Origin of the sequence: Ornithinibacillus halotolerans (assembly GCF_014637405.1) — a bacterium.
In the GTDB taxonomy this organism is placed as follows: Bacteria; Bacillota; Bacilli; order Bacillales; family Amphibacillaceae; genus Ornithinibacillus; species Ornithinibacillus halotolerans.
The window spans coordinates 1-57,671 of the sequence record NZ_BMEY01000014.1 but is presented as its reverse complement, the minus strand read 5'-3'; the positions used below and the strand labels follow the sequence as shown (position 1 = coordinate 57,671).

The window sequence follows — 57,671 nt, the reverse complement described above, 5'->3', positions numbered from 1 at the left end:
TTGTCGAAGAACATAACGATTTTAAAACGAGTGTAAATAATTTACGAAAAGATGAAATTGAAGCAAAAGAAAAGTTAACTGATATTCGTGAGCAAATTAATAACACACATCGAAAAATTAACAAAAGTAATATTCCAGGTGTGCCAAGTTTTATTTGGAATTCAATGGACGAAGCACTTGAAAAAAGTAACCAAGTATTAATATCTTTAGAAAAAAGTCCATTAGATATTTCTGAAGTAAGAAAGTCATTGGAAAGTGCAAAAGCAGCAGTTGATTTATTAATGGAAAAAACAGATGTAATGCTTGACCAAGCATACTTAACAGAACAAGTTATTCAATATGCGAACCGTTATAGAAGTATGTATCCACTTCTTGCTGCGAAGTTATCCGAAGCGGAAACGCTATTTAGAAATTATGAATATGAAGTTGCATTAGAACAAGCTGCTCGTGCATTAGAAGAAGTGGAGCCAGGAGCATTAAAACGAATTGAAGAGAATCAGTTAATTTTAAAGTAATAGTCGCTAAGGCTGCTTTATGGAATTTAATTCCTAAAGACAGCCCTTTAGTTTTTTAATAGGTAAATTTTTATAAAATATTGAAACAAATTTCTATGTTTATTTAATGGAGGGTTTACTGTGATATATCTTGATAATAGTGCAACAACAAAACCGCATCCAGAAGTGTTAAAAAGTTTTGAGCAAGTTTCAACTAATTTTTTTGCAAATCCATCTTCTATCCATCAGCTTGGTGGTGATACGGAGAAATTACTAATAAAATCCAAACAACAAATAGCCAATCTATTACAAGTGAAAGATGATGAAATCATTTTCACTTCTGGCGGTACAGAAGGAAATAATATCGCAATTAAAGGAATTGCCTTACAGCACCAAGGAAGAGGTAAACATATTATTACAACAGAAATTGAACACCCTTCCGTATTCGAAGCTTGTAAAAGCTTAGAGTCTTTAGGATTTCAAGTAACATATCTACCAGTTAATCGTGATGGAATTGTTTCTGTAGAAGACGTGGAAAGTGCTATAACAAATGAAACAATTCTAATTAGTGTCATGCATGTAAATAACGAAATAGGTACTATTCAACCGGTCAAAGAAATCGGGGAATTAGCTAAAAAGCACCCGAAGCTATTCTTTCATGTTGACCATGTACAAGGACTTGGAAAACTTGACCTTCAGCTGAACGATAGTGGCATTGATCTATGTACGATGTCCGGTCATAAAATTCATGGGTTAAAAGGTACTGGAGTGCTGTATTGCAGAAGCGGGGTTAAGTTATTCCCTTTATTCCATGGAGGGGAACAAGAATTTAAAGTTCGCTCAGGTACAGAGAATCTAGCAGGTGCAGTTTCATTTGTTAAAGCACTTCGTTTAATTAAAGAACGGCAGAAGAATCAAGTTCAACAATTACAGGCGTTGTCTCAATACCTCCGTCAGGAACTTAAGAAAATAGATGAAATAATGATAAATACACCTGAAAATGCTGCACCACATATCGTGAACTTTTCAATTCCTGGGTTAAAACCGGAAGTAATGATTCATACTTTAGGGAAACAAGGTATTTTTATTTCAACGAAATCTGCGTGTTCCTCTAAAGATTTAGATGAAAGTAGAATTGTAAAAGCTTGTGGATATGATTCAACAAGATCCAAATCAGCACTTCGAGTAAGTTTGTCTTATGATAATACGATGGAAGAAATAAGAATTTTTGTTAGTAAATTAAAAGAAGCACTAAATCAACTAAAAGATGTAATGGAGTAGATGAAATGCAATATGATCATATATTAATACGTTATGGAGAATTATCATTAAAAGGAAAAAATCGTAAAAAGTTTGTAGAACGACTACAACAAAATATCCAGCAAAAATTGACCGAATTTCCACTTGTGAAAGTTAAACGTACGCAAGGTAGAATGTTCGTTCTTTTAAATGGAACAGAACCGAATGCCGTAATGGATAAAGTTAAGAATGTATTTGGGATTCATAGCTTAAGTTTAGCCATTAAAGTAGAAAATGAATTGGAAAAGATTAAAGATGCTGCATTATATGCTTTAACTAATGCAGAGAATGTAAAAACTTTTAAAATAACTGTAAAACGGATTAACAAAGGATTTCCGGTACGTTCGCAAGAATTAAATCAAATTCTTGGTGGACATCTTTTATCAAACACAGATGGTATTACAGTTGATGTTCATCATCCTGATGTAGAAGTGAAAGTTGAAATTCGAGGAGAAGCAACGTATATTACTTCCGGTGTTGTTCGAGGTGCAGGAGGACTTCCAGTTGGTACTTCTGATAAAACATTATTACTTCTTTCAGGAGGGATAGATAGTCCAGTTGCCGGTTATCTAGCAATGAAACGCGGCGTACAAATTGAAGCGATTCATTTTGAATCCCCACCGTTTACAAGTGACCGAGCAAAACAAAAGGTAATTGACTTAGCCGAAAAACTTACAAGATATGGCTCAAGTATTAAAATTCACGTCGTACCATTTACAAAATTACAACAACGAATCTTCCAAGAAACACCTGATGGTTATGGTATGACAGTGATGAGACGAATGATGCTTAGAATTAGTGAAAGAGTATGTCAGCAACAAGGTATTTTATCGATGACGACTGGAGAAAATTTAGGTCAAGTCGCTAGTCAAACAATGACTAGTATGAACACGATTAATGAAGTAACGAATTATCCAATTATTAGACCACTCGTTACAATGGATAAAGATGAGATTATCGATATTTCAAAAACAATCGACACATTTAATATTTCGATTCGTCCTTATGAGGACTGTTGCACGATATTTGTTCCGAAAGCACCAAAAACAAAACCAAAACGCGAACGCGTCAATTATTATGAATCGAAATTTGATTATGAAGAATTAATTCAAGAAGCAATCGATGGTATTGAGATAATTAAAGTCTCTGACCAAAAGAAAGAAGAAGACGCGTTTGAAGGGTTGTTTTAGACTAGTCCGATATAATTCCAACACTTTCCAACAAATTAAATGAATGATTCACCTCCAAACTACACATTATAAGCGTACCAAGGAGGTGAAATACCATGGCAAACAACAATAACTCAAATCAACTAGTCGTACCTGGTGCTCAACAAGCATTAGATCAAATGAAGTATGAAATTGCTCAAGAATTTGGTGTTCAACTTGGTGGTGACACAACTTCTCGTGCTAACGGTTCTGTTGGTGGAGAAATCACTAAGCGTTTAGTTCAAATGGCTGAACAACAGTTTGGTGGATATAACGGTTAATAACAATTAAATAGGATAAATGGCTAAGGGCTGTTCTCTTCGGAGGGCAGTCCTTTTAAGCTTTCCAGAAGAAAATGCATAAAATTGGAAACATGTGGCAATCTAATTTTATTACGTGTTGGAGATGACAATATGGGTTGGATTATTACTATTGTAGTATTAATTATTTTATTTGTTATATTATTACTTTTCCATTTGAAAATTAGAATTCAATATATTTTTCAAAAAAATAATCATCATATTGTTATTCATATTTACTATTTAAAACTACGAATTCTTCATCGAAAAATTAAATTGGATGAACAAGCTCCGGATGAAAGTGAATTCATATTAGATTTATACGAAAAACTAAAAGATGAATCAGGAAGGAAGGAATTAAAAGAATTAGTAGAAGATGTCATTTCGCAGATAAAAGATACAGCGAATATCTTATTTATCTTACTAAAAAGTATAACAATCCATCAATTAATCTGGAAAACACATATTGGTACCGGAGATGCAAGTTCCACAGGGATATTATCTGGAGGTGTATGGATGATTAAAGGAACTCTCGTTGGAACATTAAACGAGCTTACCCATCTTAAAAGTAATCCTCAAATATCCGTCATCCCCCACTTTCAACAAAGAGGCCTATACTCAGAAGTTGATTGCATTGTATCTATACGATTAGGAAAAGCTATACAGAGAGCTTTGTATATTTCTCGAAAAATAAGTATGAATGAAGTATATAGTTAAAAGGAGGATATCCAATGGATGAACATCCTATTCAAGGGTTAATGACAACAGCAATGGAAAATTTAAAGGATATGATTGAGGTAAATACAATCGTAGGAGACCCAATAGAATCTCCTGATGGAAGTGTCATCATCCCTGTTTCTAAAGTAGGTTTTGGCTTTGCTGCAGGTGGTACAGAATTTATGCCAAGTGGAGGAAGCTCTCAAGGTGGAGATAGTGAGAGTAGTAGCAGTAGTGAAGCAGTTTTTCCTTTTGGTGGTGGTAGTGGTGGAGGTGTCTCTATTACTCCAGTAGCATTTTTGATCGTAAGTGCGAAAGGGATTAAAATGGTACACCTGGATGAAAACACCCATATATATGAAAAGTTACTGGACTTTGCTCCGAAAGCAGTTGAAAAAATTCAACAATTATTAAAAGAAAGCGAAATCGGAAGAGGAGGTTCAGACAAAAAAGAGAAACAGAAAGAAAAACACGAAGAAAAAAGCAGTCGTAAGAAAGATGAGAAAGAGAGTTCGGAAAAAGAAGATAAAAAACAAAAATCTGAGGATGAAGACGAGTCAAAGAAAGATGAATCTCCATCGATATATGATATATAATTCACAAGACTTGGTAATTAGAGGATAAATTTACTATAATAGAATTAATCACTCAGGAAAGGGAGGAGTAATATGGTACAAGTTACTTTTGGTGGAGATCCGGTTACATTATTAGGTAGCGAGTTAAAAGTAGGGGATCAGGCACCAGATTTTACAGTGTTAAATAATGATCTAGAAGAAAAAACTCTTTCAGATTACAAAGGGAAGATTAAATTAATAAGTGTAGTTCCTTCGATTGATACTGGAGTATGCTCTATTCAAACAAATCGTTTCAACGAAGAAGCAAAACAGTTAGAAAATGTACAAGTTTTAACGGTTAGTATGGATTTACCTTTTGCTCAAAAGCGTTGGCGTGAAGTAAACAATGTCGAGAGTTTGAATTTACTTTCCGATCATAGAGAAGGTAACTTTGGTGAGAATTATGGCGTGTTAATAAAAGAATTGCGTTTGTTAGCTCGTTCTATCTTTGTTGTTGATTCCAATGATAAGGTTACATATGTAGAATATGTTAATGAAGTGACGAACCATCCAGACTATGATAAAGCTCTAGAAGCAGCAAGAAAAGCCGAATAATGTATAAAAGTCTCCTAAATGAGGGAGGCTTTTATTATTTGTTTAAATCTGTTATAAACATTATTTTGTACAGTTCACCTATGATTTGGTACAATATAACAGGTTCGATGAACGGAGGAATGACTATGGAAAAAACGAAGGTTGAGTATTTATTTGAATGGATGGACGAAACTACAAAGACAATTGAGAGCCATTTACATGAGCCTTATTTAGATAGTTTAATTATCACACTTGAAACATTATTTTTCCAAGGGGCGGATGAGTCACTTGATGACATACTAACTCATAAATTACATAATGCAATAGAGAAGATCAAGTTAGAAGAATATGACACATCGGAAATAAGAAAAGCGATCCAATTCTCTATTCTAAAAGGTATGAAAGATAATACACAACAGCAACACTTGATTACACCAGAAGCAATTGGGCTAGTTATAGGATATATAGCACAAAAACTAATGGTAAATTACAAACAGGTGAGAGTCTTTGATCCAGCATCAGGGACTGGGAATTTATTAACAACCGTAATTTCGCAATTAGAAAAAGAAACAGAAGCATACGCTAGTGAAGTAGATCCTACATTGTTACAACTAGCTCTAGTAAGTGCAAATTTACAAAAAACAACGATTGAATTTTTCCATCAAGATAGTCTTCGTCCGTTTTTATTAGATCCAGTTGATTTAATTGTCTCGGATTTACCAGTTGGCTATTATCCAGATGATATTCGTGCGAGTACGTTTGAATTAAAAGCAGAGGAAGGACATTCCTTCTCTCATTTATTATTTATTGAACAAAGCATGAATTATACGAATCCAGGTGGTTATTTAGTATTAATGGTTCCTAATTTTATTTTTGATGGAGAAGGTTCTGATAAGTTTCACGCATTTATTCAGAAAAATGCACATATCATTGGGGTTATCCAGTTACCAGATAGTGCATTCCAGTCTAAGAAAAATGCAAAATGTATTTTAATCCTGCAAAAGAAAGGGAACAATACAGAAGGACCTAAACAACCATTATTAGCACAACTTCCATCATTAAAAAATTCCCGTGCAATGGAAGATATCCTAGGGAAAATGAATAATTGGTTTGTAGAATATCATGAACAACAGGAGTGAACAACCGTGAAAAATGTTTTAGCAATCAATGCTGGGAGTTCTTCATTAAAGTTTCAACTCATTCAAATGCCAGCAGAAACAGTAGTAGCGAAAGGATTAGTAGAAAGAATTGGCTTACCTGAATCTATATTTACAATTGAAATAAATGAGAATAAAGATAAAACTACTACGAATATCCCGAATCATGAAGTTGCAGTTGAAATGCTGCTAGCAAAACTAACTCAATCAGGAGTTATTCAGTCCCTTGAGGAGATTGATGCAGTTGGACACCGAGTAGTACATGGTGGAGAGAAATTTAATGATTCAGTTTTAGTTACAGATGAAGTAATTAAGGAAATTGAGGAAGTGTCAGAACTTGCACCTCTTCACAATCCGGCAAACTTAACAGGAATTCGTGCGTTTAAGGAGATTTTACCTAATATCCCGATGGTAGTTGTGTTCGACACAGCCTTTCACCAAACGATGGCACCAAGTGCTTATTTGTATAGTTTGCCATTTGAGTATTATAAGAAATATGGTATTCGAAAATATGGCTTCCATGGCACATCACATAAATATGTGTCTCAACGAGCTGCGGAAATGTTGGATAAGCCAATTGAAGAATTACGTTTAATCTCTTGTCACTTAGGAAATGGGGCAAGTGTTGCTGCAATTAAAGGTGGTAAGTCCATCGATACTTCTATGGGCTTCACACCATTAGCAGGAGTAACTATGGGAACCCGTTCAGGTAATATTGACCCAGCTTTAATCCCTTATATTATGGAAAAAACAGGAAAGACAGCGGAAGAAGTAGTGAATGTTTTAAATAAAGAAAGTGGTATGCTTGCCTTATCTGGGTTCTCAAGTGATTTAAGAGATATAGAAGAACAGGCGCAATCGAATGAACGTGCTGAATTAGCACTAGATGTGTTTGCCGCAAGAATCCATAAATATATTGGCTCTTATGCTGCAAGAATGTCTGGATTAGATGCAGTTATTTTCACGGCAGGTGTCGGAGAAAATAGTGATGTTATTCGAGCAAAAGTTTTAAATGGTTTAGAATTCATGGGAATTTATTGGGATCCAATGTTAAATCAAACAGCAAGAGGGAAAGAAAAGTTCATTAGCTACCCACATTCCCCAGTAAAAGTAATGGTCATCCCAACAAACGAAGAAGTAATGATAGCAAGAGATACAGTAAGACTTTCTAAATAAAGAAAAAGGTTTTGGTGTAATTAAACACCAAAACCTTTTTTATTTTCTTTATCTAACAACCAATACATCACATGGTGCATATCTTGTAATGCCTTCTGAAACACTTCCAATTAAAAAACGTTCCACTGCATTCATTCCTGTAGCACCACAAATAATTAAATCAATTTCAAACAATTTCGGTATATCTTTCGTAATCTTCACTTTCGGTGAACCATATTCAATACAACGGGAGATATTTGTAATTCCGACTTCAGTTGCACTCTCCACATAACTGTCGACAAGATCTTTTGCATATTCTTCAGCTTGTTCTGCTAATGTTCCATTATAGGAATCAGCATAAGCAAACGAACGATACTCAATAACATGTGCAATAATTAAATGAGCATTATTTCTTTTCACAATGTCTAATGCTTTGTTAAATGCATTTTCAGAAGCTTTCGACCCATCAATGGCTACTAAAATATTTTTATATTCGGTATTCATTTTATTCTCCCCTTTCTTAAGTACAATTTAATTATAACGTAAAAACGCTTTCATTTGGTAAAACTAGCCATGCTTTTAATGACAAATTAAGTACAAACTATAAATGGAGGTGATTCCATGGCTAAGAAAAATAATAAACACAAATTAGTGGAAGACCCAAGTGGTGTATCCGCTGTAAAAAACCAGCTCTTTGAGAGTTATCAAAGTGGTGCTGTTGAAGATCAACTGCATAATAACAAAAGTATATGGACATTTAATAATCGTAAAAATTAATATAGGTTTAATAAACAATCTATCTTAGAAATAAGGTAGGTTGTTTATTCATTTTACAGTATGTTAATAATAGTATTAATATTAAATATTAATTATAATGTAGAGGGTTACAATTTATAAAAGGGAAGGTGTTCCAATTGAAGATCGGGATTCCAAAGGAAATTAAAAATAATGAAAATAGAGTTGCTATAACTCCAGCTGGGGTACTTACCTTAAAAAATGCTGGTCATGAAATATATATCGAAACAGAAGCTGGATTGGGGTCTGGATTTGCAGATGAAGAATATATCGATGCAGGGGCAGTAATTGTAAATAATCCAAAAGATGCTTGGGCACAGGAAATGGTCTTGAAAGTAAAGGAACCACTCCCAGAAGAATATGATTACTTTTATGATGGACAAATTTTATTTACATACTTACATTTAGCAGCAGAGCCTGAATTAACTCGTAAGTTATTAGAAAAGAAGGTTATTGGATTAGCTTATGAAACGGTTCAAGCAGCAAATGGTACATTACCATTATTAACTCCGATGAGTGAAGTTGCAGGTAGAATGGCCGCTCAAATTGGTGCACAGTTCCTTGAAAAACCTAAAGGTGGAAAAGGTATATTACTCGCAGGGATTCCAGGAGTAAAACGTGCCAATGTGACGATTATTGGTGGTGGGGTAGTTGGAATGAATGCTGCTAAGATTGCAGTTGGTCTTGGTGCGAATGTAACGATATTAGATTTAAATCCAGATCGGCTTCGATATCTCGATGATACGTTCGGTTCTTCAATAAATACAATGATGTCAAACCCGATGAATATAGCAGAATGTGTAGCCCAATCGGATTTAGTAATTGGAGCTGTGCTTATCCCTGGAGCAAAAGCACCAAAATTAGTTACCGAAGAAATGGTAAAGAGAATGTCAGAGGGCTCTGTAATCGTTGATGTGGCGATTGATCAAGGCGGAATTTTTGAAACAAGTGACCGAATTACGACCCATGACAATCCAACCTATACGAAACACGGTGTGCTACATTATTCCGTTGCAAATATGCCAGGTGGAGTACCAAGAACCGCAACGATAGGATTAACGAATGTAACCATTCCTTATGCACTTCAAATTGCTAATAAAGGTTATCGTGACGCATGTGTGAGTAATCCAGCCTTACTAAAAGGATTAAATACAATGGGTGGCTATGTCACCTATAAAGCAGTAGCTGATGCTCATAGTTTAGAATATAAAGATCCAAGTGATGTGTTCGTGTAATATAAAAAGGGGTACACTCAAAAATTAGAGAGTACCCCTTAATACTTATTCAATAATCTGTAATTCCTTAGGAAACTTCGTTAATATTTCTGCACCATCTTTAGTCATGAAAATCATGTCTTCAATTCGAACTCCTGCTACTTTAGGTACATAGATTCCAGGTTCAATCGTATAACACATTCCCTCTTGGAGTGGTAATGTATTATTCCCATGTAACGAAGGATATTCATGTGTTTCGATACCGAGTCCATGTCCGATTCGATGGTTAAAATATTGTCCGTATCCACAAGACTCGATATGATCGCGGGCAGCTTTATCAATATTACCTACTGCGTTCCCAAGAAGAGAAGCTTCTATTGCTTTTAATTGACCTTCTAAAACGGTATTATAGATTTTTTGTTGTTCTTCATTGACTGACTTATATGCAACAGTTCTTGTAATATCGGAACAATACCCTTCATATATTACCCCTAGGTCAAATAAAACCAAATCTCCAGGAACTAGTTTTCGTGATCCGGGTGTACCGTGTGGAGATGCTGCTTTATCACCGAACAAGACCATTGTGGAGAATGACATAGCTTGTACACCTTGTTTTTTTAGTTCGTATTCAATTTCAGCAATTACTTCAAGCTCGGTAATCCCTTCTTTTAAGGCTTGAATTCCTGTTTGAATACCGAAATCTGCAAGTTCTGCAGCTTTCTTTAAAGATTCGTATTCATTAGTTGTTTTAATTACTCGTAATAATGCTAATACTTCTTGTGCATTTTTAATCTCTGTACTTGGAAGAATTTCTTTTAAGCTTGAATACCTACTTAATGATAGATAATCTTCTTCGACACCAAGTGATTGGGGTATTTTTCCATTCTCTTTTAGAAATGTTAAAAATAGTTCCCAAGGATTTTCGTGATCATGATAATCTATCATGGCATAACTCCATCCTGCAGCTTTTGCATCTTCTGCTTCCATGGCTGGGAGGATGAGAATAGGATCATGATGTAACGTTGCGTATACAGCAACAACTCTTTCATGTGGATCAGTATAATAATTACTTACATAGTAGATATTTGCTGGGGATGTAATTAATATACTGTCTAATTGATTTTTGGATAGTTCTTGTACTAATGCTTCCATTCTATTTGACATTCATATCACCTCATTTAATACTATCATTATAAACGTACAAAGAAATAATTCCAACTTTGAAAAAAAATATGAAACCATTCTGTTTTTTTATCGTATAAAAGGTAGAAAGTAAAATTTAAATTATATGGAGGGTGCTTATGTTTAAATTTTTTAAGAGAGTGAAGACAGTTGTTAGCTCTGAATTAAATGCGATGCTAGATAAAGCAGAAGATCCGGTGAAAATGTTAGATCAATTTTTACGGGACATGGGTGAAGATATTCGCGAGGCAGAGGCTGCAGTAGCGAAGCAAATTGCTAATGAAAAAATTCTAAAGCGTAAAGCAGAAGATGCCCAAGCAATGGTTGAGAAAAGGCAGTCACAAGCAGAGAAAGCAATCCTGGCTGGTGAGGATGACCTAGCTAGAAGAGCATTGCAAGAAAAGAATGATTATGAAAATCAAGCTAACTTATTACAACAATCCTATGAGCAAGCTGCCAACGACTCTCAAGTATTAAAGAGTAAGCTAGACGAAATGAAAAAAGAATATCAAGAAATGAATCTGAAGAAAGATTCCTTAAAAGCAAGAGCAGAGTCTGCAAAAACTCGTACGAAAATTAATCGCAGTATGTCATCAATTGGTGGCGATGAATCAAGACGTGGGTTTGAGCGTATGGAAGAGAAAGTATTACGTTATGAAGCGGAAGCAGAAACTACAGAAGATCTATCGACACAAAGTCGTACATTAGATGATGAATTTAGAAAATTAGATTCGAATGTGGATGATGAATTAGCAGCGTTAAAAGAATCATTAGGTAAAGAATAATAACGAAGGGCAGCATTTATAAAGAATGCTGTCTTTTATTGTTTAGGTAAGAAGGAATTCGTACATAAATGTAGAATGTAGAAATGAGAGAATGAATAGAAAGAGGGATGAAAAAATGAAAATATCTTATCACGGTCATGCAGTGGTAAAAATTGAAACAGATAATCATACTATTCTAATTGATCCTTTCATTACAGGAAATGGTTTATGCGATTTGAATGCTGAAGAAGTAAAAGCTGATGTTATTGTACTAACTCATGGCCATAATGATCATGTTGGGGACACGTTAGAAATAGCAAAAAGGAATAATGCTCAAGTAATTGCTCCGAATGAATTAGCCGTGTACTTAGGTTCGAAAGGTTTGAATGCTCATGGAATGAATATAGGTGGAGCATATGAGTTTGAATTTGGAAAAGTGAAATATACACAAGCTTTCCATAGTTCATCCTATGCAGAAGAGGATGGTACTACTGTGTATACGGGAATGCCTGCCGGTGTTATCTTAACAATTAGTGATAAGACTATTTATCACTTAGGTGACACAGCATTATTTACAGATTTAAAAATGTATGGAGAGATGCATAATATTGATCTTGCGTTTATTCCTATTGGGGATAATTTTACAATGGGGCCAGAGGATGCAGTAGTTGCAGCAGAATGGTTGCAAGCAAAAGTAGTTGTTCCCATCCATTACAATACGTTCCCAGTGATTGAGCAAGACCCGAATAAATTTGTTGCCAACCTCCGTACTGGTGAAGGAAAAGTGATGCAACCTGGGAGCGTTCTGGAATTATAATTGATTTTCTAGCTAAAGGAGTGTATTGATGGATTTTCTTAGCTGGAACGATTTTATCCAACCAACCAATCCATTAGCAGCATTGTTTTTTGGGATTATCTTCACGATTATTGTGACCACTTCAGCTTGGTTTGAATCAAAAGAGATAAAAACTGCAAGTATAGTATTTGGGATTGGGATTAGTGTTGTAGTCGTTGGTGTCATATTATTGCACGTATTTGGCTACTATAACTGATAGATAACAATTAAAATCTACCACTGTTCTATTATTTGATAGGACAGTGGTTATTTATTTACAAATATTAAGAAAATAGCCATAAATATCCATTAAATACGTAGTTCTATATGCCTAAAAATGATATAATGGAGTCATATTTTGGCGAAAGAGGTAGAGGTATGGAAGTTTTTGCAGTTCTATTTTTATTTATTATCGGTTTAACGTGCGGTTCCTTTTTCAATGTAGTTGGATTGCGTGTACCAAAGAAGATAACTTTTATGAATGATCGGTCAAAATGTCCTTCTTGTCGCCGTGAACTAGCCTGGTATGAGTTAATACCGGTGTTATCTTTTGTATTGCAAAAGGGGAAATGCCGGAACTGCGATATGAAAATATCATATATGTATCCTGTGATTGAATTACTTACGGGAATATTATTTGCATGGAGCTATATAATGATAGGTTTTAATTTTGAATTGTTGAAAGCGCTATTTCTTGTTTCCCTATGTGTAATTGTATTCGTCACAGATATGAAGTATATGCTTATACCGAACAAAATTTTACTATTCTTCTTACCATTCTTTGTGATTCTAAGTTTTATAGCACCATTAGAGCCATGGTGGTCTCCATTAGTTGGAGCGGCAGCAGGAATGGGAATCATTGCACTCATTATCATAGTAAGCCGTGGTGGTATGGGGGCTGGAGATATGAAGCTATTTGGTGTACTTGGAATCGTCTTAGGACTTGAAAAAGTACTTATAGCATTTTTTCTCTCCTGTTTGTTTGGAAGTGTAATTGGGATATTACTAATCTTGTTTAGAATTATTAAAAGAAAACAACCTGTTCCATTTGGACCATATATTGTGGTAGCAACATTGCTTACTTATTTTTTTGGAGATGACATAATTCAAGCATATTTGACATGGTTGAAAATATGATAGGGAACTGTCTTTGTTTTCCGAAAACTGTTGACAATTTATTTAACTACTGATAATCTACTATTGCTACTTACGAACTATCTTTAATCTAGTTCTAAAGTGCTAGACTGATAGGTTTTTCCTTTGGTATAGTATAATTCTCCTAGTTAACGGATAGTTTTATTTAGTTGAAATATACTATGCTTACAAATCGAAAAGGTGGATTTTGCTATGATTTTGTCAAAAAAAACTGTCACTTTTTCTATAATATTGTTACTTGTACTATTGATAATTGGGTACTTTACTTATCAAAGTTCTACAAAGTTCCCTAAGGGATCCCAAATTGCTAATGTTCTTGTTGAAGGGATGAATGAGAAAGAAGCAAGAGCAATGTTAGAGGAAAAAATTAACATGTGGGAATCGAATGAATACATATATGCAACAAGTGAATACGACGAAATTATGATTCCAAAAACGATATTTACATTTCAAATTGATGATACGTTAGAACAATTGAAACAAAGAACGAAAAGCTGGTTTCCATTATTTAAGAAATCGAATATGATTCAACCACTTGCCATTGAAGTGAATGAAGAAAGTGAAGACTTTAGAAATCTACCTTCTTACATAAATGTTAATGAGACATTATCGAATGCAAGTCTTATCGCTAGTAATTTAAGTGACAATGCAGTAGAACTAGTCTATTCTGCTGAGACACAAGAGAAATACACGACGGTTGCTTCTGAAGCTGTAGTGATTCCGAATGGATTTTCTTATTTACTTATCGATAACATGATTAAACAAATGCATGATACAGTGCTTGTTCCAAATGCAACGTTTTCCTTTATAGGAGCGCTGCCTGAGATGAAAGAGAATCAAACAGAAGAAATTAATTTTGTTGCTTCTCAATTATATCGTACAATTTTGCAATCCAATATCCTTGTACTAGAACGACATTCACAAGGAACCATTCCTGAATATACAGACCCCGGACTGGATGTCGCTATAAATCCAAGTGTAGATAAGGACTTCCTTATTTACAATCCAAATGAAACGGCTTTTAAACTGAATTTGGAAAGGGATGGAAGTGAATTCATAGTCTCTCTTCAATCCACTGCCGAAGTAGACTCATTAATAGTTCATTCCAATATCGTGGAAGAAGTAGAACCACGTACAATTTATCGTTATAGTAATGATTTAGCATATGGTCAGAGTGAGGTCATTCAAGAAGGTGCTCAAGGAGTGGAAGTAGAAGTTTATCAAACCGTACAAGGGAAAGAGCAATTAGTTAGTAAAGATTTCTACCCTCCAGAACCTAAGATCGTATTACTACCTATAAGTAGTGGGCTCTTAGCTGGTGATGAACGAATGACAGAATCCTATGAAGAAGGACAAAATATCACCGACAATACTCAACCGAATGAACAAACGAGTGATAATCGAAATGGCAATGTTGGTGTTCCACCTCCACCTAACGGGGATTCCATTCGTTCCATAACATTTTATGACTTTGTTATGAACTACTGTGAAAGCTTAGTAGAGAAAGTAGAGAATGGCTTAGAAAATAGTGGAGAAGAGTCTGGAAATGAGGCCTGTCTTGAGAACTTAGACAATAATCAGCTGCAATTATTACGGATCATTTGGTCAACTTATAATGAAGATGGTAGTGAAGAACAACAAGAGAATTCGGAAGAACAAGATAACGATGATGAAGTAGAAGAAAAAGAAATATACGTCAAATAGCACCTAATATGGAGGTGAGTTTAGATGGCAAGGAAAAGACTAGGCGATCTGTTAGTAAATGCTGGATTAATTAGTGATGAACAATTAGCAAATACACTTACGGATAAATCCCCTGATGAGAAATTAGGAGATGCCCTGTTGCGAGAAGGGTATATTACTGAACAACAATTAATTGAAGTGCTTGAGTTTCAATTAGGTATACCGCATGTCAACCTCTTTCAATATTCAATTGATGAGGATGCTGTTAATTTAGTTCCGAAAGAATTAGCAAAGCGATATCTCTTAATGCCTCTACGTATTGAAGGAAACAAATTATTTGTAGCAATGGCTGACCCAATGGACTATTTCGCTATGGAAGAATTAAGAATTGCGACAGGACTCCAAATTACACCTGGTATTGCTACAAAAGATTCTATTTACAGAGCTATTACTAAGCACTATGATTTGCAAGAATCTATTGAGGAGTTAATGGGTGATTACGCACCAGAAGAAGCAATAGATGAAACAGGAATTACAGATGAGGATTCTCCGATAGTTCGTCTGGTGAATCAGATTATAACAAATGCTGCTGCACAAAAAGCGAGTGATATTCATTTTGATCCACAAGAAGGGGAATTACGAGTTCGTTACCGTGTTGATGGAGTTTTACGGACGGAGCGGTCCCTTCCTAAATATATGCAAAGCATGCTAATCGCAAGGATAAAAATCATTAGTAATTTAAACATTACAGAAAGTAGAGTCCCACAAGACGGACGAGTGAAACTGGAGATTAACCATAAACCTTTAGATATCCGGGTAAGTACACTTCCATCGATTTATGGTGAAAAAGTAGTTATGCGTCTACTTGATATAGGAAATGCCTTAAATGATATATCAAAGTTAGGATTTACAGAAGAAAACTTTTCGAAGTTTGTAAAAATGATTGAAAAACCAAACGGTATTATTCTTATAACTGGTCCAACGGGTTCCGGGAAGTCATCCACACTATATGCTGCTTTAAACAGACTAAATAGTGAAAAAGTAAATATTGTTACAATTGAAGATCCCGTAGAGTATCAGTTAGATGGTATTAATCAAGTTCAAGTGAGAGAAGAAATCGGTATGACGTTTGCTACTGGACTTCGCTCCATTCTCCGACAAGACCCAGATATTATTATGATCGGAGAAATACGTGATTTTGAAACAGCTCAAATTGCTGTCCGAGCCTCCTTAACAGGACACCTTGTATTAAGCACGCTCCATACAAACAGTGCAGTAGATACATTAACACGATTGATTGACATGGGAGTAGAGCCATTTCTATTATCGTCTTCGTTAAATGGGGTAGTCGGACAACGTCTAGTAAGAAAAGTATGTAAGGATTGTAGTGAAACTAATCAACTAACCGAAAAAGAGAGAAAGTTATTTGCCAATGCTAGTATCGAAATTACGTCGATTCAACGTGGTACTGGCTGTGCAAGCTGTGGGATGACTGGGTATCGAGGCAGAATTGCTATTCATGAAGTACTTCCAATTGATGATCACATTCGCCGATTAATAATTAATGCAAGCACACGTTCCGAAATTTTGAAATATGTAAAACAACAAGGGATGCGTTTTCTACTCGATGATGGCCTTCACAAAGTGGCCCAGGGGTTAACAACAACCGAAGAAGTACTACGAGTCGTGTCATCCAATTAGGGGGTAAATAGATGCCATATGATATCAATGACTTATTGCAAATAGCTTATTACCAAGAAGCATCTGATTTACATATTACCGTCAATTCCCCCCCTGTTTATAGAATTCATGGGAAATTAACTCGCCATGGTGAAGATGTATTGACGAAAGAAGATACAGAAAATCTCGCCAAAGAATTATTGTCTAGTTCAGAGTGGGAGCATCTCATGAAAATGGGGGAGATTGACTCTTCCTATAGTATAGAAGATGTATCACGCTTCCGTATTAATGTGTTTACACAATTAGGAAATATAAGTATTGTTGCCCGGGTCATACCTAAAGAGATACCTACGATTGAAGAGTTGATGATGCCGAGCATTTTACAGCAATTAGCATTAAAGCCTCAAGGATTAATTTTAGTTACAGGTCCTACTGGTTCAGGTAAATCAACAACACTTGCTTCCATGATCAACTACGTGAATCGTTATAAGGCGAAACATATTATTACGCTAGAGGACCCAATTGAATTTGTGCATGAACACGGGAAGTCGATCATTAATCAACGAGAAGTAGGGAAAGACACAGAAAGTTTTGCTAATGGATTACGTGCTGCCCTTAGACAGGATCCAGATATTATCTTAGTCGGAGAAATGCGCGATCATGAAACGATTTCAACGGCACTTACCGCGGCTGAAACTGGACATTTAGTTTTAGCAACTTTACATACGAATAGTGCGTCCCAGACCATTAATCGGATTATTGACGTGTTTCCACCACATCAACAAAGCCAAATTCGCATTCAGTTGGCATCCGTTCTAGCCGGGATTATTTCCCAACGATTAGTTCCTAAGTCTGATGGACAAGGCCGAGTGGCAGCAACAGAAATATTAATCAATATGCCCTCTGTAGCAAATTTAATACGGAATGAAAAAGTAGACCAAATTAAGAATATCTTACAAACGTCTCGTGCTGCTGGAATGCATACGATGGAGATGTCTGTTAAAGAGTTATTGCAAAAAGGCATGGTCAATTATGATGATGTACAAGAAATGTTTTCTATTGCAGGTGATTAAGAATGCCAGTTTATAAATATGTCGGACGAACGTCAAAAGGAATCATGAAGAAAGGGACGATTGAGAGTGTTTCGCGTTCCCAAGCTATTGCTGCGATTCGTGAAAAAGGCATTAGCCCTCGTGAAGTAACGGAGACGAAAGCAACAATATTTAACCGTGATCTTGCAATTGGTGGTAATAAGGTAAAGACAGAGGATTTTGTTATTTATTGCCGTCAGTTTGCTACATTAATTCGAGCTGGTATTTCTATTGTAGAAGCTACAAATATAATGGCTGAACAGACGGAGAGTAAAGGGTTAAGTAAAGCACTGTATGCGGTTGAGTCTGATCTTAGAGAAGGACAAGCATTTTCCGACGCGGTACAAAATCATTCTAAAGTGTTTCCTTCATTGTTTGTAAACATGGTTAGAGCTGGTGAAGCTACCGGTAATATTGATGATACATTGGACAGACTAGCTACTTATTATGAGAAACAAAATAATATTAAGAAAAAAGTACAATCAACTATGGCTTATCCAATTGTGTTATCGATTATTATTGTAGCGGTTGTAGTTTTCTTAATGGTATCGATCGTTCCAAGTATTACTGCAACTTTTGAATCTTTTGGCGGAGAACTTCCGTTTGTTACCCAATTAGTGATGAATCTTAGTGAATTTGTACAAAACTCTTGGTGGTTAGGACTTCTATTAATATTAATAATCATTGGTGTATTTATGTTTCTATATAAAAATGATAAAAAGTTCAACTATGCAGTCCATGTCGTATTATTTAAACTTCCGATCTTTGGAAAGCTACTACAAAAATCGGCAATAGCAAGACTGACCCGAACTTTATCATCACTAGTTTCCAGTTCTGTCCCAATCTTAAAAGCACTAACTATTGTGGAGAAAGTTGTTGGTAATCCAGTTATCGGTAGAGTAATTTTAGCATCTCGTGACAGTCTAGAAATAGGGAGAGCTCTATCCGAACCGTTAAAGAAAAGCTGGGTGTTCCCACCGTTAGTTACTCAAATGATAGCTATTGGCGAACAAAGTGGCCAACTGGACTTAATGCTTTCAAAAGTTGCCGATTTCTATGAAGAAGATGTGGACCGAACAGTGGACACATTAAAGTCGCTTATCGAGCCATTAATGATCGTAGTATTAGCTGGTGTAGTAGGCTTCATTGTAATTGCAATCATGGTTCCAATGTTTAGCATCTATCAAAACGTTTAAGGAGGTGAAGTAACAAAAGAATATATTGTTTTAATGCTTTTATACATTCTTTTAAAATAAAAAATGGAGATGATGAAGATGATGAAAAAATGGTTACGTTTATTGAAAAAAGATGAAAGAGGTTTAACATTAGTTGAGTTACTAGCGGTAATTGTTATCTTGGCTATTGTTGGGGCAATTGCGTTTGTGTCAATTAGTAATGTAATTGATAATTCTAAGAAGGATGCTCAAATTGCTAATGCACAGCAATTAATTTCTGCAGCAAAATTGTATGAGGCTAATGGAGGAGAAATAACAGCAAGTGGTGTCTCAGCAATTGAGACTGGTACAGGGGATGCTGCTGTTGAAGCAGACTTAGATGTTGGAACATTAACAGATCCATGGGGTAATAATGTATATACAACAGCAACTGTTTTTAAATCAGATACTGGAGAGTATAGTGTTGCATTAGTTTCGTCTGGTGGACAATGTGATTTATCTGCAGATACTGCTACCGAAACAGCATTAATACAACAGGGTAGAGAGCTATGTGAAGCTGAAGGTACTACTGGTGGCTAAGTATATGTTGAAGTATTCTCAGCACTTATAGTGCTGGGAATACTAAACAGCTAAATAAAATTTAAATTACAATTCTTTTTACGATTTTTCAAAATGCTTTGTGAAATGGTAAAAAGAATTGTTAACTGTATAAACTCCAGGATGGTGATTTCTTGTGTTTGGACAACCTACAAAAATTATGAATATAGACTTAGAAGACTATATTATTCGACTAATTGAAACAAATAGTACCAATATCTCATCTATAAAATTAATGGCAGAAAGACTTATACCTGCTGGTATGATTGAAAACGGAAAAATAATAGACGAAATTGGTTTTTACGAATTCATGAAAGAGTTAGTAAAAGAATTAGGCATAAAAAATCGCCATGTCCGATTCTACGTACCTAACTCCTTAGTGATCATGAGACATGTAGAATTCCCATCCGATCTACGGGATAAAGATATTAATGAATATTTTAAAGTAGAGATAGGGAAGTCCCTACATCTTCCATTTAAAGATCCTGTTTTCGATGTACATTATGCTGAGAATGTTCGCTTGGAGCAAGAGAACCGTTCAGGTACATTTTTTGCTGCACCGAGAGAAGAAATGGTGAAATATACAGAGATTCTTGCGGATGTTTCTTTGAAACCGATAGCGGCTGATGTACTGGCATTGGGAGTATATCGATATTTCCATCATACGATGAAAGTAAATAGAGAAAAGGTATATCTGTTTGTAGAATTAAATGCAACCTCGATTAATCTGAGTATCTTTAGAAATCACAATATAGAATTTTTGCGTTTTGAGAATCTTGATCTACATGTAGATTCAGAGAAAACGGATAAATTAACTTTTAAAGAAGATGATGTATATATACTAGGAATATTAGATGATCAAGTAGCTGAGTTAGAACGTATTATGAACTTTTACCGATTTTCTATTCAAAAGGGAGAAAAAATGGTGGATGAGATTGTTCTCTTAGGAGATCACCCTTATTTAGTAGCGTTCTATCAAAGAGTAGGAGAACGTTTCAATCTTCCTGTTCAAATTTTAAAAGGTATTCAATTAGAAAAAAAGGATAAAGAAATTGAAACAAAATATATTCCATTACTAGGATTAGCTCTAAAGGAGGTACAATAGATGCTTCCTGAAATAAATTTATTACCCAAAATTGAAAGACAGAGTTCTGTTCAATATATTGTTTTTCTAGTTGGATTAATTTTATTTATCGTACTGTCTAGTGCACTTATTTATTTTTATTTACATACAAAGAACAATCTTGAAGAAGTAAATCAAAATATTAGTCAATTAGAACAAGAAAAAACATTATTAGAAACAAGACTTGCTAACTTAGATAATAATGATGACACTAATGCTTACAAGAATGCAGCAAGATTTGTCGAGTATCAAATTATCCCTACATCCAGTTTTATTGATGAACTGCTTGTGCTATTGCCTGAGACAGGGTATTTAAGTAACTACACTTATAGTTATCAAGGTGTTCAACTAGAGACACAATTTGAAAATATGACCGAAATTGCGGCTTATGTCGAAGAATTAAATGGATCTGAATTAATTGATGATGTACAGGTAAATCAAATTAATACTTTCGAGTTAGAAAATTCTTCAGAAGATGAAGAAGATATGTATAGTGTAATTCCACGTTATACAGTTAGTCTTTCCATTAAAGTTAATGATAGAAAATTAGTGCAGGGGGCAGAAGGAAATGAATAATACTTTCCAAGAAAATAAACGTTCTTTCTTTCTGCTGCTAGGGTTATTATTTCTACTGTTAATTGTTGGATACTTTCTCTTATTTCAACCAATATCTAAAGAATTGAAAACACGTGAAAATACTCAAAAAGCGTTAGAGACAGACAATCAAGTTCTACAAGTGAAATTAGCGAAAGCAGAAAATGGCTCAGATGAATTTGACTCTGAAATGTATTTGTTAGAAAAGAAATTGCCGTTAGATGAAGAGATAGAGCAGTTAATACTTACCTTACAAGAAATCGAATTATTAAGTGATATTCGATTAGATAACTTCAGTTTTTCTTACGGTAATAATGCTCCTCAAAGGGAAATTGAAGAAGCAGCTGAAGGAGAGACTGACACTAATGCAGAGAGTGAAACAGATGAGGAAGAATCTACTTCTGAACAGGATAATATAAGTTTTGATGGCATCCCGGAAAACCTTCAATCCATCACTGTAAGTTTTAATGTGACGGCACCTAATTATGAACAATATCAAGAATTTATTAATCTGATTGAAGAGCAAGAGCGCTTTATGACCGTAACAAATATGACCTTCCAGAAACCAGCTGAAAGAGAACTGTTAGTAGATGAAGAAAATGAAACAATTACTGCAGATGTAAGTGTTACAACATTTTATTTTAATGAATAAAATCGTAGTCTAAGGTTGATTACGGTTTTATTTTTGATGAAGTAGATAATTTTTGTTAGGGTTTCTCTATTAAAAGAAAGAGGGTAATAGAAATGAACAAATTAAAGGTGGCTTTTTCTAGAAAAGAAGGTGGATTTACGCTGGTAGAAGTTCTGGCCTCCCTTGTTATTATTTCTATTATCCTCATTGGAACATTTAATCTTATTGTTTTTACGAATGAAGCGGCTGTATCAAATAATCATCGACTGGTAGCAATTAATCTTGCTACCGCTACTCTTGAGAGAATTAAAGTAGTTCCTTCCTCATATTTTACCATGCCAACTGAAGAGAACTTTTATCAGACATTTAATAAAGACAATTGTGAAGAAGCTAAGTGTGATATGTACAGTACTCTTTTAAACGATAAAAACTATCTATTAATTTTAGATGTAAGTCAAACAACTGAAGAGAAGGCGATGGGGCTACTTGAAGTGATAGTAACTATTGAACTCCCCGAAGAAAATATTAGACATAAAGTCGAAGGGTATGTCAATTATGGGAATGGATAATGAAAAAGGAGTAACATTAGTCGAATTATTAGCCGCAATTGTGATTACAGCAATTATTGGTGTGATTGGATATTCTGTGTTGGCAAGTGGTTTCTCTACCTATGATCGAGTAAAAGAAGAAGCTAAATTACGTGATGAAGCTGATTTAATTATAGCTACCTTAATAAATGAACTATATCCACTCAAACAAAGTGAAATCAAAGAGTTGCATGTTGGTGGTACAGATTCTTATCTTGTCTTAAAAGAAGATAATGCAAAAATTGGCTTTTTCAATAATAACGTTATTGTAAGAAATAGAGAAATTAATCTATCAGATAATACTATCCGGCTTGCTACAGGTTCCCAAATTAGAGAAATTGGTGAAGGTAGTGGAAGATATGAAATTAAGCTAATTCTAGAATCAATACAAAGTGGACGTACGCTTGAAACAATGAGTGAAATAAGAGTTATTGTCAATACGGAGCAGGAGGTAGAAAATGATGAGACCTCAAATCAATAATGAACAAGGATATACGTTATTACTAGCCGTTCTTATTGGTGTCTTATTTAGTATATTGACTGTTACGTTAATTACATTTACTATGTCTGGTATTTCGAAGAATGATGTTCGTGAAGATAATCAGCAAGCAACAGCATTTTCACAAAAAGGTTTATCCCATATTACTAATTACATCTATACTAATCTGAATGAAACAATTGGTGACGAGGGGATGCCCCAGAGTGCTTTTATAGATTATTTAGACGATTTTCTAAATAGGTTGGTTTGTTCAGGTTATGGTACTAATTTAAGTAATAGGGATATTGAAAGTAAAGAACTTAATGAAATACAATACGATGCTTGTATATCAGAAATAAGTGATAAAGATGAGAATGGTGAAGAACTACCTCCAACTCAAAAAAAAGTTACTTTTCGTAGTACTGCTATAGTCGATGGTATTCATAAGGAAATGGAATCAACAATGATTATAGGTGCCCAAGCAGTTCCTGATGCATTAAATTATGCAATTGGATCACACTGCGTGGGAGACTGTGATGATATTGATGGAGAAGGTAATTTATTTCTTCATGGTGGTGTACATATTGAGGGAGATTTAAAAGTCGATGGAAATATAATAACAAGTAATCAAGGGATAATGAGAACATCTAGTAGAGACTGGTGGGGTAATATCAATTGGCAAGACCATTGGATTAGTTCAATTAGACCTGTTATTATACCTGGTCCAGAGTCTAATAATGAGAAAGCCAGAGTGGTATTAGGAAAAGATGTTTTTACATTTAATAGTGATATTAATTATGCTAATCATATTGAAAGAAAGAATTTTAACGGATACACAAATGCAACTAATAATTTATCTCAGGCGTTTAGTATAGCACCAGAGATAGTTCAACGGGAGCCATTAAGAGAATATATCGATGTAAATGAGATGGTGCATAACGGTGATGAATGGATAAACAAGCCAGAAGTTAGAAGAATTAATCAGTCTAATTACTCTAATGTGAATCATAGTAATGACATGGTTTTTGCATATATTGGTCGTGAAGAATCAAGTAACCGTTGCATTGAATGGAGGACTGAAACTAATAGGCGATGGGTTTGGAGCTGGAATCCATTTCCAGGATATTGGGAGTATTATGACGTAGAAGTATGTGATAAGTATGAAGAAAATATTATTGAAAATGCAGGAGAAATTACTTTAGAGGGAAACAGCACATTTAAACGTTTTGGAACTAGTAATAATAGAAATGTTAAAATTACAGATATAAATCGAAGAAATTCTAGAATAAATACTTCAATTAATATAGATGAAATTATGTATGTTGGTGGGGATCTAACAGTAGGTAATGAAACAGATAGCTATGATCCAGCTGACTATGATATTATCGAATTGGCAGGTAGAGAAATCTATGTTAATGGCAACCTTACTATTAAGGGGGCTAATCTAGAATCTGATGTAATTATTTATGTAAACGGTAATGTTACGATAAAAAACACGGTTATTAATGGAAAGAATTTAGGGAATGGGAAAACTGGTTCCTTAATTATTTTTGCTGATAAGTCCATAGATATATCCAATAATAGTGTAAATCAAAATACTCCTAGTCGAATACATGGATATTTCTATTCAAATGATGTTTTTGAGATGTATGGTGTTGGATCTAACGTGGAAGTAACTGGCGGAATTTCAGCACGTAGAATTGTAATGAATGCCGTTAGAGGAACAGTCAATTATCCTGGACAGTATGGATGTGGAACTGGATTTAAAAACGTACAAGGTTCTTGTTATCAAACAAACCAGAATATCAATACGGAACCACGCCGCCTTAGTGTCATATATAACCCTGGTATTGTTGGCCGTTTTTCAGAACTTACTTTCTCAGAATCTATAATAAGAAAAGTAGATCCACCACAAATAATTAACCGTAAATAATATTAATGAACAGTAATCTGATAAGGAATATCCTATTCTAGATTACTGTTTTTTAGTGTTATATTTCGTTATAAGTTCATAAAGTAAATATTAAAGGAGGGGATTACTATGAGACAATACGCATTCCTACGCCTATTACTAGCTGCATTCTTTCTATATTTCGCTTGGCCACTTATCTCACAAGCATCATCACAGCTTGAAATGATATTTTGGGGAGCATGGCTTGTGTTTTTTGTACTAGTATTTGGGGCGAACTTTGCAACACTATTAAAAATGTCTGAACCGCCAGTAATGGAACAGGATTATGACAATTATAGACAAACAGGTGTTTAAACATTGAGTGTGAAGCCATTCATCTGTATAATAGACATATAAAATTAGACTAGTACAGTTGAAAGTCGGTGGACGAAATGGCTACAAAACATGAACTAATTATACAGCATATTATTTCGCTAAGTGTTGGGAGTAAAATTTCTGTTAGACAAATTGCGAAAGATCTTAACGTCAGTGAAGGTACTGCATACCGAGCAATAAAAGAAGCAGAAAATATTGGACTAGTAAGTACAATTGAACGTGTTGGAACTATTCGAATTGAGCGCAAGAAGAAAGAAAACTTTGAAAAGCTTACGTTTGCTGAAGTCATCAATATTGTGGACGGACAAGTACTTGGTGGGCGCGATGGACTCCATAAAACATTAAATAAGTTTTTAATCGGTGCCATGCAAATTGATGCGATGAAGCGTTATACAGAAGCGGGCTCCTTATTAATTGTTGGTAACAGAGTAAAAGCTCATGAAATGGCCTTGAATGAAGGGGCTGCTGTCTTAATTACTGGTGGCTTTGATACAGAGGATCATATTAAACAATTAGCAGACGAGAAACAGCTCCCGATTATTTCGACGAGCTATGATTCTTTTACAGTTGCTACAATGATTAACCGAGCTATCTATGACCAATTAATTAAAAAGGAAATTGTTTTAGTTGGTGATATTTGTACGCCAGTTGAACAAGCCCATTATTTACATTTAGGAAACATAGTTGAGGACTGGTATATGGCTAATGAACAATCTACCCATTCCAGATTCCCTGTATTAGATAAGAAGAATCGTGTAGTTGGCATGGTAACATCAAAGGATATAATCGGTAAGGATAGAAATACTCCGATTGAAAAAGTGATGACTAAAAATCCGATCCATGTCCAATCGAAAGCGTCCATTGCCACGGTTGGCCATATGATGGTATGGGAAGGAATTGAAGTGGTCCCTGTTGTAGATGAATCATCCGAATTGAAAGGTATTGTTTCAAGGCAGGATGTTTTAAAAGCATTACAACAAATTCAGCGTCAACCACAAATTGGTGAAACGATTGATGATATAGTGAAAAATACGGTAGAAGATACGGATGACAAAACAGTCTATCAAGCAAAAGTTATTCCACAAATGACCAATCAATTAGGAACATTATCTCCTGGAGTATTCACATCACTTATTACAGAGGCTAGTAGTAGGCATTTATTAAGATTGAAAAAAGGGGATTTAGTAGTAGAAAATATAACAGTCTACTTTATAAAACCAGTACCGATCGATGCGATCTTATTGATAAAACCAGTCATTATTGAAGCAGGACGTATTTATGCTAAAATGGACGTAGAAGTATATCACGAGAAAAAACTAATCGGCAAAGCCCTACTCATGGCACAAATTATGGATCGGTAATGAAAAAAAGCTGACTAGTACAAACTAGTCAGCTGGATTTAGTCGTCTCCATTCATTACGATAATGCTTAGATTCTTTGAACCCGCGAACAACTTGAAGACCACCTAAAAGCACAAAAACGATCCCTATATATAACGAAGTTTTAGACTGATACAATGGATATTGATAAATACCCGAACATAAAATAAACAAGCCTAGACAAATTCTAGATTTTGCATTGAAATAACGTTGTGTCAGGCCATCCTTCGTTTTTAATATAGCAACTTTATAATATATAAATAAAACAATGGATATAGCGATAATAATTGGGAAAATAATCATATGTATCTACTCCTAATCAAACTGTATTAAAAGTTGTCTATTACATATTGTAGCATTATACATTGAATCATTGCCATTATAATGTAATAAAATTTTGAACAAGTAAGGAGACTTCGACATGTCTATTCGAGCAATCCAACAAACTATTGAACAATACGACACGATCATTATTCACCGCCACGTAAGACCTGATCCAGACGCATTAGGTTCACAAGGTGGACTAAGGGAAATTATTAAAGCCTCCTATCCGGAAAAAAAAGTATACATCGTAGGAGAAGATGACCCATCCTTAGCTTTCTTAGTAAATATGGATGTAATTGAAGACTCCACATTTGAACAAGCACTAGTTATTATTTGTGATACGGCAAATACCGGTCGAATTGATGATGAACGATACAAGTTAGCTGACAAAATCATTAAGATTGACCACCATCCAAATGTAGATCCATATGGTGATATTAAGTGGGTAGACACAGATGCTAGTTCCACAAGTGAAATGATCTACGAATTCTTCGTAAAGGCAGAAGGTTTAACAATGACTAATGAAGCGGCTCGATTGCTTTATGGTGGTATCGTTGGCGATACTGGTCGTTTCCTTTTCCCAAGTACGACGAATAAAACATTAGAATTTGCTGCACAATTAGTTACATATCAATTTGATCGCTCGACTTTATATGATGGCATTTATAGTATGAAAGATCATATTGCTCGATTAAAAGGATATATACTACAAAACTTTACGTTAGACGAAAATGGATTAAGCGTTATTAAATTAACTAAAGATATTTTAGCGAAGTTTAATGTTGGTGTATTAGAAACAAGTCAACTTGTTGGAACATTAGGGGATATTGAGGGGATTCAAGCTTGGGTATTCTTCGTGGAAGAAGAGGATCAAATCCGAGTAAGATTGCGCTCTAAAGGACCAATTATTAATACTGTAGCAGCAAAATATAATGGCGGAGGACATCCATTAGCTTCTGGGGCTTCCATCTATTCTTGGGATGAAGCAGAATCTGTAATTAAAGATGTTACTTTAGCTATAAAAGAATACAAGCAATAGAAATTACAAAAAAAGTGCTGATTCCTTTTAGAATTCAGCACTTTTAGCTACTTTTACTTGTTGTCACTGGAATGAACCAGCATCCAGTCGGCGTTTCATCATAATAAACATGTAAACCAAACTTTTCTATATCTCGTTTAATTAACCGAATTACTTCTTTTGATTCTGCATATGCAGTACGACCATTCTTTAATTGTTCAATCTTTCGGTCACGAATTCTTCTTTCATTTAAAATTAACATAAGAATCCTCCCCTTTCTCTTCAATTAACTGGAATGGTTATTTCTGTTAATTTCATTTTACTCTATATTCTGTCAAATGAATACCAACTTAAGTACTGTTTCATGAAACGTTCACATTTTTAAACTATGATGTAAAAAACCCTTACCTTTATACTTATGTTTGTGTAAAGGAAAAGGTGACAACTTTTTTTAATTAGATATTTTTGCCTGCACAATGATTCGGACTCTAGGGGCAATAATTATTCGTTTAATTGTAAAGCTATAACTGAAATCATCCACTTTAAATGCTTTATTTTCGATTGAAGAGATAAGTAAAGAATCACTGTCAGAGATGGATAACAAATCTCGACCAATTATTGCTTTTATTTCTTCTTTTACTAAGGACTCTAGTTGATGTTGTAATAATGTATCGATTTTTAATGTCTTTGCATTTAATATTTCTAAGTCCACTTCCTCGACGGTGACGTTTTGTTTTGATTTTTCATTTAAGTCTTCTTTATCTTGTTCTAAGGCAATTATTTTATTTTCAGCATCCTTTAGTTGGTTCTGAATTTCACTGTTTTCTTTTAATAACCGTTCGTACATATCTCCGTACATAAAAATGACAACCCAATAAGAAATAAGGGCTCCGAAGAAGACACCGACTAAAAAACGTTGCCATCCAGGCTTTTTATGATAACTAGGAATATGCATTATGTCATGTCCTCCTGCACTAACCATTCAATGATGATCATGGCAGCTTTGGCGCCACCCATTGCGGATAGTATAAGTAAACCTTGTTTCAGTGCTTCAATAAATGGACCTTCTAAAAAGGCAACACGAAGGTTTTCAATCGCATCAAATGTTCCACCAATAGCTGCTACAATAGCCCAAATACCTAGCTTTTGAGCAATACGCATCATCCCTGTAAAAGGTGCTTCTCCTGTCGCAAATGCCCCAATTCCTCCAATCAATGTTCCACCAATTAGTACTCCAAAGGCAATAAAGAAACAATGTATAAGTTGTGCAAAGAACCGTTCTTCCATGTAATTACTCCCTTAAGTTAAAGTTGTATTCCATTCATTCTATGTTAGAGGAGGACAAGTTATGTTTGGTATACATATGTTCGTATTTTTAGCTATAATAGATGTAGAGAAAGTAAAGGCGGGATCGTATGTCGTATACACATTTACAAGTAAAAACCGGATATAGTTTTCTAAATAGCACCATCACCATTGATAAATTGGTCAATCGGGCTAGCCAATTGAATTTTAATGCACTAGCCATCACTGATGAAAATGTGTTATATGGGGTTATTCCGTTTTATAAAGCCTGTCTAGCAAAAGGGATAAAACCGATAATAGGAATGACCGTCACTGTAATAGACGAAGATGTGAGTGAACATATCGTTTTACTAGCAAAAAGTAATCATGGATATAAGCAATTAACTAAGTTAAGTACAACCATTCAACAAAATCAGTTGGATGGTATTACAAAGCAGGAGTTATTTACATATTTAAAGGAATTAGTCGTCATTGTGCCAATTCAAACAAGGCCTTTATCGGGATTACTTGAAAATGGTTTATATCACAAAGTAGATGAATACGTAAGTACATGGCAATCTATTGTTCCGCGAGAGGATTTCTATTTAGGAATTAGTAAGTTTGGATTGGAACAAGAAGAAATGCTAGCAAGTATGTTGCGAACATATCAGCAAAATAATCACGTACAAGTTGTTGCAATTAATGATGTTCGTTATTTAAGAGAACAAGATGTCTATGCTTATGATTGTTTACAAGCAATGAAGAATGGAAAAGAATGGACACCTTCTCATACTAACTTTATGAAACGCAATCATCATCTCCGATCATCCATTGAAATGGAACAAGTTTTTCACAGTTGGCCTGAAGTAGTCCAAGAAACAATAAATATACAAGAAAAATGTACTGTCACTTTTGATTTTGATGCGAGAATGATTCCTTCCTATCCTGTACCAAAAGAGAAAACAGCACATAAGTATTTAGAAGAGATTTGCAGAGAAAATATTGCAACAAAATATGAAAACATAACTAATGAAATTAAGATAAGACTAGAACATGAGCTAGCAGTTATTAAGAGTATGGCCTTTAGTGATTATTTTCTTATCGTATGGGATTTCATTCGCTTTGCAAAAGAAAATGGAATTATGGTTGGACCTGGGCGTGGTTCTTCAGCGGGTTCGATTGTGGCATATTGTTTAGGAATTACAGATGTTGATCCAATGAAATATAATTTATTATTTGAACGCTTTCTAAATCCAGAGCGTATTACTATGCCAGATATTGATATTGATTTCTCAGATATTAGGCGGGATGAAGTAATAACTTACGTTCGTGAGAAGTATGGCAGTGAGCATGTTGCTCAAATTATTACGTTTGGAACTTTTGCTACTCGTTCTTTAATTCGAGAATTAGGGAAGACAATGGCGATAGATAGTCAAGATATTACCTTCATATTAAGGCAAATACCTAGTCAAAATGCTGGAACAATAAGTAACATCTTGAAGTCTTCCAAAGAACTAACCGATTATGTACAGCAATCGGACCAATTAAAAACACTCTTTAAAGTAGCTAATGTATTAGAAGGATTACCTAGGCATCTATCAACCCATGCAGCAGGGGTTGTCATCAGTGAAGCACCATTAGTTAACCATGTACCATTAACAAAAGGAACATCAGAAACAGCGTTAACACAATACGCAATGACTGATTTGGAATCACTTGGATTATTAAAAATGGACTTTCTAGGTTTGCGTAATTTGACCTTAATTGAAAGGATTGTCAAGTCAATTCAATATAAAGAAAACGTAGATTTCGACTTGAAGCAAATTCCAGAAAATGATCCCAAAACATTCGAGCTATTACAAAGTGGTAAAACAAATGGTGTTTTCCAATTGGAATCAGATGGGATGAAACAAGTGTTAGAACGACTAAAACCTACTTCTTTTGAAGATATTGTTGCAGTGAATGCGCTATATCGACCAGGTCCGATGGATTTTATCCCAACATATATTGAAAGAAAACATGGCAAAAAGAAAACAACATTCTTGCATCCAGATTTAAAACCAATTTTAGAAAGTACGTATGGCGTATTAATTTATCAAGAACAAATTATGCAAATAGCCCACCGTATAGCAGGTTATTCGTTCGGGGAAGCAGATATTTTACGTCGAGCAGTAAGTAAAAAGAAACAAGATGTGATGGATAGGCAGCAGGATTCATTTATTCAAGGTTGCTTAAGAAATGGCTATACGAGAGAAATTGGAGAAGAAATATTTACGTGGATTGTGAAGTTCTCAAACTATGGATTTCCTAAAAGTCATGCTGTCGCCTATAGTAAAATCTCGTATCAGTTAGCATATTTAAAAGCGCACTATCCAAAACACTTTTACGCAGAACTGCTTACGTCGATTGGTAGTCAACATGATAAAATCCATTCCTATATGAAGGAGATGAAAGATTTAGGAATTAAAATTGCACCTCCTTCTATTAATAATAGCTACGGTCGTTTTTCCGTGGAAAGAGATTGTATTCGGATGGGATTACAATCCATTAAAGGGGTTGGAAAGCAAGCGATAGCAGAAATCATTGATGTAAGGAAACATGGTTACTTTAAGAATTTATTTGATTTTTGTTTGCGTGTCCCACCTAAAATCGTTAATCGTGCAACGATAGAATCACTTATTTTAGCAGGGGCATTTGATGAGACATATTCGAATCGAGCGAGTTTGCTTGCCTCTATTGATCAAGCGATTGATTCAGGAGAATTGTTCCGTGAATTTACGGATCAACCTAATCTATTTGAAAATGAATTGGAATTAGAACCATCCTATGTGGATATCGCAGACTTTTCTCAAATCAAAAAACTCGCAGATGAAAAAGAATTGTTAGGAATTTATGTTTCAAGTCATCCATTAGTACAGTACCGTTCAAGTCTAAGAGGTAATGGATATGTTTCATTACAACATGCTAAAGAATTCGAAAAGAAAAACTTAAAAAGTGCAGCAATTATCCAGGAGATTAAAACGATACGAACAAAACGTGGAGAACAAATGGCTTTCTTAACGTTAAGTGATGAAACAGATGATATGGATGGAGTTGTATTTCCTGAACTATATCGCAATACAAGACGATTTATCGAAGAAGAAAAGTTAATATTTATTTCTGGCAAAATCGAATCACGAAATGGAAAGAAACAGTGGTTATTGTCAACGATTGAACCATTTGATACGAGTCAATTACTTGAAAAAACAAAATCTGAACGTTTGTTTATCAAAATTACAGACGAAACTAGTAATGAAGCTCTACCAATTATCCAGGAGATTGCCAATCTTCATCCTGGGACAACACCGATAATTGTTTATCATGAAGAACAAAAAAAGACTTATCAGTTACTGGAAGCGTACTATATCCATATAAATCGGGATTCATTACGATTATTATCCGAATCATTTGGAGAGAAGAATGTAGTTTATCAAAAGGTTTAATAAACGAAACTTTACAGAGAATCTTATTTTGTTATAATGTAATAGTTAAGTGGTCAGACCACTTTTAACGGTAAAAGGAGCGAAATCTTTGTGAACTTAAGAGATGAAGCATTACACATGCATAAAGCACATAAAGGAAAATTAGAGACGGTAACAAAAGTCCCCGTCACAAATGCGAAGGAATTGAGTTTAGCATATTCACCAGGTGTAGCGGAACCGTGTAAAGTCATTCATGATCGGAAGGATACGGTTTATGACTATACAATGAAAGGGAATATGGTCGCTGTAGTAAGTGATGGCTCGGCAGTTCTAGGCTTAGGTAATATCGGACCAGAAGCCGCATTACCTGTTATGGAAGGTAAAGCCGTATTATTCAAGAGCTTTGCTGGTGTTGATTCTTTCCCTATCTGTTTAGATACACATGATGTGGATGAAATTGTGCAAACCGTGAAGTTAATGGAACCTACTTTTGGTGGTGTTAATTTAGAGGATATTGCAGCGCCGAATTGCTTTATTATTGAAGAACGACTAAAAAAGGAAATGAATATTCCGATTTTCCATGATGACCAACATGGAACAGCAATTGTTACAGTTGCGGGATTAATTAATGCACTAAAACTAGTCGGTAAATCTTTCTCAGAAATAAAAGTTGTAGCTAATGGAGCAGGGGCAGCAGGTATTGCTATTGTTAAATTGCTGTATCATTTCGGTGTTCGTAACATGGTGATGTGTGATTCGAGAGGAGCAATCTTTGAAGGTCGTACTTATGGAATGAATGATGTCAAAGAGTCAGTTGCAAAATTCACAAACCTAGATAAAGAAGAAGGTACCCTTGAAGAAGTACTAGAGGGAGCAGACGTATTTATTGGTGTTTCTATTGGTGGTGCTTTGACAAAAGAAATGGTGCAAAAAATGAATAGCGATCCAATTATCTTTGCGATGGCAAATCCAGATCCAGAAATTATGCCAGAAGATGCGAAAGCGGCTGGAGCAAAAGTTATAGGAACAGGTCGATCTGATTTTCCAAACCAAGTTAATAATGTATTAGCATTCCCAGGTATTTTCCGTGGGGCTTTAGATGTTCGCGCTACTCGTATTAATGAGAAGATGAAAGTTGCTGCTGCTGAGGCGATTGCTTCGTTAATTTCGGAAGAGGAATTAAACGAGGATTATGTGATTCCAGCACCATTTGATGTTAGAGTTGCTCCATTAGTAGCAGCAGAAGTCGCAAGAGCAGCAATGGACTCTGGTGTTGCTCGAATTCAAGTGAAGCCAGAAGAAATTGCTGAACGAACGAGACAGTTAGCCCAGATCAAATGAGAAGTAAAGGAGTGATCTTGGGTGTCTATGTCGCCGAAACAAAAGGTATACCAAGGTATATTAGAAGAGGTTCGTAATCTAATTGAAACGAATGATTTAAAACCAGGAGATAAACTTCCTTCAGAACGAGAATTATCGGAAAAGTTAAATGCTGGAAGGTCTTCTGTACGGGAAGCATTACGAGCTATGGAATTAATTGGAGTAATTGAAACTCGTCGAGGTGAAGGTACTTTTTTAAGTAAATATAGACCATATCAAACAGTAGAATTGCTATCTACCTTCATCTTTAAGGAAACTACGAAGGAAGAGTTATTGTCAGTAAAGACACTTTTAGAAAAAGAAGCAGCAAAACTTGCCTCTACTAAAATGGATGAGTCGAATCTAGGCCTTTTACTTAAAAAAATTGATGACCCCTCCCTAACGATGGAGGAATTACACTTTGCTTTTTTTAGTATTATATTTGAAAAAACAGAGAATCAGTTTTTAATGCGTATTTGGGCATTAATTGATGAATATACAAAGAGTTTTACGAGATATTATTCAAAACCTTTTTATTCTAAACTGATTACAGTATATCAGTCCAATGATGAACAACAAATAGATAGTCTATTTAAAGAAGAGAATGACCATAATTATTGAAATGATTAATTTTATATTTTATTTATCTTCGACTTATAATGACACCTTTTTTATATAGACATGCTGTATAGTGGAATAATCAGGTTTATTTATAATTTTGAATAATAGTTAATAGACTGTTTTCTTTAAGGATAACCAATCTAGGGAAATGCTGTCTATCGTGCACGTATCGAAAGGTTAGGAAAAGGGGGACTAAGATTGCTAAAAGATCTTTTTAATAAAAAGAGGAAATATGCTTCCATCCCGAGTGAAGACTCTAAAGTTGATATACCTGAAGGAATAATGAAGAAATGTGACCAATGTTATAAAATATTCTATCGTAAAGAAATGCAAAAAAATCTAAACGTATGTCCAAACTGTGGCCACCACCATCAGTTGAATGCTTGGGAACGAATTGATAGCCTATTTGACAAAGATACGTTTGTAGAATGGGATCAAGGTATGATTACAAGTAACCCACTAGATTTTCCAGAATATGAAGGCAAGCTAGAAAAAGACCGGAAGAAAACGGGATTAAATGAGGCTGTCGTTACAGGTATGGGAAATATAGATGGACATCCTACTGCACTAGCTGTTATGGATGCTAGATTTCGAATGGGCAGTATGGGATCTGTTGTTGGGGAAAAGATTGCAAGAGCTATTGAAAATGCTAGAAAAGAGAATATTCCATTCATCATCTTCACTGCTTCTGGTGGTGCCAGAATGCAAGAAGGTGTTCTTAGTTTAATGCAAATGTCTAAAACATCGGTAGCAATCAGTCGTTTTTCCAATGCTGGCGGACTAATGATTTCTATTATGACCCATCCAACAACAGGTGGAGTATCCGCTAGTTTTGCTTCTTTAGGTGACTATAATTTTGCGGAACCTGGAGCATTGATTGGATTTGCTGGAAGAAGAATTATTGAACAAACGATTCGTGAGAAATTACCAGAGGATTTCCAAACTGCTGAATTCCTTTTAAAACATGGACAACTTGATCAGGTAATTCATAGACATGACTTAAAATCTGTACTAAGTACACTACTAAAGGTGCATCAGAAGGGTGGGAATCCTGAATGAAGCAAATGTTAGAATTTGAAAAGCCAATTGTCAATTTAAGAGAGAAAATTGCTGAACTTAAAAAGTTTACTAGTGATAGTGAGATAGACTTAACAGAAGAAATTGCAACGTTAGAGAAAAGACTTACGAATTTAGAAGATGATATATATGGAAATTTAAAACCATGGCAACGAGTACAAATGGCAAGACACCAAGAGCGACCAACTACTTTAGATTATATCGGGGAGTTGTTTACAGATTTTCTCGAATTCCATGGCGATCGCTTCTATGGAGATGATGAAGCGATAGTTTCTGGTGTAGCTTTTTATAAAGGAAATCCTGTAACGGTTATTGGGCATCAACGTGGTAAGGATACAAAAGAGAATATTCGTAGAAACTTTGGAATGCCACATCCAGAAGGTTATCGAAAAGCACTTCGCCATATGAAACAAGCGGAAAAGTTTAATCGCCCGATTATTTGTTTTATCGATACGAAAGGTGCATATCCTGGAAAAGCTGCGGAAGAACGTGGACAAAGTGAAGCCATTGCTAAAAACTTAATGGAGATGGCAGGTTTAACTGTACCAATTATTTGTATAGTTATTGGGGAAGGTGGAAGTGGAGGTGCCTTAGCACTAGGTGTAGGAGACAGAATTCATATGCTAGAAAACTCCACATACTCTGTTATATCTCCTGAAGGTGCAGCTGCATTACTTTGGAAAGATTCAAATCTTGCTCAGAAAGCAGCGGAATCAATGAAGATAACAGCACCTGATTTACATGAATTAGGTATTATTGATGAAATCATTCCTGAGCCAAGAGGTGGAGCACATCGTGATGTGAAAGCACAAGCAGCTTCCATTGGATTAGCTCTTGATAAATCATTAAATGAACTAAAAACTTTATCTAAAGATGAATTATTAGAGCAAAGATGGGAAAAATATAAACAAATTGGAGAATACAAGGAACAATAAAAGATTGTCTCAAGTAGGGAATAATCCCTTGCTTGAGACATCTTTTTTATTTATTTTCTTTGGCTAATAGTATATATTGGAGTATGACATTTGTTTGAAGTTCAATTGAATAAATTGTCAAAGACGGTATCATACCGATGTTTTTAATTGAAATTTTATTTTATAAGCTATATCTTGTTAATGAAGGAGCTTTCCTTAGTCTATACTATAAAAAGATCATGTTAATATACTAACTAATCTTTTTTACATACTACAAAGAAAGAACAGAGGTGGATATATGAAACGACTAGGCGTACTTACAAGTGGTGGAGATGCACCTGGAATGAACGCAGCGATTCGTGCTGTTGTAAGAAAATGTATATATCACAATGTGGAAATTTTTGGTATTCGTAATGGCTATCAAGGTTTAATCGAAGGTAATATTGAACAAATGGATGTTGGCTCTGTTGGAGATATTATTCAACGAGGTGGAACGAAATTATATTCTGCTAGAAGTGAAGAATTTCGAACCGAAGAAGGACAACAAAAAGGAATTAGCCAATTAAAAAGATTTGGTATAGAAGGATTAATTGTAATTGGTGGAGATGGAAGTTTTCGTGGTGCACAAAAATTAACTGAAAAAGGCTTTCCTTGTATTGGAGTACCAGGAACAATAGATAATGATATAGCGGGTACCGATTTTACTATCGGATTTGATACCGCATTAAATACAATTATTGAAGCTATCGATAAAATTAGAGATACTGCGACTTCTCACGAACGTACATATGTTGTTGAAGTTATGGGAAGAAATGCTGGTGACTTAGCGCTTTGGGCAGGACTTGCAGATGGTGCAGAAAGTATATTAATTCCTGAAAAACCAGATGATATGGAAGAAGTTATTGCTCGTTTACAACGTGGAATTGAACGTGGGAAAAAACATAGTATTATCATTTTAGCTGAAGGTGTTGGAAGCGGTATCGACTATTGTGAGAAAATACAACAAGCAGCTAATTTAGAAACACGTGTCACGGTGTTGGGCCATATTCAACGTGGAGGTTCCCCAACAGCACAAGACCGAGTACTTGCGAGCAGATTAGGAGCAAAAGCTGTTGACTTATTACTTGAAGGAAAAGCTGGAAGAATGGTTGGAATTCAAAACAATAAATTAGTGGACCACGATATAAATGAAATCTTAAATGTACAACATTCCATTGATGAGGATATGTACAAATTATCGAAAGAATTATCGATATAAATATAGGAGGAATAGATGATGAGAAAAACTAAGATTGTATGTACAATTGGACCAGCTTCTGAATCAGTGGAAGAATTGGTGAAATTAATGGAAGCTGGAATGAATGTTGCTCGTTTAAACTTTTCGCATGGTGATTATGAAGAACATGGGGCACGCATTCGAAACATACGTGAAGCAGCTGAGAAAACAGGTAAAACTGTCGCTATTCTTCTAGATACGAAAGGTCCTGAAATCCGTACAGGAAACTTTGTTGAAGGACAAGCAGAATTAATTCAAGGAAACACCGTTTATATTTCTATGAATGAAGTAGAAGGTACTGCAGAACGTTTTTCTATTACATATCCAGGATTAATTAATGATGTTCATGTTGGCTCAAGAATATTATTGGATGATGGATTAATCGAATTAGAAGTTACTGAAATTGATGAACAAAATCAAGAGTTAAAAACAGTAGCACTGAACTCCGGATTAATTAAAAATAAAAAAGGTGTTAATGTTCCAAATGTATCTGTAAACTTACCAGGAATTACTGAGAAGGATGCAAACGACATTCTGTTTGGAATTGAACAAGGAATAGACTTTATTGCAGCTTCTTTCGTTCGGAGAACTTCTGACATCTTAGAAATTAGAGAGTTACTAGAAAAACATAATGCAACCCATATACAAATTATCCCTAAGATTGAAAATCAAGAGGGTGTAGACAATATTGATAGTATTCTTGAAGTAAGTGATGGATTGATGGTAGCAAGAGGAGATCTTGGTGTGGAAATACCTGCAGAAGATGTACCACTTGTGCAAAAGCAATTAATAAGAAAATGTAATACAGCAGGTAAACCAGTTATTACAGCAACACAAATGCTTGATTCCATGCAGAGAAATCCTCGCCCTACTAGAGCGGAAGCATCCGATGTAGCAAATGCTATCTTTGATGGGACTGATGCAATTATGCTATCTGGGGAAACTGCAGCAGGTAATTATCCTGTAGAATCCGTGCAAACAATGCATAATATTGCTATCAAAACAGAAACAGCATTAGACCATAGTTCTATTCTGAAGAACCGTAGTCAATCAGTAGATATGACGATGACAGATGCTATTAGCCAATCCGTAACCCATACTGCGATGAATTTATCGGTAAGTGCTATTGTAACACCAACAGAAAGTGGACATACAGCTCGTATGATTTCTAAATATAGACCACAAGCTCCTATTATTGCTGTCACGTATAATGAGCATATCAATCGCCAACTATCTTTAGTATGGGGTGTAACAGCTATTCATGGAGAAAAAGCAAATTCTACTGATGAAATGCTTGATGGTGCTATTGATCTTGGCTTACAAGCGAATTTACTAAAACATGGTGAACGTGTCGTAGTTACAGCTGGAGTTCCAGTAGGTGAATCAGGAACAACAAACTTAATGAAAGTCCATATCATTGGTGATGTAATTGCTAAAGGACAAGGAATTGGTAAAAAGAGCGCCTACGGTAGAGCAGTTCTAGTGAAAAACGCAGAAGAAGCATTAAGCAAAGTTAAACATGGAGATATCATCGTAACTTATGGTACCGATCGTGACATGATGCCTGCTATTGAATTAGCTAGTGGACTAGTTACAATCGAAGGTGGATTAACGTCTCATGCCGCAGTAGTAGGATTAAGCTTAGGTATTCCTGTTATTGTTGGTGTCGAGGATGCTTTCGAACTAATACAAGACGGTAAAGATATTACTATTGATGGAACAAAAGGCGATATATACCAAGGACATGCCGGTGTATTATAATAAATAAAAACTACTAAAAGAGGATGACTTCATATGAATGAGTCAGCCTCTTTTTTTGAAAGAGAGGTTCTAAACGATGAACTGGTTACTTTTATTTTTATTAGTATCAGCAGCTGAAATAGGATTATTTGTTTGGATTGGTGGAATGATTGGACCTTGGTGGGTTGTTTTGCTAATTTTTTTAACTGGATTTTTAGGGATTACTTTAGCAAAGAAAGAAGGACTCGTAACTTGGCGACGTGCCCAACAATCAATCCAGTATGGCAAGGTACCTACTAAAGAGATCCTTGATGGCATTTGTATATTTATTGGTGGCGTATTTTTATTTACACCAGGATTTCTAACGGATATTACAGGTTTTCTACTTGTTATTCCTTATACAAGAAGTTTTTTAAAAGTGTTTGTTATGCATATTATTAAAAAGCTAATGGATAACAACACCATCTACATCCATAGAAAATAATCATTTATTTAATACAAAATGTACTAATTTCATAAAAATCCCGGATTGATACAATACCAAAATTGATATTAGAATGATTGGAGCAAAAATTACTCCAGCAATTCCCCATAGCTGTATGGTGATGAATAAGATGATTAAACTAACCAATGGATTAATTCCAATATTGGCAGACAATATTTTTGGTTCAATTATTTGTCTTGTCACAATAACAACAATATATAAAATAGCCAAACCAATCGTTAACGAATAATTACTAATGATAAATGAATAAAGAATCCATGGAATGAAAATTAAACCAGTTCCTACTAGTGGTAATAAATCGACAACAGCAGCAATCGCCGCAATGGCTAAAGCATGATCAACTCCGATTATGAGTAAGCCAACATAAATAAGTACAGCTGAAATAAAAATAAGAATTATTTGAGCTCGAATATATCCGATAATTCCTTTTTTAATTCCTGATTGAACGTCTCGGACTATGCTTAATATATTTCCTGGGAGAATGTCCATTAATTTTTTTATTATATTTTGCCAATCATTTACCATGAGAAATGTTGCAATTAAAATAAAAATAATAATCGTTAACGATCCTGGGAAAAATCCTACAAATTCAGGTAACTGAATAATAAGCGATTGAATTAATTTCGTAAAACTTGTCCCGATTTCGTTTAGGAATTTTTGTAAGTTATCTTGGATTGTTTGTTGATGTGTATCATCTAATTGATTAAAGAATGATGCTAGTTTGTGATAAAACGGAATAATTATTTCGATGAAAACATTTTCGACTACCCGAAAAAAGTGAATAATAAATGCTTGGAACTTTTCCATGATATAGGCAGTACCTTGGATTATTTCTGTAATGACAATAAAAATTAGGCCGACAAATATAAGGAAAATAGTAACTATCACTGATAGGGTAGCTAGAGGTCTAGGTACTTTCCATTGTTTTTCTATATATGTAACAGGAGTATTTAAGACTGCTGCAATAAAAAAAGCAATAAGAAAAGGAAAAATATAACCGATGGAAAGCTTAAAACATACAAAAATCACTAACAACAACATACATAAAATCAATAAGCGAATAAACGGATCAATATACTGCTTGTACAATGTTATACCCCATTTACTTGAAATGTAGACATATAGTTATTGTTCAATATATGCCCTTAAAGGTAGAAATATAAGTACTTGAGCTAAGCATTCTATGAAATTCTTTCATCTATCAATCTATTAATTAGTCAATTTATTATAATACCAACAGTATTTATTTAAATTTAAACGGTTTCATTTCACATTAATGGGAAAATACTTTATAATTAATTGTGGGCAGGCAATATCCGATAAATTTAGTAGGAAATTGTCAACATTAATTAACATTATTTTTTCACTCTTAATGTTAGAACAAATAGAAAAAGGAGAGGGTTTAACTATGACAGCAACGAAAGGTCTTGAAGGGGTAGTAGCAACACAATCATCAATTAGTTCTATCATTGACGACCAACTTACTTACGTAGGCTATCGTATTGATGATTTAGCAGAGAATGCAAGTTTTGAAGAAGTAGTTTACTTGCTTTGGAATTTAAAATTACCGACAAAAGCTGAATTAGATGCCTTTAAACAAGAACTTGCTGATAACATGGAAGTGCCTGATGCAGTACTTGATCAAATGCGTTCTTATGATTTATCAAAAGTTCATCCAATGGCTGCTCTAAGAACTTCTATTTCATTACTAGGGTTGTATGATGAAGAGGCTGACGTAATGGAAGAGGAAGCTAATGTTCGTAAAGCAGTTCGTCTACAAGCTAAAATAGCTACTGTTGTAGCTGCATTTTCTAGAATTAGACAAGGGAAAGACCCTGTTAAACCATTAAAAGATGTAAGTTACGCTGAAAACTTTTTATATATGTTAAAAGGTGAAAAACCAAATGAAATCGAAGTAGAAGCTATTAATAAAGCATTAGTATTACATGCGGACCATGAATTAAATGCATCTACGTTTACTGCTAGAGTATGTGTGGCAACGCTATCAGATATGTATTCAGGCATTACTGCAGCGATTGGTGCTCTAAAAGGCCCTCTACATGGTGGAGCAAACGAACAAGTAATGAAAATGCTAACTGAAATTGGAGAAGAAGAAAATGCGCTTCCATATGTGCAAGAGAAGTTAGCAAATAAAGAAAAAATTATGGGAATGGGACATCGTGTATATCGTAATGGTGATCCAAGAGCAAAACATTTACAAAAGATGTCTAAACAATTAACAGCGCTTACTGGCCAGGAAAAATGGTACAATATGTCTGTTAAAATTGAGGAATATATTAAACAAGAAAAAGGTCTACCAGCAAACGTAGATTTCTATTCTGCGTCTGTATATCATAGCCTAGAGATTGATCATGATTTATTCACGCCAATCTTTGCAATGAGCCGTGTATCTGGTTGGATTGCACATATTTTAGAACAATATTCAAACAACCGTCTAATCCGTCCACGTGCAGAATATGTAGGACCGAATACACAAGAATATATCCATATTGACCAACGCTAAGAAAAACAATTACTGTTATTTCTAATAGCCGGATAATCCGGCTATTACTTTGATAAGCTACTAGACTTAGGAGGAATTATAATGACACAAGGTGAAAAAATTACTGTTGAAGCAAATGGAAAAATGAATGTTCCAAATAACCCAGTTATTCCTTTTATTGAAGGTGATGGAACTGGTCCTGATATTTGGGCAGCTGCAAGTCGTGTATTAGAAGCTGCAGTTGAAAAGGCTTATAACGGAACTAAGAAAATTGAATGGTTAGAAGTTTATGCTGGGGAAAAAGCATACAACAAAACTGGCGAATGGTTACCAAAAGAAACTTTAGAGAAAATTGATGAGTACAAAATTGCTATTAAAGGGCCTCTTACAACACCAATCGGTGGCGGAATTCGTTCTTTAAACGTTGCATTACGTCAAGAGCTAGACCTATTTACTTGCTTACGTCCAGTACGTTACTTTGAAGGTGTACCTTCTCCAGTAAAACGTCCTGAAGATGTAGATATGGTTATCTTCCGTGAAAACACAGAAGACATTTATGCTGGTATTGAATGGCAAAAAGGCTCTGATGAAGTTAAGAAAGTTGTAGAATTCTTAAAAAATGAAATGGGAGTACATAAAATCCGCTTCCCAGAAACTTCAGGGATTGGTATTAAGCCAGTTTCAGAAGAAGGTACTAAACGTCTAGTACGTTCTGCAATCGAATATGCACTTAACGAAGGACGTAAGAGTGTAACTCTAGTTCATAAAGGTAACATTATGAAATTCACAGAAGGTGCTTTCAAACTTTGGGGATACGAAGTGGCTGAAGAAGAATTTGGTGACAAAGTATTCACATGGGCTGAATATGATCGCATCGCTGAAAAAGATGGTAAAGATGCAGCTAATAAAGCACAAGCTGATGCTGAAGCAGCTGGTAAAATCATCGTTAAAGATGCAATTGCTGATATCTTCTTACAACAAATCCTAACTCGTCCAAGAGAATTTGATGTAGTTGCTACAATGAACTTAAATGGTGACTATATTTCTGATGCACTAGCTGCACAAGTTGGTGGTATCGGAATTGCTCCTGGAGCAAATATTAACTATAACACTGGTCATGCTATCTTTGAAGCAACTCATGGTACAGCACCTAAATATGCAGGATTAGATAAAGTTAACCCATCATCTGTAATTCTTTCTGGTGTACTAATGCTTGAACACCTAGGATGGAGAGAAGCAGGAGATCTAATCACGAAAGCAATGGATAAAACAATTGCTTCTAAAGTAGTTACTTATGACTTTGCTCGTCTAATGGAAGGCGCAACAGAAGTTAAATGTTCTGAGTTCGCTGATGAATTAATTAAGAATATGGAATAATTGACAATAAATATAGAGCCTTCCCCTACTAAATCTTTAGTAGGGGAAGGCTCTTTTTTTATGTAAGTGCCATTCATCATTTAGTACAGTCTTCTGGAATGAAATGAATAATGGGGAAGTGCCATACATCACTTAGCGGAGTCTTCTGGGTGAAATGAATAATGGGTAAGTGCCATACATCATTTAGCGGAGTTTTCTGGTTTGAAATGAATAATGAGGAAGTACCATACATCATTTAACGGAGTCTTCTGGATTGAAATGAATAATGGGGAAGTGCCATTAATTATTTATCCCAGTATTGTACTTAGAGATGAATTATTGGCATGCTTTATAGTACCTTGACTTTCGTCACTACCTTGAGCTACAATTACATTAATGTAAATGTTAGGAGGGTTGTTAATCGTGAGACTTCGTTTTCCCACTTTGAACTCGTAATTTTATACGTTCAAAGACTCTGTCTGTGAGATAGAGTAACGGGAATAGTCTGTCCACTTTTAACATTTTTCAACTAAATCGGATTGAAGATGTAGAAGAAAGGCGCGATTATTGGCGTCTTTCTTTTTGTTTTTAGACCAGTGAACATGAAGTAAGTAGTTCCTATGTAGACCCCCATTCTTCTCACAGATAGGGGGTCTTTCTTTGTGTTAAGGAGGAAATTAGATGACATTATTATTCTATTGATACGAGTTGAGTTATTCAAAACTAGCTTGTATCGATCCTAGCTATCGATACGAATAATTTCGGGAGGTAGGATAAAAATGGATAGAATTATATTTGAATTAGAGGATATTTTAATAAGTTATTTTGACAAAGAAATAATTAAAATTGATAGATTAGCTGTTCATCAATTTGACCGAATTGGAATTGTTGGCAAGAACGGGGCAGGAAAGAGTACAATTATTAAACTACTTGCTGGAGAGATTGTTCCAACTACTGGTAAAGTTATTCGGCATGTAGAGCCTGCTTATTTTGAACAGTTATCAGCACCACAACATACTGGTGCTGATGGCGAATTACTATCGAAATTAGGTATTTCGGGTATTGAACACAATTCTAGTGGTGGCGAGCAGGCAAAACTTAAACTAGCAAATGTATTTACAGACTATTATGAGGCCTTATTGCTTGATGAACCAACTACACATATGGACCAGGCTGGAATCTCTTTTTTAATTGAACAATTAGAATATTATTATGGCGCAATGATTTTAGTTAGTCATGACCGTAGTTTGTTAGATCAAGTTGTTACAACGATTTGGGAAGTGGCAGATGGTGTGATTAGAGTATATAAAGGTAATTATTCAGACTATGAGAAGGAAAAGAATATAGAGTTAAAGCAAATAATCGAAGCACATGAAAAATATACAAGTGAAAAAAACAGGTTAGAAATGGCAATCCAAAAGAAAAAGGAAAAAGCAGAGAAATTACTTCGGAATGATGGTAAATCAAAACAAAAAGCGAAAGAAAAACCAAGCCGATTAGGGAAAAGTAAATCAAAATCATCAAGTCAAAAAGCAATATATAGAGCAGCAAAATCTATGGAACATCGGATAAAAAAGCTCGATGAAATAAAACCTATTCAGGAAGAGAGACCAATTATTTTCAACCAATCCAAGTCAATAACGATATATAATAAATTTCCAATTATGGCAACTGGATTTAAGCTAACAATAGGAAATAGAGTATTAATAGATGAAGCTAATTTTCAGTTTCCACTGGGTAAGAAAATAGCAATCACTGGTCCAAATGGTTCGGGAAAAAGTACCTTCCTAAACCATATTGCTAATAAAGGAGATGGATTAATTATATCACCTAAGGTGAAAATTGGTTATTTTACACAAATGGGTTATCGATTTAACACCAATGAAACTATTTTATCCTATTTAAAAAATCGTTCAGAACAGAGCGAAGGTATTCTAAGGACTATTCTTCATAAAATGCAATTCTCTGGTACGGATCTGTATAAAAAAGTAAATGATATTAGTGGTGGTGAAGCAGTTCGACTTAGATTATGTGAGTTGTTTCTTGGAGAGTTTAACGTATTGCTACTAGATGAACCAACAAATTTCTTAGATATTCATGCACGAGAGGCATTAGAAACTTTTATTCATGGGTATAGTGAGACTATTATTTCTGTAAGCCATGATAAGGCGTTTATCGCAAATGTTGCAGATGTTCAATATGAAATCAATCCGAGAGATAAGACATTTACGGAAGTAACATAATAGCCAATGATGAGGTAGTTCTTAAGCTACCTCCTTCAATTTTAATTGTATTAATACAGATTGTGTACACTAGTCAATGTAAAGATTTGTTTACAATAGCTTTCTACCATTTTCTTTATCCTAGTTTCATTGTAAGATAATAGTAGAATTAAAGTTCGTAACATAATGGAAATGGGGAATTGATAGCATGAATGAAAACATACTTATTGTCGATGACGAAAAATCTATCGTAACATTATTACAATATAACTTGGAAAAAGCTGGCTATGTCACCGATGTTGCTTATGATGGATTAGAGGCAGTTCAAAAAGCCGAAAACAATAATTATGATTTTATTATTCTTGACTTAATGCTCCCAGGGATGGATGGGATGGAGGTTTGTAAACAGTTAAGAATACAGCAAATAGAAACACCCGTCTTAATGCTAACTGCGAGAGATGATGAAATAGATAAGATTCTTGGTTTGGAAATGGGTGCTGATGATTACTTAACAAAGCCTTTTAGCCCAAAAGAAGTAATTGCAAGAATTAAAGCAATCTTAAGACGTTCAAAGAATACGCCTGCTCAATCAAAGCAGTTTGTAGTAGGTGACATTACCATATATCCAGAACGTTATGAAGCGGAGAAAGACGGAGAAGTATTAACATTCACGCGAAAAGAGTTTGAATTACTACATTATTTAGCAACTCACAAGGGGAAAGTGTTATCAAGAGATCAACTATTAAGTGCGGTTTGGGATTATGACTTTGTAGGTGATACAAGAATAGTTGACGTACATGTCAGTCACCTTCGAGAAAAAATTGAGCCTAATACTAAAAAGCCAATATATATTAAAACGATCCGTGGATTAGGTTATAAAATGGAGGACCCAGTGTGAGGCAATTGACATTAAAACCAATTATTCGATATGCACTAATCATTTTGCTTATCATTATAATTTCTGGTTTGATATTTATTCAATTTACGAATAATTATATTGTCGTCGTTCTAGTATTACTCACTGAATATTTGATTTTAATGATGATGCTTCATTATGTTTTTGATAAATATGTGAAGCCAATTAAAAAAGCAACGGATACATTAGATGAATTAGTTAAAGGAAACTTTAGTGCGAGAATGCATCATCCTGTTACTGGCAGTATGGCCTCCTTATTAATGAAAATTAATAAATTAGCTCGCAGTTTAAGTGAATTATCATTTAATGAAAAAATTCACGCGGAGCAATTATCAACCGTTATTGAAAATATTCAAAGTGGCTTAATTTTAGTCGATGAAAAGGGATATATTCATCTAGTAAATAAAAATTTCTTACACATTTTTGGAAAAACTGAAAAGGATTACGTCGGTTATTTATATTACGATGTATTAGAAAATGATACGTTGCATAAGACGATTCAACAAACGTTTCTTTATGAACAAAATGTAAAAGATTCTATTATCATTTCTAATCAGACCAAGCAGTACTTTGAAGTAATCGGTGCGCCAATATTTGATGATCGTAATATGTTAAAAGGCGGAATCTTAGTCTTATACGATATTACTGAATTAAAGAAATTGGAAAGAATGAGGAAAGATTTTGTTGCCAATGTATCTCACGAGTTGAAAACACCGATTACTTCGATTCGAGGATTTTCGGAAACGTTGTTAGAAGAAGATATTAATGATAAAGATACAGCACGTCATTTCTTAAGTATTATTAACGAAGAGAGTAAACGACTCCAAATGTTAATTCAAGATTTACTAACATTATCACGATTAGAAAAAGAAGACTCGCAAGTCCGATTATCTAAAGTGAACCTTATTAAAATAATTGAAGAAGTTATACAAGTTTTGAACATCCATCTAGAACAAAAGGAAATAGCATTTAAAGTAAATGTTCCAAAAGAATTGATATTTATGGCAGAATTAACCAGTGTTAAACAAATTATGATCAATTTACTAGAAAATGCGATTCACTATACTCCAAAAGGTGGAGAAGTAAGAATACATGCAGTGGATGAAGAAGAGTTTATTCATATTATCGTGAAAGATACGGGAATTGGAATACCAGCAGAATCTTTATCAAGAATATTTGAACGCTTTTACCGTGTAGATAAGGCAAGAAGTCGAAATACAGGTGGTACAGGATTAGGTTTAGCGATTGTGAAACATATAGTTGAATTGCATCAAGGTAAGATAGAAGTAGAAAGTGAAGTTGATGTCGGTACAACATTCCATATTTATTTTCCAAAATAATAAGCACCTTCCTTAATCGGAGGGTGTTTTTTATTGAATTTTATGGACAAAAAATTTTCATGCACCCTATATTTTTACCCGATGATGTTTAAATGGTAAAATAGATAAATAGCATATGCCGGGTAAGGAGGAAAAAATAATGACCAAAAAGCTAGTCTTAATCGACGGAAATAGTATAACTTATCGCGCTTTTTTTGCACTTCCATTATTAAATAATGATAAAGGTGTGTATACGAATGCCGTATATGGGTTTACGACTATGTTACTTAGGATCTTAGAAGAGCAAAAGCCTACTCATTTATTAGTTGCTTTTGATGCAGGGAAGACAACATTTAGACATAGTAAATATAAAGAATACAAAGGTGGAAGACAAAAAACGCCACCAGAATTATCAGAGCAATTCCCTTTAGTGAGAGAGCTATTAAATGCGTTTAATATTCGTCATTATGAATTAGAAAATTATGAAGCAGACGATATTATCGGGACATTGGCTAAACAAGGGAACGAAAAAGATTTTGAAGTTGCCGTCATATCTGGAGATAAAGATATGTTACAACTTGTATCCGATAAAGTAACTGTGAATGTTACGAAAAAAGGGATTTCGGAAGTAGAGGCTTATACTCCTGAATATTTAACAACTAAAATGGAAATTACTCCAGATCAAATAATTGATTTAAAAGCATTAATGGGAGATAGTTCTGATAATATACCAGGCGTTCCTGGAGTTGGAGAAAAAACAGCTACTAAATTATTAAAAGAATATAAAACATTAGAAAACCTATACGAACATTTGGATGAAGTAAGTGGTAAAAAACTAAAAGAGAACTTAACGAACCATAAAGACGATGCATTTATGAGTCAAGAGTTAGCAACTATTAATTGTGAATCCCCAATCGAAATTGCGGTTGATGATGTGTCTTATGAAGGGTATTCTCCTCAACAAGTTACTAATATCTTTAAGGACTTAGGGTTTCAATCCCTTTTAAATCGAATAGGTGTAGAAGATGTGGTTGAAGAAGTACAAGAAGAATTAAAAGAGATTAAGTTTGAAATTGTCTCCAAAGTTGATTCTAAAATGTTTACTGGAGAAGAATCATTAATTATTGAAATGCTATCTGATAGTTATCATACTGCTCCAATTGAGGGTATTGGGATAGCAAATAAGGAAAAAGCCTATTTCATTCCGATGGAAGTGGCAAAAGATTCAGACGAGTTTAAAAAATGGGCTGAAGATCCAACGAATAAAAAAGTAGTCTTTGATGTGAAGCAATCGGTAGTTGCTCTTAAGAGAATAGGAATGGATCTTCAAGGTGTAACGTTTGATGTATTACTTGCCTCTTATTTGTTGGATCCATCTGAAAATAATCATGATATTCCAGCAATTGCTCATCGAATGGGCTATAAGTCAGTTTTATACGATGAAGAAGTCTATGGTAAAGGGGCAAAAATTAAAGTCCCTGAACAGGATAAGTTAGCTGATCATATTGTTCGAAAAGCACAAGTATTACACGAGCTTGAGGAAAAAATGAATGAAGAACTTAGTGAACATAATCTATACTCACTTCTAACAGAATTAGAAATGCCGCTAGCTTTAATTTTAGCTGAGATGGAACATACCGGAGTGCTTGTAGATGTAGCAAGATTAGAAGAAATGGGTACAGAATTGAAAAGCCGACTAACTGAAATTGAGAAAGAAATTTATGAATTAGCAGGTGAAGAATTTAATTTAAATTCACCTAAACAACTAGGTCCGATTTTATTTGAAAAACTTGGTCTTCGAGTGATAAAGAAAACAAAAACAGGTTATTCCACTGCGGCTGATGTATTAGAACAGCTTGAAAATGATCATGAGATTATTCCGAAAATCTTGTTATACCGTCAACTTGGTAAACTGCAATCAACATATATTGAAGGATTACTAAAAGTGGTTGATAAAGAGACAAGTAAAATTCATACACGTTATAATCAGGCTTTAACACAAACTGGAAGATTAAGCTCGATTGACCCTAACTTGCAAAACATTCCGATTCGAATTGAAGAAGGACGTAAAATTAGACAAGCTTTTGTTCCTTCTGAAAAAGATTGGATTATGTTTGCAGCTGATTATTCACAAATTGAATTACGAGTACTAGCTCATATTGCCAAAGACGAAAAGTTAATTGCCGCATTCCAAACTGGACAAGATATTCATACACAGACAGCAATGGAAGTTTTTCATGTTTCCGAAGACGAAGTTACGTCTGATATGAGAAGACAAGCGAAAGCTGTTAACTTTGGAATTGTATATGGTATAAGTGACTTTGGCCTTTCTCAAAATCTAGGGATAACTCGTAAAGAAGCGAAGCAGTTTATTGAACGTTATTTTGAAAGTTATCCAGGGGTTAAGTCTTATATGGACGAAATTGTTCAAGAGGCAAAACTCAATGGTTATGTGACGACATTAATGAATCGTAGACGTTACTTACCAGAGATTACAAGTCGTAACTTTAACTTACGAAGTTTTGCAGAGCGAACAGCGATGAATACACCTATACAAGGTACTGCTGCTGATATTATCAAAAAAGCTATGATTGATCTAAGAGAAAAATTAAAAGATGAAAAGATGCAAGCACGCATGCTTCTCCAAGTACACGATGAACTTATTTTAGAGGCACCAAAAGAAGAACTAGAAAAACTAAAAGAAATTGTCCCTGAAATGATGGAGAATACTGTGGAGTTAAATGTTCCTCTAAAAGCAGAATATGCTTATGGGGAAAGCTGGTATGATGCAAAGTAAGGAGAATTTGGGATGCCAGAATTGCCAGAAGTTGAAACAATAAGAAAAACATTAAAACGATTCGTTTTGAATCGAACAATTAACGATGTTCATGTTCACTGGGGAAAGATCATAAAAAAACCGGATGATGTCGAGCATTTTAAACATTTATTAATGGGTCAAACCATTCATGATATCCATCGAAAAGGGAAATTTTTACTCTTTGAATTAGATGATTTCATGTTAATTTCCCACTTAAGGATGGAAGGGAAATATAGTGTTCACTATAAGGACGAACCAGTTAAAAAACATACTCATGTCATATTTTCGTTTACGACTGATGAAGAGCTTCGATACAATGACGTTCGTAAATTTGGAACAATGCATATCGTTAAGAAGGGAGAAGAGTTGACGCAAAAGCCGTTAAGTCAACTCGGACCTGATCCATTTGATAAAGAATTTACAGTAGATTACTTTTATCAAAAGCTCAAAAACACGAACCGTTCTATTAAAGTAGTATTGCTTGACCAAACCGTTGTTGCTGGATTAGGTAATATTTATGTAGATGAGACATTGTTTAAAGCACGCGTTCATCCATTAAAGAAAGCAAATAAACTGACTAAAAAAGAAGTGCAAGAAATTCGTAAGCAAGCAATTTCCACATTAGAAGAAGCCGTTCGACAAGGTGGAACAACGATACGCTCTTATGTGAATAGCCAAGGGGACATGGGGATGTTCCAGCAGGAGCTATCTGTCTATGGTCAAGAAAATGAAGCATGTCCTAACTGTGGAAACGTAATTGCAAAGATGAAAGTTGGCGGAAGAGGTACACATATCTGTCAACAATGCCAAAAGCTATGAAGGAGAATGGGTATGTCTCTAGTAATTGGATTAACTGGTAGTATTGCAACTGGGAAAAGTACGGTTTCTTCCATGTTAAGACAACTTCATATCCCTGTTGTCGATGCGGATCAAATTGCAAGAGTAGTTGTTGAGCCTGGAGAACCGGCTTTAACTGAAATTGTTCATGTATTCGGAGAAGATATCTTGCAACCAGATGGTACACTTGATAGAAAAAAATTAGGATCGATAATTTTTAAAAATGAAGATAAACGTAAACTTCTTAATTCTATTATTCATCCAGCTATACGAAAGAAAATGATGGAAGAAAAAGATACTTATTTAAAACAAGGAGAAAGTTGTGTAGTATTAGATATTCCACTACTTTTTGAAAGTAAGTTAACACATCTCGTGGATAAGGTACTAGTAGTTGCTGTAGAAGAAGATGTACAATTAGAGCGATTAATGGAGCGAGATGGTTCAACGAAAGAAGAAGCACAAGTACGAATCGATTCACAAATCCCTATCAAAGAAAAAGTAAAACTTGCTGATGCAGTTATTAATAATAATGGAACAATAGACAAAACGTATCAGCAGTTAAAAGAAATACTTCACGTCTGGGGTATAGACAAATAATATGTAATTATAAAAAATGACTATTCGACGATGGATAGTCATTTTTTATAATTACTTTTATGATAGTGCTTACATTTTTATCTAAATGTGTTATACTATATGTGAAAATTGTTTATATTAGTATATCATAATGCAGGAGGACTTTTCATGAGTAAAACAAGGGTTGCTATTAGTGGATTTGGGCGGATTGGAAGAATGGTGTTTAGGCAAGCTATTACAGATCCTAACTTAGAGGTTGTTGCCATAAATGCCAGCTATCCTTCAGAAACATTAGCCCATCTTATAAAATATGATAGTGTCCATGGTATCTTTGAACACGATGTAAAAGCATTAGAAAATGAATTAGAAATTAATGGTAAACGAGTTAAGATAGTTAATTATCGAGAACCAGATAAATTACCATGGTCAGCATTCGATATTGATGTAGTAATTGATGCTACTGGAAAGTTTAAGACAAAAGAAACTGCAGGCTTACATTTAAAAGCTGGTGCTAAAAAAGTAGTTATTACTGCTCCAGGAAAAGAAGTAGATAAGACAATTGTGATGGGGGTTAACCACCAGTCTTATGATGAAGTAAATGATGATGTTATTTCAAATGCTTCTTGTACAACCAACTGTTTGGCACCAGTAGTTAAGATATTAGATGAAAACTTTACTATTAAAAACGGTTTAATGACGACTGTCCATGCATTTACTAATGACCAAAAGAACTTAGATAATCCTCATAAAGACTTAAGGCGTGCAAGAGGATGTACTCAATCCATTATTCCAACATCAACTGGTGCAGCTAAAGCATTATCGGAAGTATTACCACACTTAAATGGCAAACTCCATGGAATGGCTTTACGTGTACCGACACCAAATGTTTCATTAGTTGATTTAGTAGTGGATGTTGAAGAAGCAGTGACACCAGAAATCGTTAATAATGTTTTTCGTGAAGCGGCTAAAAATGAATTATTAGGAATTATACAATATAGTGATGAACCACTAGTTTCAATTGATTATACAACATCGGAATACTCTGCAATCATAGATGGTTTATCTACAATGGTAATGGAAGATAATAAAATAAAAGTACTAGCATGGTATGATAATGAATGGGGTTATTCTGCAAGAGTTGTAGATTTAGTAAAATATGTTGGTAGTTTTTTAGAAGCAAAAAAAGTATCAGTTTCTTAAAGTGAGAACTGATAAAAATATGAGACTGAGATTTAACTCATCTATAGGTAAAAATAATGAACAATTACCGGGGCGGTTTTTTGCGTTAACTCCAATGTTCAATTTTACCTTTATAGGAGTAGTTAAATCTCAGTCTTTTTCTTTTTAATTTTTACTAGGGTAAATCTATAAAACATGTTAAAATAAATAGAGTTACTTGTTTACGGTATTGATAAAATCAGGAGTGAAGCATATGTCTTTTGGTAAAAAATTATCCAGATTCCTTAATAATCAAGCAGTCACATCGGATAATCATTGGGATAAAGAGTTAAAAACTCATTACTATAAAACTACGAAAGAAAAAGGACTTGCCAAACTAGAAGAAATGATACGTGGTAATCAGAACTTTAAAATCCATTCAGTTTCAGAGTCGCATGGTGAAATAAGTTTTCGAATCGTAAAAGGGAAGAAAGCATTTATTATTGCTACTGTTATTATGGTGAGACCATATCAAACTGCAATCGATTTTACAGTTACGAGTGAGAGTGCTTTTCCATATGATTTCGGGTATAGTTCAAAAGTAGTTAAACAATTATATAATAGATTAGATAAAGAATTACAATTAATTGATAAAAAGAACTAATAGTATAAAAATGGGGTTAATTAAATGAGATGCTCAAATTGTCATTATAAGAATACAAAGGTGCTAGATTCTAGACCAATAGAAGAAGGTCGTTCGATACGTAGAAGACGTGAATGTGAAAAGTGTGGCTATCGTTTCACAACCTTTGAACGCATGGAAGAAGTACCACTTATTGTAGTAAAGAAGGATGGAGCAAGACAAGAATTTAGTCGAGAAAAGCTTGTTCGTGGATTAATAAAAGCTTGTGAAAAAAGACCAGTCTCCATTGAAACGATAGAATCTATTGCTTTTCAAGTAGAAAAAGAATTAAGGAACATAGGTGTTTCAGAGATTGATAGTAAAGAAATTGGAGAAATGGTTATGGAACAGTTATCTAAAATTGATGATGTTGCATATGTTCGATTTGCATCTGTTTACCGTCAATTTAAAGATATAAATGTATTCCTTGACGAACTTAAAGATCTAATTCAGACCGATAAAAAGAATTAACATAAATAATTAGAAAGTAGGGTTATGATGAACATTGGAAAAATATTGCCTGTAGATGGTTATTCTGTAGTTTTACAAGGTAATTTACCTCTAGATTATGCAAAGTCATTAACCCATCTTTATCAGCCACTAATTGGTATGAAAGCTGTCATGTTATATCAAACACTATTACATGAAATAGACCTCCAACAGGAAAATGACTTTCAAACCCACCATACATTAATGAACTATTTAAATATATCGTTAGTAGAAATATACGAAGAGCGACTAAAATTAGAAGGTATTGGATTATTGAAAACCTTTGAAGATGTAAATGAACACCAAACAGTGTATCATTATGTGTTACGTAATCCTTTTTCACCTTCTAACTTTTTTAAAGATGCCATGTTATCTCAACTGCTTTACCATCATATTGGTAATGATAAATTTACATTATTAAAATCCCACTATTTAAAGAATGAAAAGCAACCTGGTGGTAGAAATATTACAACCTCATTTAATGATGTGTTTGAGACGGTTCATTCTGATATTAATGTTATGCAAAACATTAATCACTTACCAGATCATAACGGGCCCCAACTAGCATCCGTTGATTTTACTTGGATGGAACAAATTCTAAAATCAAGAATGATCCCATATAAACGAGTACTAACAACTGATAATAAACGGATTATAAATCAAATGATGCAGTTGTATGGCTTAACAGAATACGATATAGAAAAATGTGTACTATGGGCATTAACGGATGAGAATAAACTTGACATTGAAGAGTTTAAAGAAGCATGCCATGATATATTCAAAACATCCAGAAGTGATACTACTGTACAATTAGAATCAAAGAAATTAGTACAAACTATAGATGAGCAGAAGATTCGTGTAAATAAGCCTCTAACGAAGGAAGAGCAGCTTATTACCCACCTAGAATCTATTTCACCAAAGCAGTTGCTAGAAGATTTATCTAGTGGAAATCATGCTTCTGAACAAGATTTAAAAGTAATTCGTGAAATAATGACTACACAAGGTTTACCATCACCAGTAATGAATGTGTTAATTCATTATGTATTATTACAAACTAATATGAAGCTATCCAAAGCCTATTTAGAAAAAATAGCAAGTCATTGGTCAAGAGCTAATCTTAAAACGGCACAGGAAGCGATGGAATTTGCGAAGAAGGAAAGAGAACGATTCCGTATTTCAATGGAGAAAAAACAACAGAAAAATAATGTGAACTATAAAAAACGAAATACGACTTCAGAAGTCATTCCAGATTGGTTTAAAGAACGAAAGCAAAAACCAAATGTTGCACAAAATGAAAATAATAATATGGACTTGGAACGTGAAAAAGAAGAAATTCAAGCATTGCTAAGTCAATATGCTAACAGTTCCAAAAATAATTAGTACCAAGGATGATTGACATGAAACCAGTACAATCAACACTTAAACAGTGGATGGAGAAAAATAAAAACTTTCAAGAAAATTATAAACGTATCAAAGATGAGGTCTTAAGTGATCCAGAAATTAAAGAGTTCCTTTCTTTACATCCCGATCTACCCGATTATGAAGTAGAGAAGAGCCTTATTAAACTTCATGAGTATACAACACAATCGAAACAATGTGAACAATGTAAATCTTTAGGATCCTGTAAAAACATGCTTCCAGGTTATTCGCCTATTTTACGAGTAGAGAATAATGAAATATCTCTTTCCTATGAAAAATGCCATAGCAGAATTATTTATGAAAAAGAGCAAGACCAGCGTAAGTTGATTCAAAGTCTATATATGCCGAAAGAAATATTAGAAGCAACAATTGAAGGTATAGATAATGATCCTAATCGTAGTCAAGCAATTCGAGAAATCATTAGATTCCTTGGACAGGTAAAAGAAGGTCTTCCAAAGCGAGGATTATATTTTTATGGGCCATTTGGTGTTGGGAAAACATACTTTCTAGGCGCAGTTGCCAATGAATTAAAGAAATATAATATCTCATCTATGCTTATTTATATGCCAGAGTTTGTTCGAGAAATTAAATCATCCATTAAAGATGATTCTATTAATGAAAAAATAGACTACTTTAAAAAAGCAGATGTATTAATGCTAGATGATATTGGGGCTGAATCACAATCTGCATGGTTCCGAGATGAAGTACTTGGTACCATATTGCAATATCGAATGATGGAAGGTTTGCCAGTATTTTTCACTTCTAATTACAGTATGGAACAATTAGAAGATCATTTAGCGAAATCTAGTAGAGGTGACATTGAGGCGGTAAAAGCAGGGCGGATTATGGAACGAATTAAACAAGTAACTTCTGAAGTTCCAATCTTTGCTAAAAATAGAAGGGAACAATAAGAGCTAATAAAAGATTATATCTTTTATTAGCTCTTTTATTATGTCATTTGAAAACCCCTGGCTATGCCGGGGGTTCCGGAGAGCTTATAGCGTGGTATTAAAATTAAAAAGGCCTCTCTTCGTGATAAGATATAGTTGGTTTCCCGACCACTACATCAA

General features: G+C 34.6%; 57 protein-coding genes (1 of these 57 running past the window's edge). 50 read left to right on the top strand and 7 right to left on the bottom strand.

Annotated features, from left to right (window positions below):
- From ezrA to IEV35_RS13440, 9 genes are all read left to right on the top strand, one after another.
- Positions 1 to 515, top strand: partial view of a septation ring formation regulator EzrA gene (gene ezrA, locus IEV35_RS13480; protein WP_188385186.1) — the final stretch only. 1,177 nt of this gene lie to the left of the window's left edge; only the last 515 of its 1,692 coding nucleotides appear in the window; its start codon lies beyond the left edge, outside the window; the stop codon is at positions 513 to 515.
- A gap of 120 nt (positions 516 to 635) precedes the next feature.
- A complete protein-coding gene (locus tag IEV35_RS13475) occupies positions 636 to 1,775 on the top strand; it encodes a cysteine desulfurase family protein (protein WP_188385185.1) in 1,140 nt (379 codons plus the stop codon).
- Positions 1,776 to 1,780: 5 nt separating this feature from the next.
- Positions 1,781 to 2,983: a tRNA uracil 4-sulfurtransferase ThiI gene (gene thiI, locus IEV35_RS13470; RefSeq protein WP_188385184.1), complete on the top strand. Its 1,203-nt coding sequence runs from the start codon at positions 1,781 to 1,783 to the stop codon at positions 2,981 to 2,983.
- Positions 2,984 to 3,078: 95 nt separating this feature from the next.
- Positions 3,079 to 3,282: an alpha/beta-type small acid-soluble spore protein gene (locus tag IEV35_RS13465; protein WP_188385183.1), complete on the top strand. Its 204-nt coding sequence runs from the start codon at positions 3,079 to 3,081 to the stop codon at positions 3,280 to 3,282.
- Between the two features lie 132 nt (positions 3,283 to 3,414).
- Positions 3,415 to 4,017, top strand: coding sequence for a DUF2953 domain-containing protein (locus IEV35_RS13460; protein ID WP_188385182.1), 603 nt, complete (start codon positions 3,415 to 3,417; stop codon positions 4,015 to 4,017).
- Positions 4,018 to 4,031: 14 nt separating this feature from the next.
- Positions 4,032 to 4,613, top strand: a complete 582-nt coding sequence (gene ytfJ / locus IEV35_RS13455; protein WP_188385181.1) for a GerW family sporulation protein — start codon at positions 4,032 to 4,034, stop codon at positions 4,611 to 4,613.
- A 72-nt stretch (positions 4,614 to 4,685) separates the two neighbouring features.
- A complete protein-coding gene (gene tpx / locus IEV35_RS13450; protein ID WP_188385180.1) occupies positions 4,686 to 5,186 on the top strand; it encodes a thiol peroxidase in 501 nt (166 codons plus the stop codon).
- Between the two features lie 125 nt (positions 5,187 to 5,311).
- Positions 5,312 to 6,304, top strand: a complete 993-nt coding sequence (locus IEV35_RS13445; RefSeq protein WP_188385179.1) for a class I SAM-dependent methyltransferase — start codon at positions 5,312 to 5,314, stop codon at positions 6,302 to 6,304.
- Between the two features lie 6 nt (positions 6,305 to 6,310).
- Positions 6,311 to 7,498, top strand: a complete 1,188-nt coding sequence (locus tag IEV35_RS13440) for an acetate kinase (RefSeq protein WP_188385178.1) — start codon at positions 6,311 to 6,313, stop codon at positions 7,496 to 7,498.
- Positions 7,499 to 7,546: 48 nt separating this feature from the next.
- On the opposite strand, the gene IEV35_RS13435 is transcribed toward IEV35_RS13440, so the two are convergent.
- A complete protein-coding gene (locus tag IEV35_RS13435; RefSeq protein WP_188385177.1) occupies positions 7,547 to 7,981 on the bottom strand; it encodes a universal stress protein in 435 nt (144 codons plus the stop codon).
- Between the two features lie 117 nt (positions 7,982 to 8,098).
- On the opposite strand from IEV35_RS13435, the gene IEV35_RS13430 reads away from it, so the two are divergent.
- Positions 8,099 to 8,254, top strand: coding sequence for a hypothetical protein (locus IEV35_RS13430; protein WP_188385176.1), 156 nt, complete (start codon positions 8,099 to 8,101; stop codon positions 8,252 to 8,254).
- Positions 8,255 to 8,391: 137 nt separating this feature from the next.
- The gene (ald, locus tag IEV35_RS13425) at positions 8,392 to 9,507 is read left to right on the top strand and encodes an alanine dehydrogenase (protein WP_188385175.1); all 1,116 of its coding nucleotides are present in this window, start codon (positions 8,392 to 8,394) and stop codon (positions 9,505 to 9,507) included.
- 45 nt (positions 9,508 to 9,552) lie between these two features.
- Here ald and IEV35_RS13420 read toward each other — a convergent pair whose 3' ends face one another.
- On the bottom strand, positions 9,553 to 10,650 hold the full coding sequence (locus tag IEV35_RS13420; protein ID WP_188385174.1) for a M24 family metallopeptidase: 1,098 nt from the start codon (positions 10,648 to 10,650) through the stop codon (positions 9,553 to 9,555).
- Positions 10,651 to 10,787: 137 nt separating this feature from the next.
- On the opposite strand from IEV35_RS13420, the gene IEV35_RS13415 reads away from it, so the two are divergent.
- From IEV35_RS13415 to IEV35_RS13335, 17 genes are all read left to right on the top strand, one after another.
- Positions 10,788 to 11,453, top strand: a complete 666-nt coding sequence (locus IEV35_RS13415) for a PspA/IM30 family protein (protein WP_188385173.1) — start codon at positions 10,788 to 10,790, stop codon at positions 11,451 to 11,453.
- 115 nt (positions 11,454 to 11,568) lie between these two features.
- Positions 11,569 to 12,249 carry a metal-dependent hydrolase gene (locus IEV35_RS13410; RefSeq protein ID WP_188385225.1) on the top strand — a complete coding sequence of 227 codons (681 nt, stop codon included), beginning with the start codon at positions 11,569 to 11,571 and terminating at the stop codon, positions 12,247 to 12,249.
- A 28-nt stretch (positions 12,250 to 12,277) separates the two neighbouring features.
- Positions 12,278 to 12,484 carry a hypothetical protein gene (locus IEV35_RS13405; protein ID WP_188385172.1) on the top strand — a complete coding sequence of 69 codons (207 nt, stop codon included), beginning with the start codon at positions 12,278 to 12,280 and terminating at the stop codon, positions 12,482 to 12,484.
- A gap of 161 nt (positions 12,485 to 12,645) precedes the next feature.
- Positions 12,646 to 13,404: a prepilin peptidase gene (locus tag IEV35_RS13400; RefSeq protein ID WP_188385171.1), complete on the top strand. Its 759-nt coding sequence runs from the start codon at positions 12,646 to 12,648 to the stop codon at positions 13,402 to 13,404.
- A gap of 210 nt (positions 13,405 to 13,614) precedes the next feature.
- Complete coding sequence (locus IEV35_RS13395; protein WP_188385170.1) at positions 13,615 to 15,126, top strand: G5 domain-containing protein; 1,512 nt, start codon at positions 13,615 to 13,617, stop codon at positions 15,124 to 15,126.
- A 24-nt stretch (positions 15,127 to 15,150) separates the two neighbouring features.
- Positions 15,151 to 16,806, top strand: coding sequence for a GspE/PulE family protein (locus IEV35_RS13390; RefSeq protein ID WP_188385169.1), 1,656 nt, complete (start codon positions 15,151 to 15,153; stop codon positions 16,804 to 16,806).
- An 11-nt stretch (positions 16,807 to 16,817) separates the two neighbouring features.
- On the top strand, positions 16,818 to 17,858 hold the full coding sequence (locus IEV35_RS13385) for a type IV pilus twitching motility protein PilT (protein WP_188385168.1): 1,041 nt from the start codon (positions 16,818 to 16,820) through the stop codon (positions 17,856 to 17,858).
- A 2-nt stretch (positions 17,859 to 17,860) separates the two neighbouring features.
- Entirely contained in the window at positions 17,861 to 19,072 is a 1,212-nt protein-coding gene (locus IEV35_RS13380) for a type II secretion system F family protein (RefSeq protein WP_188385167.1), read from the top strand.
- Positions 19,073 to 19,150: 78 nt separating this feature from the next.
- The gene (locus IEV35_RS13375) at positions 19,151 to 19,630 is read left to right on the top strand and encodes a prepilin-type N-terminal cleavage/methylation domain-containing protein (protein ID WP_188385166.1); all 480 of its coding nucleotides are present in this window, start codon (positions 19,151 to 19,153) and stop codon (positions 19,628 to 19,630) included.
- Positions 19,631 to 19,808: 178 nt separating this feature from the next.
- Positions 19,809 to 20,753: a type IV pilus biogenesis protein PilM gene (gene pilM / locus IEV35_RS13370; protein ID WP_188385165.1), complete on the top strand. Its 945-nt coding sequence runs from the start codon at positions 19,809 to 19,811 to the stop codon at positions 20,751 to 20,753.
- Positions 20,754 to 21,347 carry a PilN domain-containing protein gene (locus IEV35_RS13365; RefSeq protein WP_188385164.1) on the top strand — a complete coding sequence of 198 codons (594 nt, stop codon included), beginning with the start codon at positions 20,754 to 20,756 and terminating at the stop codon, positions 21,345 to 21,347.
- Positions 21,340 to 22,017, top strand: coding sequence for a hypothetical protein (locus tag IEV35_RS13360; protein ID WP_188385163.1), 678 nt, complete (start codon positions 21,340 to 21,342; stop codon positions 22,015 to 22,017). The genes IEV35_RS13365 and IEV35_RS13360 overlap by 8 nt, the downstream gene beginning before the upstream one ends.
- A 92-nt stretch (positions 22,018 to 22,109) precedes the next feature.
- Entirely contained in the window at positions 22,110 to 22,565 is a 456-nt protein-coding gene (locus tag IEV35_RS13355) for a type IV pilus modification PilV family protein (RefSeq protein WP_188385162.1), read from the top strand.
- Positions 22,558 to 23,064, top strand: a complete 507-nt coding sequence (locus tag IEV35_RS13350; protein WP_188385161.1) for a PulJ/GspJ family protein — start codon at positions 22,558 to 22,560, stop codon at positions 23,062 to 23,064. Before IEV35_RS13355 ends, IEV35_RS13350 begins: the two co-directional genes overlap by 8 nt.
- Positions 23,042 to 24,994 carry a hypothetical protein gene (locus IEV35_RS13345; protein WP_229740754.1) on the top strand — a complete coding sequence of 651 codons (1,953 nt, stop codon included), beginning with the start codon at positions 23,042 to 23,044 and terminating at the stop codon, positions 24,992 to 24,994. Before IEV35_RS13350 ends, IEV35_RS13345 begins: the two co-directional genes overlap by 23 nt.
- 108 nt (positions 24,995 to 25,102) lie before the next feature.
- Complete coding sequence (locus tag IEV35_RS13340) at positions 25,103 to 25,327, top strand: hypothetical protein (RefSeq protein WP_188385159.1); 225 nt, start codon at positions 25,103 to 25,105, stop codon at positions 25,325 to 25,327.
- A gap of 77 nt (positions 25,328 to 25,404) precedes the next feature.
- Entirely contained in the window at positions 25,405 to 26,709 is a 1,305-nt protein-coding gene (locus IEV35_RS13335; RefSeq protein WP_188385158.1) for a DRTGG domain-containing protein, read from the top strand.
- A gap of 24 nt (positions 26,710 to 26,733) precedes the next feature.
- Here IEV35_RS13335 and IEV35_RS13330 read toward each other — a convergent pair whose 3' ends face one another.
- Positions 26,734 to 27,030, bottom strand: coding sequence for a YtpI family protein (locus tag IEV35_RS13330; protein ID WP_188385157.1), 297 nt, complete (start codon positions 27,028 to 27,030; stop codon positions 26,734 to 26,736).
- 118 nt (positions 27,031 to 27,148) lie between these two features.
- Here IEV35_RS13330 and IEV35_RS13325 point away from each other — a divergent pair, with 118 nt between their 5' ends.
- On the top strand, positions 27,149 to 28,090 hold the full coding sequence (locus IEV35_RS13325; RefSeq protein WP_188385156.1) for a DHH family phosphoesterase: 942 nt from the start codon (positions 27,149 to 27,151) through the stop codon (positions 28,088 to 28,090).
- Between the two features lie 43 nt (positions 28,091 to 28,133).
- On the opposite strand, the gene IEV35_RS13320 is transcribed toward IEV35_RS13325, so the two are convergent.
- The 3 genes from IEV35_RS13320 to IEV35_RS13310 form a co-directional block, all read right to left on the bottom strand.
- Entirely contained in the window at positions 28,134 to 28,331 is a 198-nt protein-coding gene (locus tag IEV35_RS13320) for a YtzJ family protein (protein WP_188385155.1), read from the bottom strand.
- Positions 28,332 to 28,520: 189 nt separating this feature from the next.
- Positions 28,521 to 29,024, bottom strand: coding sequence for a sporulation membrane protein YtrI (ytrI, locus tag IEV35_RS13315; protein ID WP_188385154.1), 504 nt, complete (start codon positions 29,022 to 29,024; stop codon positions 28,521 to 28,523).
- Positions 29,024 to 29,356 (bottom strand): YtrH family sporulation protein, encoded by a 333-nt coding sequence (locus IEV35_RS13310; RefSeq protein ID WP_188385153.1) that lies wholly within the window; start codon positions 29,354 to 29,356, stop codon positions 29,024 to 29,026. Before IEV35_RS13310 ends, ytrI begins: the two co-directional genes overlap by 1 nt.
- Before the next feature lie 128 nt (positions 29,357 to 29,484).
- On the opposite strand from IEV35_RS13310, the gene dnaE reads away from it, so the two are divergent.
- From dnaE to IEV35_RS13270, 8 genes are all read left to right on the top strand, one after another.
- A complete protein-coding gene (gene dnaE / locus IEV35_RS13305) occupies positions 29,485 to 32,835 on the top strand; it encodes a DNA polymerase III subunit alpha (RefSeq protein ID WP_188385152.1) in 3,351 nt (1,116 codons plus the stop codon).
- 117 nt (positions 32,836 to 32,952) lie between these two features.
- The gene (ystJ, locus tag IEV35_RS13300) at positions 32,953 to 34,155 is read left to right on the top strand and encodes an NADP-dependent malic enzyme (RefSeq protein ID WP_308419792.1); all 1,203 of its coding nucleotides are present in this window, start codon (positions 32,953 to 32,955) and stop codon (positions 34,153 to 34,155) included.
- 27 nt (positions 34,156 to 34,182) lie between these two features.
- Complete coding sequence (locus IEV35_RS13295) at positions 34,183 to 34,794, top strand: FadR/GntR family transcriptional regulator (RefSeq protein WP_229740755.1); 612 nt, start codon at positions 34,183 to 34,185, stop codon at positions 34,792 to 34,794.
- A gap of 198 nt (positions 34,795 to 34,992) precedes the next feature.
- Positions 34,993 to 35,853: an acetyl-CoA carboxylase, carboxyltransferase subunit beta gene (accD, locus tag IEV35_RS13290; protein WP_188385149.1), complete on the top strand. Its 861-nt coding sequence runs from the start codon at positions 34,993 to 34,995 to the stop codon at positions 35,851 to 35,853.
- Entirely contained in the window at positions 35,850 to 36,806 is a 957-nt protein-coding gene (gene accA / locus IEV35_RS13285) for an acetyl-CoA carboxylase carboxyl transferase subunit alpha (protein WP_188385148.1), read from the top strand. The genes accD and accA overlap by 4 nt, the downstream gene beginning before the upstream one ends.
- 277 nt (positions 36,807 to 37,083) lie before the next feature.
- Positions 37,084 to 38,043 carry a 6-phosphofructokinase gene (gene pfkA, locus IEV35_RS13280; RefSeq protein ID WP_188385147.1) on the top strand — a complete coding sequence of 320 codons (960 nt, stop codon included), beginning with the start codon at positions 37,084 to 37,086 and terminating at the stop codon, positions 38,041 to 38,043.
- Between the two features lie 18 nt (positions 38,044 to 38,061).
- Positions 38,062 to 39,822, top strand: coding sequence for a pyruvate kinase (gene pyk / locus IEV35_RS13275; protein ID WP_188385146.1), 1,761 nt, complete (start codon positions 38,062 to 38,064; stop codon positions 39,820 to 39,822).
- 76 nt (positions 39,823 to 39,898) lie between these two features.
- Positions 39,899 to 40,285 carry an FxsA family protein gene (locus tag IEV35_RS13270; protein WP_188385145.1) on the top strand — a complete coding sequence of 129 codons (387 nt, stop codon included), beginning with the start codon at positions 39,899 to 39,901 and terminating at the stop codon, positions 40,283 to 40,285.
- Here IEV35_RS13270 and ytvI read toward each other — a convergent pair whose 3' ends face one another.
- Positions 40,286 to 41,395, bottom strand: a complete 1,110-nt coding sequence (gene ytvI, locus IEV35_RS13265) for a sporulation integral membrane protein YtvI (RefSeq protein WP_188385144.1) — start codon at positions 41,393 to 41,395, stop codon at positions 40,286 to 40,288.
- Positions 41,396 to 41,714: 319 nt separating this feature from the next.
- On the opposite strand from ytvI, the gene citZ reads away from it, so the two are divergent.
- From citZ to dnaI, 13 genes are all read left to right on the top strand, one after another.
- Positions 41,715 to 42,830, top strand: a complete 1,116-nt coding sequence (citZ, locus tag IEV35_RS13260) for a citrate synthase (RefSeq protein ID WP_188385143.1) — start codon at positions 41,715 to 41,717, stop codon at positions 42,828 to 42,830.
- Between the two features lie 81 nt (positions 42,831 to 42,911).
- Positions 42,912 to 44,186, top strand: a complete 1,275-nt coding sequence (icd, locus tag IEV35_RS13255) for an NADP-dependent isocitrate dehydrogenase (protein WP_188385142.1) — start codon at positions 42,912 to 42,914, stop codon at positions 44,184 to 44,186.
- A gap of 758 nt (positions 44,187 to 44,944) precedes the next feature.
- Positions 44,945 to 46,408 (top strand): ribosomal protection-like ABC-F family protein, encoded by a 1,464-nt coding sequence (gene abc-f, locus IEV35_RS13250; RefSeq protein WP_188385141.1) that lies wholly within the window; start codon positions 44,945 to 44,947, stop codon positions 46,406 to 46,408.
- A 187-nt stretch (positions 46,409 to 46,595) separates the two neighbouring features.
- Positions 46,596 to 47,285: a response regulator transcription factor gene (locus IEV35_RS13245; protein ID WP_188385140.1), complete on the top strand. Its 690-nt coding sequence runs from the start codon at positions 46,596 to 46,598 to the stop codon at positions 47,283 to 47,285.
- Positions 47,282 to 48,643, top strand: a complete 1,362-nt coding sequence (pnpS, locus tag IEV35_RS13240) for a two-component system histidine kinase PnpS (RefSeq protein WP_188385139.1) — start codon at positions 47,282 to 47,284, stop codon at positions 48,641 to 48,643. Before IEV35_RS13245 ends, pnpS begins: the two co-directional genes overlap by 4 nt.
- A gap of 139 nt (positions 48,644 to 48,782) precedes the next feature.
- Positions 48,783 to 51,419, top strand: coding sequence for a DNA polymerase I (gene polA / locus IEV35_RS13235; RefSeq protein ID WP_188385138.1), 2,637 nt, complete (start codon positions 48,783 to 48,785; stop codon positions 51,417 to 51,419).
- Positions 51,420 to 51,431: 12 nt separating this feature from the next.
- Positions 51,432 to 52,259 carry a DNA-formamidopyrimidine glycosylase gene (mutM, locus tag IEV35_RS13230; RefSeq protein WP_188385137.1) on the top strand — a complete coding sequence of 276 codons (828 nt, stop codon included), beginning with the start codon at positions 51,432 to 51,434 and terminating at the stop codon, positions 52,257 to 52,259.
- Positions 52,260 to 52,271: 12 nt separating this feature from the next.
- Positions 52,272 to 52,874 (top strand): dephospho-CoA kinase, encoded by a 603-nt coding sequence (gene coaE, locus IEV35_RS13225; RefSeq protein ID WP_188385136.1) that lies wholly within the window; start codon positions 52,272 to 52,274, stop codon positions 52,872 to 52,874.
- Positions 52,875 to 53,021: 147 nt separating this feature from the next.
- On the top strand, positions 53,022 to 54,053 hold the full coding sequence (locus IEV35_RS13220) for a glyceraldehyde-3-phosphate dehydrogenase (RefSeq protein WP_188385135.1): 1,032 nt from the start codon (positions 53,022 to 53,024) through the stop codon (positions 54,051 to 54,053).
- A 232-nt stretch (positions 54,054 to 54,285) separates the two neighbouring features.
- A complete protein-coding gene (locus tag IEV35_RS13215; protein WP_188385134.1) occupies positions 54,286 to 54,675 on the top strand; it encodes a cytosolic protein in 390 nt (129 codons plus the stop codon).
- 24 nt (positions 54,676 to 54,699) lie between these two features.
- Positions 54,700 to 55,164 carry a transcriptional regulator NrdR gene (gene nrdR / locus IEV35_RS13210; RefSeq protein ID WP_188385133.1) on the top strand — a complete coding sequence of 155 codons (465 nt, stop codon included), beginning with the start codon at positions 54,700 to 54,702 and terminating at the stop codon, positions 55,162 to 55,164.
- A 27-nt stretch (positions 55,165 to 55,191) separates the two neighbouring features.
- Complete coding sequence (locus IEV35_RS13205) at positions 55,192 to 56,562, top strand: replication initiation and membrane attachment family protein (protein ID WP_308419791.1); 1,371 nt, start codon at positions 55,192 to 55,194, stop codon at positions 56,560 to 56,562.
- 17 nt (positions 56,563 to 56,579) lie between these two features.
- Complete coding sequence (dnaI, locus tag IEV35_RS13200; RefSeq protein WP_188385131.1) at positions 56,580 to 57,512, top strand: primosomal protein DnaI; 933 nt, start codon at positions 56,580 to 56,582, stop codon at positions 57,510 to 57,512.
- The last annotated feature ends 159 nt before the right edge of the window (positions 57,513 to 57,671 follow it).

Bases quoted from the DNA above. Each gene is read 5' to 3' on its own strand.
- thiI (WP_188385184.1), top strand. From the start codon at position 1,781: ATGCAATATGATCATATATTAATACGTTATGGAGAATTATCATTAAAA.
- IEV35_RS13465 (WP_188385183.1), top strand. From the start codon at position 3,079: ATGGCAAACAACAATAACTCAAATCAACTAGTCGTACCTGGTGCTCAA.
- IEV35_RS13460 (WP_188385182.1), top strand. From the start codon at position 3,415: ATGGGTTGGATTATTACTATTGTAGTATTAATTATTTTATTTGTTATA.
- ytfJ (WP_188385181.1), top strand. From the start codon at position 4,032: ATGGATGAACATCCTATTCAAGGGTTAATGACAACAGCAATGGAAAAT.
- tpx (WP_188385180.1), top strand. From the start codon at position 4,686: ATGGTACAAGTTACTTTTGGTGGAGATCCGGTTACATTATTAGGTAGC.
- IEV35_RS13445 (WP_188385179.1), top strand. From the start codon at position 5,312: ATGGAAAAAACGAAGGTTGAGTATTTATTTGAATGGATGGACGAAACT.
- IEV35_RS13435 (WP_188385177.1), bottom strand. From the start codon at position 7,981: ATGAATACCGAATATAAAAATATTTTAGTAGCCATTGATGGGTCGAAA.
- IEV35_RS13430 (WP_188385176.1), top strand. From the start codon at position 8,099: ATGGCTAAGAAAAATAATAAACACAAATTAGTGGAAGACCCAAGTGGT.
- IEV35_RS13420 (WP_188385174.1), bottom strand. From the start codon at position 10,650: ATGTCAAATAGAATGGAAGCATTAGTACAAGAACTATCCAAAAATCAA.
- IEV35_RS13415 (WP_188385173.1), top strand. From the start codon at position 10,788: ATGTTTAAATTTTTTAAGAGAGTGAAGACAGTTGTTAGCTCTGAATTA.
- IEV35_RS13410 (WP_188385225.1), top strand. From the start codon at position 11,569: ATGAAAATATCTTATCACGGTCATGCAGTGGTAAAAATTGAAACAGAT.
- IEV35_RS13405 (WP_188385172.1), top strand. From the start codon at position 12,278: ATGGATTTTCTTAGCTGGAACGATTTTATCCAACCAACCAATCCATTA.
- IEV35_RS13400 (WP_188385171.1), top strand. From the start codon at position 12,646: ATGGAAGTTTTTGCAGTTCTATTTTTATTTATTATCGGTTTAACGTGC.
- IEV35_RS13395 (WP_188385170.1), top strand. From the start codon at position 13,615: ATGATTTTGTCAAAAAAAACTGTCACTTTTTCTATAATATTGTTACTT.
- IEV35_RS13390 (WP_188385169.1), top strand. From the start codon at position 15,151: ATGGCAAGGAAAAGACTAGGCGATCTGTTAGTAAATGCTGGATTAATT.
- IEV35_RS13385 (WP_188385168.1), top strand. From the start codon at position 16,818: ATGCCATATGATATCAATGACTTATTGCAAATAGCTTATTACCAAGAA.
- IEV35_RS13380 (WP_188385167.1), top strand. From the start codon at position 17,861: ATGCCAGTTTATAAATATGTCGGACGAACGTCAAAAGGAATCATGAAG.
- IEV35_RS13375 (WP_188385166.1), top strand. From the start codon at position 19,151: ATGATGAAAAAATGGTTACGTTTATTGAAAAAAGATGAAAGAGGTTTA.
- pilM (WP_188385165.1), top strand. From the start codon at position 19,809: ATGAATATAGACTTAGAAGACTATATTATTCGACTAATTGAAACAAAT.
- IEV35_RS13365 (WP_188385164.1), top strand. From the start codon at position 20,754: ATGCTTCCTGAAATAAATTTATTACCCAAAATTGAAAGACAGAGTTCT.
- IEV35_RS13360 (WP_188385163.1), top strand. From the start codon at position 21,340: ATGAATAATACTTTCCAAGAAAATAAACGTTCTTTCTTTCTGCTGCTA.
- IEV35_RS13355 (WP_188385162.1), top strand. From the start codon at position 22,110: ATGAACAAATTAAAGGTGGCTTTTTCTAGAAAAGAAGGTGGATTTACG.
- IEV35_RS13350 (WP_188385161.1), top strand. From the start codon at position 22,558: ATGGATAATGAAAAAGGAGTAACATTAGTCGAATTATTAGCCGCAATT.
- IEV35_RS13345 (WP_229740754.1), top strand. From the start codon at position 23,042: ATGATGAGACCTCAAATCAATAATGAACAAGGATATACGTTATTACTA.
- IEV35_RS13340 (WP_188385159.1), top strand. From the start codon at position 25,103: ATGAGACAATACGCATTCCTACGCCTATTACTAGCTGCATTCTTTCTA.
- IEV35_RS13335 (WP_188385158.1), top strand. From the start codon at position 25,405: ATGGCTACAAAACATGAACTAATTATACAGCATATTATTTCGCTAAGT.
- IEV35_RS13330 (WP_188385157.1), bottom strand. From the start codon at position 27,030: ATGATTATTTTCCCAATTATTATCGCTATATCCATTGTTTTATTTATA.
- IEV35_RS13325 (WP_188385156.1), top strand. From the start codon at position 27,149: ATGTCTATTCGAGCAATCCAACAAACTATTGAACAATACGACACGATC.
- IEV35_RS13320 (WP_188385155.1), bottom strand. From the start codon at position 28,331: ATGTTAATTTTAAATGAAAGAAGAATTCGTGACCGAAAGATTGAACAA.
- ytrI (WP_188385154.1), bottom strand. From the start codon at position 29,024: ATGCATATTCCTAGTTATCATAAAAAGCCTGGATGGCAACGTTTTTTA.
- IEV35_RS13310 (WP_188385153.1), bottom strand. From the start codon at position 29,356: ATGGAAGAACGGTTCTTTGCACAACTTATACATTGTTTCTTTATTGCC.
- dnaE (WP_188385152.1), top strand. From the start codon at position 29,485: ATGTCGTATACACATTTACAAGTAAAAACCGGATATAGTTTTCTAAAT.
- ystJ (WP_308419792.1), top strand. From the start codon at position 32,953: ATGCATAAAGCACATAAAGGAAAATTAGAGACGGTAACAAAAGTCCCC.
- IEV35_RS13295 (WP_229740755.1), top strand. From the start codon at position 34,183: ATGTCGCCGAAACAAAAGGTATACCAAGGTATATTAGAAGAGGTTCGT.
- accA (WP_188385148.1), top strand. From the start codon at position 35,850: ATGAAGCAAATGTTAGAATTTGAAAAGCCAATTGTCAATTTAAGAGAG.
- pfkA (WP_188385147.1), top strand. From the start codon at position 37,084: ATGAAACGACTAGGCGTACTTACAAGTGGTGGAGATGCACCTGGAATG.
- pyk (WP_188385146.1), top strand. From the start codon at position 38,062: ATGAGAAAAACTAAGATTGTATGTACAATTGGACCAGCTTCTGAATCA.
- IEV35_RS13270 (WP_188385145.1), top strand. From the start codon at position 39,899: ATGAACTGGTTACTTTTATTTTTATTAGTATCAGCAGCTGAAATAGGA.
- citZ (WP_188385143.1), top strand. From the start codon at position 41,715: ATGACAGCAACGAAAGGTCTTGAAGGGGTAGTAGCAACACAATCATCA.
- icd (WP_188385142.1), top strand. From the start codon at position 42,912: ATGACACAAGGTGAAAAAATTACTGTTGAAGCAAATGGAAAAATGAAT.
- abc-f (WP_188385141.1), top strand. From the start codon at position 44,945: ATGGATAGAATTATATTTGAATTAGAGGATATTTTAATAAGTTATTTT.
- IEV35_RS13245 (WP_188385140.1), top strand. From the start codon at position 46,596: ATGAATGAAAACATACTTATTGTCGATGACGAAAAATCTATCGTAACA.
- polA (WP_188385138.1), top strand. From the start codon at position 48,783: ATGACCAAAAAGCTAGTCTTAATCGACGGAAATAGTATAACTTATCGC.
- mutM (WP_188385137.1), top strand. From the start codon at position 51,432: ATGCCAGAATTGCCAGAAGTTGAAACAATAAGAAAAACATTAAAACGA.
- coaE (WP_188385136.1), top strand. From the start codon at position 52,272: ATGTCTCTAGTAATTGGATTAACTGGTAGTATTGCAACTGGGAAAAGT.
- IEV35_RS13220 (WP_188385135.1), top strand. From the start codon at position 53,022: ATGAGTAAAACAAGGGTTGCTATTAGTGGATTTGGGCGGATTGGAAGA.
- IEV35_RS13215 (WP_188385134.1), top strand. From the start codon at position 54,286: ATGTCTTTTGGTAAAAAATTATCCAGATTCCTTAATAATCAAGCAGTC.
- nrdR (WP_188385133.1), top strand. From the start codon at position 54,700: ATGAGATGCTCAAATTGTCATTATAAGAATACAAAGGTGCTAGATTCT.
- IEV35_RS13205 (WP_308419791.1), top strand. From the start codon at position 55,192: ATGAACATTGGAAAAATATTGCCTGTAGATGGTTATTCTGTAGTTTTA.
- dnaI (WP_188385131.1), top strand. From the start codon at position 56,580: ATGAAACCAGTACAATCAACACTTAAACAGTGGATGGAGAAAAATAAA.